Here is a 56473-nt window from a genome sequence, read left to right as displayed (position 1 = left end):
CAGCATATAGTGCGCTTTCTCATAGCTGCCGGACCAGTCGCGAAGCGCCTCGTTGCAGGCGTCCTTCAGCGTGGCGGAGCCGCTATGCACCGGGATAACCTCTGCGCCCATCAGTTTCATGCGAAACACGTTCGGCGATTGACGCTCAACATCTTTCGCACCCATATAAATGCGGCATTTCAGACCGAGCAGGGCGCTGGCGAGCGCCGAGGCGACGCCGTGCTGGCCCGCGCCAGTTTCTGCGATAATCTCGGTTTTGCCCATGCGTTTGGCAAGCAGCGCCTGGCCTAATACCTGGTTCGTTTTATGCGCGCCGCCGTGCAGCAGGTCTTCACGCTTAAGATAAAGGGTGGTTTTCGTGTCTCTGGTCAGGTTCTGACATTTGGTTAACGCAGTAGGGCGACCCGCGTAATTTTTCAGCAGGTCGGTAAACTGCGCCTGAAATTCCGGGTCGCTCTGGGCGCTGACAAAGGCCGCTTCCAGCTGGCGCAGCGCGGGCATCAGGATCTGCGGCACATACATACCGCCAAATTCACCAAAATAGGGGTTCAGTAAAGTTGTCATTCGTCGCTTCCTTAATAAGCCCGCAGCGTTCTGAAGACCGCCGCCAGCTTGTTGGCATCTTTGATTCCCGGCTCGCTTTCCACGCCGGAGTTAAAATCGAGTCCCACACAGCCAAGCTTCGCCGCTTCCACACAGTTGTCGGCGCCAAGGCCGCCCGCGAGGAAGACATTATCGAGTTTTTCACCCGCCAACAGCGACCAGTCGAAGCGCTGACCGCTGCCGCCCTTGCCGTTATCCAGCACATATTTCGCTACGTGATTAAGATTACGCGGCGGGAGAGTCTGCGCCACGCTCAATGCTTTCCAGATTTCCACGTTCGCTGGCAGCGCGGCGCGCAGGGCGTCGATATAAGTCTGGTCTTCGCTGCCGTGCAGTTGAACGGCAGCGAGCTTAAGCGCATTGACCGTTTCCACCACCTCATTTTGAAGGGCGTTGCGAAAGACGCCGACATAGCGCAGCGGTGCGGCGCGCTTCACGGTTTTCGCCTGTTCAATCGTCACCGCGCGAGGCGAGGAGGAGACAAAAATCAGCCCGCCGTAGATGGCGCCCGCCTCGTGGGCCGCCTGCGCGTCTTCAGGGCGCGTCAGCCCGCACACTTTGTTGGCGCCAAGCAGCACGCGCTGTACGGCTGCCGCCAGATCGTCCTCTTCCATCAGGGCGGAACCAATCAGGAAACCGTTGGCGAAATGGCTCAGTTCGCGCACCTGCGCATAAGTATTGATGCCGGATTCGCTGATAACCGTCACGCCTGCGCCAAGGCGCGGCGCAAGCTCGCGGGTGCGGTTGAGATCGATTGAGAGATCGCGCAGGTCGCGGTTATTAATACCGACCACTTTGGCTTCCAGACGGATAGCGCGCTCCAGCTCCTCTTCGTTGCTCACTTCGGTCAGCACGCCCATGTTCAGGCTGTGCGCCACGGCAGCGAGCTGACGGTACTGTTCATCATCCAGCACCGAGAGCATCAGCAGGCAGGCGTCCGCCTGATAGAAACGCGCCAGGTAGATCTGGTAAGCGTCGATAATAAAATCTTTGCACAGCACCGGTTGTGTGACGATGCCGCTGACTACGGGCAGGAAATCGAAGCTGCCCTGGAAATATTTCTCATCCGTCAGGACAGAGATAGCCGAAGCGTGATGCTTATAAACAGATGCAATGCGCGCCGGGTCGAAGTCCTCGCGGATCACCCCTTTTGACGGAGAGGCTTTCTTACATTCAAGGATGAACGCGGTGCGCGCGCCCTGCAGCGCGTCGTAGAAACTGCGCGTGCTCGGCTTAACGTCATTTTGAAAGCTTGCCAGCGGTTGCTGTTGCTTGCGTGCTTCCACCCAAATCGCCTTATCTGCGACGATTTTCGCTAAAACGGTTTCCATGCCTTACCCTCTTGATGCCAGTGCGGTAACACGGTCATAAGCGCTGCCGCTGCGTAATACGTCAATCACCCGCCGGGCATTGGTTTTTAAATCTTCTTCGCCGTGCAGACGCATCAGCATCGCGACGTTGGCGGCGACGGCCGCCTCATGCGCGGTCTCACCTTTACCTTGTAACAGGCGGGTGAGAATGTCACGGTTTTCTTCCGGCGTGCCGCCTGCGAGGTCCGCTTTCTCATAAGGAGATAAGCCAAAATCGTCGGCGGTCAGCTGATAGCTTTTTATCTCGCCATCATTGAGCTCTGCAACCAGCGTCGGGGCGTGAAGGGAGACTTCATCCATTCCTCCGCTATGCACGACGGCCGCGCGCTGGTAGCCAAGCACGCGCAGGGTTTCGGCAATCGGCAGCACCAGTTCCGGACTGTAAACGCCAATCAGCGCCAGCGGTGGGTGAGCCGGGTTAATCAACGGCCCCAGCACGTTAAAGAGCGTGCGGGTTTTCAACTGCTGGCGTACCGGCATGGCGTGACGAAAGCCGGTGTGATACTTCGGCGCAAACAGGAAACAGACGCCAAGGTCATCCAGCGCCTGGCGCGATGCTTGTGCGTTCATCTCCAGATTAATGCCGAAAGCGGCCAGCAGGTCGGAAGAGCCCGAGCGGCTGGAGACGCTGCGGTTGCCATGTTTCGCGACCTTTAGCCCCACCGCGGCGGCGACAAACGCGCTGGCGGTGGAAATATTAATGCTATTGCTGCCATCGCCGCCGGTGCCGACGATATCGGCAAACAGGTAGTCCGGGCGCGGGAAGGGCGCGGCGTCTTCCAGCAGCGCAGAAGCGGCGCCGGCAATTTCATTCGGGTGTTCGCCGCGCACCTTCATGCTGACCAGCACGGCCGCCAGTTGCTCGGGCTTCAGCTCGCCGCGGACGATCGCGGAGAAGAGCTGGTGGCTCTCTTCACGGCTCAGCGTTTGCGCCTGATAAAGCTTTTCCAGAATCGGCTGCAGCGAATTTTTCTGCTCAACCCTGGTTTGCGCCCAGGCAAGCGTCTGCTCAAGCAGGCGCGCGCCCTGCGTCGTCAGGATAGATTCAGGGTGGAACTGAAAACCGCATACGCGGTCTGCGTCATGACGCACCGCCATGACCATGCCATCGAAATGGGCGTTCACGGTCAACCCTGCCGGAATGTTGCTGCCGACCAGCGAATGATAGCGGGCGACCGGCAACGGGTTCATTAATCCGGCGAACATCCCCTGGCCGTCATGCTCAATGCTTGAAGCTTTGCCATGCAAAATTTCCCCGGCCTGGCCAACGTAGCCGCCGTAGGCTTCCACTATCGCCTGGTGGCCCAGGCAGATGCCGATAATCGGCAGCTTGCCGCGCATCCGGGTCAGAAGCTCAGGCATGCAGCCCGCTTCTGAAGGCGTGCCGGGGCCAGGCGAGAGCATCAGCACCGGGTTATCCATGGTCGCCAGACGGTCAATCAATGTCTGCGCCGGGACATGGTTGCGGTAGATAACCACGTTATGGCCGCTTGCCCGCAGCTGATCCGCCAGGTTGTAAGTGAAGGAGTCGATATTATCGAGCAGCAGAATGTCGGCCATCAGAAAATCTCCTGTGCATGATGCGCCTGGGCGATTGCGCGCAATACCGCGCGGGCTTTATTACGGGTTTCATCCGCTTCGGACTGCGGCACGGAGTCGAGCACCACGCCAGCGCCCGCCTGGACGGTGGCGATGCCGTCTTCCACATAGGCCGAGCGAATAACGATGCAGGTATCAAGGTCGCCGTGAGCGGTGAAATAACCCACCGCGCCGCCGTAGCTGCCCCGGCGCTCGCCCTCGGCGGCGGCGATAAGCTGCATGGCGCGAACTTTCGGCGCGCCGCTCAGGGTGCCCATGTTCATGCAGGCGCGGTAAGCGTGCAGTACGTCGAGGTCCTGTCGCAGCTCGCCAACCACGCGGGAGACGAGATGCATGACAAAGGAGTAACGGTCTACTTTGGTCAGATCCGCCACATAGCGGCTGCCCGGCGTGCAGATGCGCGCCAGATCGTTACGCGCCAGATCAACCAGCATCAGGTGCTCAGAAAGCTCTTTATGGTCGGTGCGCATCTCCAGCTCAATGCGGCTGTCGAGATCGCGGTCCAGCGTGCCGTCGGCGCGGCGTCCGCGCGGACGGGTACCGGCGATGGGGTAGATCTCAATCTGGCGCGATGCGGCGTCATACTTCAGCGAGCTCTCCGGCGAGGCGCCAAACAGCGTGAAGTCGTTATCCTGCATAAAAAACATGTAAGGACTTGGGTTGCTCTTTTTCAGCGTATCGTAGGCGGCCAGCGGCGACGGGCAGGGGAGCGTGAAGCGACGCGAAGGCACGACCTGAAAAATCTCCCCGGCGCGAATCGCTTTCTGCATATCGCGCACGACGGCGCCATACTCTTCATCACTTTGGTTGCATTCGCAACGCATGCTTGCCACTTCCTGCACCGGCAATGGCGCGGCGGCCTGAGTCAGTTGCTGCTTGATCTGTTCAATGCGTGTTTGCAGACGCTGTTTCTCCAGCGGCTGCGGCGTAAAGAGGCTCGCCTGAATGCGGCTGCTTTTCTTCTGATGGTCAATAACCAACAGCGTTTCAGCAAGATAGAAACAGTAATCCGGGCAGCGATTCGACGCGTTAAGGGCTGGCAAGTCTTCAAAGCCCGCCACCAGGTCATAGGCGAACAGACCGCCGAAGAACATCGCTTCTCGCTCATTCTCCGGTACGTCAACCAGCGTTTGCAGCAGGCGGAAGGTATCGAATACGGAAACCGAACAGAGGCGGGCATCTTCATCCAGCAACTGGCTTACCGGTGGGAAGCGAAGCACGCGGGTCTGCGGCTGGCGGGTGTTCTCTACGCCTGCAGGCAAGACATCATCCAGCAGGGCGAGCAGCGCCGCGCCGTTATCCGTTAAGGCAGATATCGTGACAGTGTCACCGATTGCGGTAATGCGCAACGCGCTATCCACCAGCAGCAGGCTTTTAAGATCGTTTTTACTGTCGATATCGGCCGACTCAAGCAGCAGAGTCGCAGGACGCGCGCCGCAGAGTTGGTTAAACAGCGCCGTTGGGTTTTCACGGTAAACCCCTTCGCTGCTGAGTAGTTCAAGTGCTGGTTTAGCTGTTTGCATTCTCGGCTTCCCGTCTGTTCTGTTCAAAAAAAAGCCCGCTTTAAGCGGGCCGGGTATCTGATTGCGTTACGCATGCGTGAAGACACCGCCCGATTCAGGAGGTACGCCACCAGCCGCGAAGAGTCAATGTTGCTTTCATTTTCAGATACCTTTTGCAGTGAACTTGCGTACTAGTTAACTGGTTCATGGCCGAATTGTCAACCCTGATTTCAGAAAAACATCAGGAATCGTTATGATGGGCGGCCTAATGCGTATTATTAACCGAGTGGAGCCGTTTTGAGCGAACCTGATTCCGCAGTCATTTACGATCTGCATAGCCATACAACGGCATCCGACGGGCTATTAACGCCCGCGCAACTGGTCCATCGCGCCGCCGGGATGCAAATCCATACGCTTGCGATTACCGACCATGACACCACGGCGGGCATTGAGCCGGCGCAGGCGGAAATCGACCGCGCAGGCCTGGCGCTGCGCCTGGTGGCTGGCGTGGAAATTTCCACCGTGTGGGAAAACCATGAGATCCACATTGTCGGCCTCGGTATCGACATTCATCATCCTGCGATGATCGCGTTCCTGGCAGAACAGGGAGAGCGGCGTATTCAGCGCGCCCGTATGATAGCGGAACGCCTTGAAAAAGCGCGTATTCCCGGCGCCTGGGAAGGGGCGCAGCGTTTTGCCGACGGCGGGATGATAACTCGCGGGCATTTTGCTCGCTTTCTCGTGGAGGCGGGGCGCGCCACCGAGCCGGCGAAGGTGTTTAAGCATTATCTGGCGCGGGGGAAAATCGGCTATGTTCCGCCGCAGTGGTGTACAATAAAACAAGCTATTGATGTGATTCATCATTCTGGCGGCCAGGCGGTTGTGGCCCATCCCGGGCGTTATGACCTGAGCGCAAAATGGCTTAAGCGGCTGCTTCATCACTTTGCCGAGACAGGCGGAGAGGCGATGGAGGTCGCGCAGTGTCAGCAGGCGCCGAATGAGCGTACGCAACTGGCGAATTATGCGGCACAGTTTGGCTTGCTCGCATCCCAGGGTTCCGATTTTCATCAGCCCTCGCCATGGATTGAGCTGGGCCGCAAGCTGTGGCTGCCTGCTGGCGTTACGCCCGTCTGGGCGAGCTGGACATCGCCGGAAGAACGAAAAGAGAGGGTAGTATGAGTCAGTTTTTTTATATTCATCCGGATAACCCGCAACCGCGCCTGATTAACCAGGCGGTAGAGATAATCCGTAAAGGCGGGGTTATCGTTTATCCCACCGATTCCGGCTATGCGCTGGGCTGTAAGCTGGAAGATAAAAGCGCAATGGAGCGGATTTGCCGGATCCGTCAGTTGCCCGACGGTCACAATTTTACTTTGATGTGCCGCGATCTCTCTGAGCTTTCCACTTACTCCTATGTCGATAACGTGGCGTTCCGGCTTATTAAAAACAACACGCCGGGCAACTACACCTTTATTCTCAAAGGCACCAAAGAGGTGCCGCGCCGCCTGCTGCAGGAGAAGCGTAAGACGATTGGCCTGCGCGTTCCCTCTAATCCTATCGCGCTGGCGCTGCTGGAGACGCTGAACGAGCCGATGCTCTCCACCTCGCTGATGCTGCCGGGCAGCGATTTTACCGAGTCCGATCCGGATGAGATTAAAGACCGGCTGGAGAAGCAGGTCGATTTGATTATTCATGGCGGGTATCTGGGGCAGCAGCCCACGACGGTGGTCGATCTCACCGACGATGCGCCAGTGGTATTGCGTGAAGGGGTGGGCGACGTTAAGCCTTTCTTATAATATTGCGCAAGGCTATACTACGCGCCCAAAAATCGGGGTGTCATGCGCCCCGAATCCTGTCCGACGCCTGGGAAGGCGACACCTGAAGGAAGCTCAATGAGCGAGAAATTACAGAAAGTGCTGGCGCGCGCCGGCCACGGTTCGCGCCGTGAAATCGAAACCATGATTACCGCAGGACGCGTCAGCGTGGATGGCAAAATCGCCACCCTCGGCGACCGTGTGGAAGTCACGCCAGCGCTGAAAATTCGTATTGATGGTCACCTTGTTTCGGTAAAAGAGTCGGTGGAACAGATCTGCCGCGTGCTGGCTTACTATAAGCCCGAAGGCGAGCTTTGCACCCGCAACGATCCGGAAGGCCGTCCTACCGTGTTCGACCGTCTGCCAAAACTGCGCGGCGCGCGCTGGATCGCGGTGGGCCGTCTTGATGTTAACACCTGCGGTCTGCTGCTCTTTACGACTGACGGCGAGCTGGCGAATCGACTGATGCACCCGAGCCGGGAAGTAGAGCGCGAATACGCGGTACGCGTCTTTGGCCAGGTTGACGATGCGAAAGTGCGTGAACTGGCGCGGGGCGTACAGCTGGAAGATGGTCCGGCGGCGTTTAAAACTATCCGCTTCAGCGGCGGCGAAGGCATCAACCAGTGGTACAACGTTACCCTCACGGAAGGGCGCAACCGTGAAGTGCGTCGCCTGTGGGAAGCGGTAGGCGTACAGGTAAGCCGCCTGATTCGCGTGCGCTATGGCGATATCCCTCTGCCGAAAGGTTTGCCGCGCGGCGGCTGGACGGAGCTTGATCTGGCGCAGACCAACTACCTGCGTGAGCTGGTGGGCTTGCCCGCGGAGACCTCCAGCAAAGTGGCGGTTGAAAAAGACAGACGCCGTATGAAGGCGAACCAGATTCGCCGGGCAGTAAAACGTCACAGCCAGGTGAGCGGCAACCGTCGCAGCGGCGGTGGCCGCAGCGGCAGCTAAATAAAACGCCCTCGAATGAGGGCGTTTTGCTTACTGCGCCGGGATAACGCTGACGGCTAGTAGTCAATGCCGATTTGCGCCTTAACGCCTGCGTCAAAGGCATGTTTAACCGGACGCAGTTCGCTTACGGTATCGGCATAATCAAGAATATCGCGGTGGCAGCCGCGGCCGGTGATGATGACCGTCTGGTGCGCCGGACGGTTTCGCAGCGCCTGCATGACCGTTTCCAGCGGCAGATAATCGTACGCCACCATGTAAGTCAGCTCGTCCAGAATCACCATATCGAGCGCGCTGTCGGCCAGCATCCGCTCGGCATGCCGCCAGACTTCAAGGCAAGCGGCCGTATCACTCTCGCGGTTTTGCGTATCCCAGGTAAAACCCGTTGCCATTACCTGAAATTCAACGCCGTGCGGCTCCAGCAGATTACGTTCGCCATTCGGCCAGGTGCCTTTAATAAACTGGATAACGCCCACTTTTTTACCGTGGCCGACGGCGCGGGCGGCTGTGCCAAAGGCGGCGGTGGTTTTGCCTTTGCCGTTGCCGGTAAACACGAGGGTGATGCCGCGCTCCTCTTGGGCGGCGGCCACGCGGGCATCGACCTTATCTTTTATTTTCTGCTGGCGTTGCTGATAGCGATCTTCGTTCATTCGGCTATTCCCGGTTTGCGGCCTGGCTGGGCATCGAAACTCATGCCGGTTTTGCGGCGGCTGTCGTCGCCCATCAGCCAGAGGTAAAGCGGCATTAAATCCGCAGGCGTCTTAAGTTTATCGGCATCTTCTGTCGGAAAGGCGCTGGCGCGCATTTTGGTTCGCGTGCCGCCAGGGTTGATGCAGTTAACCCGCAACGATTTATATTCGTCCGCAAGCACCTGCATCATGCCTTCCGTTGCGAATTTGGACACGGCGTAAGCGCCCCATTGCGCCCGCCCCTGGCGGCCCACGCTTGAGGTGGTGAAGACCAGCGAGCCTGCTTCCGCCTTCAACAGCAGCGGCAACAGCGCCTGGGTTAAAAAGAAGGTGGTATTGACGTTAACCTGCATCACTTCACGCCAGCTTTCCGGCGTCTGTTCCATCATCGGTGCGATTTCACCCAGTATGCCAGCATTGTGCAATAAACCGTCCAGGCGAGGAACCTGAGCGGCGATTTCTCGTGCCACGCGCTGGCAATCTTCAACCGTAGCGCTGGCGTAATCGAGCAAAAACAGGCTGGCCGGGATGGCGCCCAGACGTGTTATGTCATCAGCGACCTGGCGTAATTTTTCTTCGCTGCGGCCCAATAAAAGCACCTGCGCTCCGTAACGCGCATAGGTCAATGCCGCCTCGCGGCCAATGCCGTCGCTGGCGCCTGTGACTAAAATTATGCGGTTTTGCAGCAGGTTAGTTTGCGGTTGATAGTGCACGGGCAACTCCTCGGCGCAAGCGGCGGGCAAAAACCGACGCTTCATTTTGCATAAAAGCGCTTTATGCCTTAATCCGCTCACTATTTCAATCGGCTGGGGGACCATAACAACCTGAGCGTAACATTTTGCAAATATTTCATCGCACAAGGAAAAATCAGGAACCTGACTCGCATGAACAAGACTAATCGCGAGACGCGCGCTGAAGCGTCGGGTAGACTAACGCCGTTTTTCGAGCGTAAAGACAGAGGCGGAAACTGTGGATTTAGTTTATGAATATGGCCTGTTTTTGGCCAAAATCGCGACGGTAGTCGTGGCGTTAGTTATCGTCATCTCGCTGATTTCGAATGTCGCACAGCGCAAGAAACATCAGCGCGGCGAGCTTCGCGTGACCCGTCTGAATGAACAGTACAAAACGATGCAGGAAGAGATAGCGGTTGCGCTGCTCGACACACATCAGCAAAAACAGTGGCATAAGGAACAAAAGAAGAAAGAGAAACAGGAAGCGAAAGCGGCTAAAGCGCGGGCAAAGCGTGGGGAAAGCGCGCCGTCCGGCAAGGCAACGCTTTACGTACTCGACTTCAAAGGCAGCATGGATGCCCATGAGGTCGCTTCGCTACGCGAAGAAATTACCGCCGTGCTGGCCGTGGCGAAGCCGCAAGATGAGGTTTTGCTGCGTCTGGAGAGCCCCGGCGGCGTGGTGCATGGCTACGGTCTTGCTTCATCACAGCTTCAGCGTTTACGCGATCGTAATATCCCTTTAACCGTTGCGGTAGATAAAGTCGCGGCAAGCGGGGGATACATGATGGCTTGCGTAGCCAACCGGATTGTGGCGGCGCCTTTCGCCATTGTCGGCTCGATTGGGGTCGTCGCTCAGGTGCCTAACTTCAATCGCCTGCTTAAGCGCAACGATATCGATATCGAACTTCACACCGCCGGACAATACAAACGCACTCTGACCCTGTTTGGCGAGAATACCGAGGAAGGGCGTGAGAAATTTCGTGAAGACCTCAACGAAACTCATCAACTCTTCAAGCAGTTTGTACAGACCATGCGCCCCTCATTAGATATTAATGAGGTCGCAACGGGCGAGCACTGGTACGGTTTGCAGGCGCAGGAAAAAGGGTTAGTGGATGAAATTCGCACCAGCGACGATTTGATTTTGCAGCAGATGCCGCAAAAAGAGGTGGTGAGCGTACGCTACACGCGCCGTAAAAAGCTGATGGATAAGTTCACCGGCAGCGCGGCCCGGAGTCTGGACCGCCTGCTGCTCCGCTGGTGGCAGCGAGGAGAAAAACCGCTGCTGTAACCTGGAAAACGAGGCTGTACGCCTCGTTTTTTAATCCTGCAGGTAATATTTCTCGGAAAGTTGGTGGGCGAGGTGTTTGAACATATTGAACACCGCTGTGCTTTTCGCGGTAGGTAAGCCTTGCTCATCAAGAAAATAGTTGCCCTGAAATACTAGCACGCCATTTTTTTGCTCAACATGTGTCGCTTCCATACCCGCCAGATAATCCTCATGCTCGCGAATGAGTTTATTGGCGTGAGCTAGCAACGTTTCACGATCGATAGGCTGAGTTTTTACTTGCATAATCCTCTCCTTATAGACTGCGCGTAGTGTACGCCTCACAGAGGAAAGGTGGCAAATTTTCCCTGTTGCCGGCAGGGGGATTACGGGCTTTTACGTGGTAGCGTGAAACGCTTTTGCATGCTAATAAAGTTGCGTAACGAATTTTATCAGGTAGAGTGTGACCCTTTCGCAAATCTGGCAACAGAATTGCTTGACATTCAACCTGAAGTTCGTCGTGCTGGTTTAACCTGTACGAAAACCCTGTGGTCTCAACCACATGACGCGTTTTTAGTCTCTGCGGGCTTAAGTGATTTAAGGGTTGATATCCATTGACGCTGCCGCAATATAAAAGGCTCGTCGCCAGTGGAAGGTGCAGCAACGTGCGACGTATTCTGGAAGAATCCAATCAGGTAAAGGTGAATATGGGTAAAGCTCTCGTTATCGTTGAGTCCCCGGCAAAAGCCAAAACGATTAACAAATATCTCGGTAAAGACTACGTGGTGAAATCCAGCGTAGGCCACATCCGTGATTTGCCGACCAGTGGCTCCGCCCCTAAGAAAAGCGCTGACTCCGCCTCCACCAAAAAAGCGGCCGGCAAGGCCAAAAAAGATGAACGTGGTGCGCTCGTCAGCCGTATGGGCATCGACCCCTGGCACAACTGGGAAGCACAGTATGAAGTGCTGCCGGGTAAAGAAAAGGTGGTTTCCGAGCTCAAATCGCTCGCGGAAAAAGCCGATCATATTTATCTCGCAACCGACCTTGACCGCGAAGGGGAGGCTATCGCCTGGCACCTGCGGGAAGTGATCGGCGGCGATGACAAACGCTACAGCCGCGTTGTCTTCAACGAAATTACCAAGAACGCCATTCGTCAGGCATTTGAAAAGCCGGGCGAATTGAATCTCGATCGCGTAAACGCCCAGCAGGCGCGCCGCTTCATGGACCGCGTGGTGGGCTATATGGTTTCCCCGCTGCTGTGGAAGAAAATAGCGCGTGGGCTTTCTGCAGGCCGCGTTCAGTCAGTCGCGGTGCGTTTAGTGGTGGAGCGCGAGCGCGAAATTAAGGCGTTTGTTCCGGAAGAGTATTGGGAAGTTGACGCCTCGCTTACCACGCCTTCCAGCGAAGCGCTGTCTGTCCAGGTTACGCATCAGCATGACAAGCCATTCCGCCCTGTCAGCCGCGATGAAACCATGGCGGCGGTGGAGCTGCTCAAGGGCGCGCAATATAAAGTTATAGAGCGTGAAGACAAACCCACCAGCAGCAAGCCTGGTGCTCCCTTTATTACGTCTACCCTGCAACAGGCAGCAAGCACGCGTCTTGGTTTTGGCGTGAAGAAAACCATGATGATGGCGCAGCGTCTCTATGAAGCCGGGCACATTACCTATATGCGTACTGACTCCACCAACCTGAGTCAGGATGCGGTGAGCATGGTTCGCGGCTACATTGACAGCAACTTCGGTAAAAAATATCTGCCGGACGCGCCGAACCAGTACGCCAGTAAAGAAAACTCCCAGGAAGCGCACGAAGCCATTCGTCCTTCCGATGTGAGCGTGCTTGCGGAATCGTTGAAGGATATGGAAGCGGACGCGCAGAAGCTCTATCAGCTTATTTGGCGCCAGTTCGTGGCCTGCCAGATGACGCCTGCGCAGTATGATTCCACTACGCTCACGGTAGCGGCAGGCGATTTCCGCCTCAAAGCGCGCGGACGCACCTTGCGCTTCGACGGCTGGACGAAAGTCATGCCGGCGCTGCGTAAAAACGATGAAGATCGCACGCTGCCAGCGGTAAACGAAGGCGATACGCTTTCATTAATCGAATTGACACCAGCTCAGCACTTTACCAAGCCGCCGGCACGCTTTAGCGAAGCCTCGCTGGTTAAAGAGCTTGAGAAGCGCGGAATTGGCCGCCCGTCTACTTATGCGTCCATTATCTCCACTATTCAGGACCGTGGTTACGTGCGTGTGGAAAACCGCCGTTTCTATGCTGAAAAAATGGGTGAAATCGTCACCGACCGCCTGGAAGAAAATTTCCGCGATTTGATGAATTATGATTTCACCGCGCAGATGGAAGACAGCCTTGACCGGGTAGCGAACCATGAAGCTGAATGGCGCGGCGTTCTGGACAGCTTCTTTAACGATTTTAACAAGCAGCTTGATACGGCTGAGAAAGATCCGGAAGAGGGCGGCATGCGCCCGAACCAGATGGTGTTGACCAGCATCGACTGTCCGACCTGCGGGCGCAAGATGGGGATTCGCACCGCGAGCACTGGCGTATTCCTCGGCTGTTCCGGCTATGCGCTGCCGCCGAAAGAACGCTGCAAAACCACCATCAATCTGGTGCCGGAAAATGAAGTGCTGAACGTACTGGAAGGTGACGATGCGGAAACCAACGCGCTTCGCGCGCGCCGTCGTTGCGTCAAATGCGGCACGGCGATGGACAGCTACCTCATCGACCCGAAACGTAAGATTCATATCTGCGGTAATAACCCGACCTGCGACGGTTATGAGATTGAGGAAGGCGAGTTCCGCATCAAAGGCTACGATGGCCCGGTGGTGGAGTGCGAGAAGTGCGGTTCTGAAATGCACCTGAAAATGGGACGTTTTGGCAAGTACATGGCTTGTACCAACGAAGAGTGCAAAAATACCCGTAAAATTCTGCGTAACGGTGAAGTCGCGCCGCCGAAGGAGGACCCGGTGCCGCTGCCTGAGTTGCCGTGCGAGAAATCAGACGCTTACTTTGTTCTTCGCGATGGCGCGGCAGGGGTTTTCCTTGCAGCGAACACCTTCCCGAAATCACGTGAAACGCGCGCGCCGCTGGTTGAAGAGTTACATCGCTTCCGCGATCGTCTGCCGGAAAAACTGCGCTATCTCGCTGACGCGCCGCAGGAAGACCCTGAAGGCAACAAAACGATGGTGCGTTTTAGCCGTAAGACCAAACAGCAATATGTTGCGTCTGAAAAGGATGGCAAGGCGACTAACTGGTCTGCCTTTTACGTCGACGGCAAATGGGTCGAAGGTAAAAAATAAAATATAATTAATAGCTTAAGGCCGACTCCTGTCGGCCTTTTCTTTTTATAACGCTGTTATTATTTTTTTTACATATCTATACACTAAAGCTATTAGTGATATAGTAGTTATAGCGTTCCCCTTTCTTATTATGAAATCGTCTTAAGCCTGCTTGCCGCGGGTGCAACCCTGGATGGTCAGACATGAAACTACAACAGTTGCGCTATATCGTTGAGGTGGTTAACCACAACCTGAATGTTTCCTCTACGGCGGAAGGCCTTTATACCTCGCAGCCAGGTATCAGTAAGCAGGTTCGTATGCTTGAAGATGAGCTGGGCATACAGATTTTTGCGCGCAGCGGCAAGCATCTTACTCAGGTTACGCCAGCCGGTCAGGAAATTATTCGTATCGCCCGGGAAGTGCTTTCTAAAGTCGATGCCATTAAATCGGTTGCAGGCGAACACACCTGGCCTGATAAAGGGTCGCTTTACGTGGCGACAACCCATACTCAGGCTCGCTATGCCTTGCCGAGCGTGATTAAAGGCTTCATTGAGCGCTATCCGCGCGTTTCACTGCATATGCACCAGGGATCGCCTACGCAGATTGCCGAAGCGGTATCAAAAGGCAATGCCGATTTCGCTATCGCGACGGAGGCGCTGCATCTGTATGACGACCTTGTCATGCTGCCTTGCTATCACTGGAACCGTTCAATTGTGGTCACGCCCGATCATCCGCTGGCTTCGAAAGAAAAGGTGAATATTGAAGAACTGGCTCAGTATCCGCTGGTCACCTATACCTTTGGTTTTACCGGACGCTCTGAGCTGGATACGGCTTTTAACCGTGCGGGCTTGTCGCCGCGCATTGTTTTCACCGCTACCGATGCCGACGTTATCAAAACTTATGTGCGCCTGGGGTTGGGGGTAGGGGTGATTGCCAGCATGGCGGTGGATCCAATATCCGATCCCGATTTAGTAAGAATTGATGCAGATGGCATTTTCAGCCACAGCACCACGAAGATCGGTTTTCGCCGCAGCACTTTCTTACGTAGCTATATGTATGACTTTATCCAACGCTTTGCGCCGCATTTGACGCGTGACGTTGTCGATGCAGCCGTTGCGCTACGCTCGAATGAAGATATTGAAGAGATGTTTAAAGATATCAAACTGCCTGCCAAATAATCACTTTTGGCATCCTCAGCAAAACGGGGGATGCCTTTATTTTCTCCCCACGTAATTGAAATAAGAAAGAGAATCATCCGCGTGTTTATGCAGCCCTGCGACTTTCTCCTTATATTTAGCGCGGGTACTGTCACCAATTAGCGACAAAAATAGAAAATAATAAGCCTTAACGCAAATTCGCTACTTCAATAATTTATTTCACGTCAAAAGATTAATTATTCGATAGCAAAATGATCGTAAAGATGCTGGCTTTTCGGCTAAAGTTTATTTAGGATTTATCTCATCTGATGATTAGTTGTACCAATTGTTTGGTGTGAACATGATAAGCGATGTCGATTGTACGAGGTTAGCAATGCCATCAGGAAGTGAAGAGCCACGTAGGGATGCGGATCTGAAGCGCAAAGCGTGGACGGCCGTCTTTCTTGGCTCAGCGCTGTTCTGGATTGTGGTTGCGCTCCTTATCTGGCGTTTCTGGGGCTGAAAATGGCTGTACGTTTACAAAGCTCAGCAGCTAAACGGAGATGTCAGCTTCGTGACAACCCTACTCGTGAGCAAGACCACAAAAATATGCCGCGGGATGAGGTGTACGGACATTGGGAATTAACAGAACAGCAGCAGGCTTTTATCGCTCTGTTTACTGAAGAAGATCACAAAAAACATTAAACGACACTTCGTGAACCTGGTTTCAGGCTGTCAATAATGCATTCTTATCATTTCTCCGGTTGAGAGAATAAACCTACACAGCAATAAGGCCGACAGATTAAACATGGTGTCGGGATGAATGGTTTATTTTATTGGTGTGATAGCTATGAATAATCAACGTACCCTCAAATACTGGTCATGGTTCGGCGCTTTTTCTGTCTCAGCGCTCTTCTGGAGCCAGATGGTCTGGATCTGCCTTCGCTAATCCCCATAATGCCCGGCTCGGCCGGGCATTTTGCTTTTTTCCTTTCTGTTTTCCTGCCGTTTAGCTTTTTGGGTTGTTATCAAATCGTTACGACATGTTTGTGTTATCTTTAAATACAGACCCTGACGGTTGTCAGGGTATCGCTATCCGAGGATTACAGGAGGAGCTATGTCGTCAACCCTACGCGAAGCCAGTAAGGACACGCTGCAGGCGCTGGATAAAACCTATCATTACTACAGCTTGCCACTGGCGGCCAGGGAACTTGGAGATATCACCCGGCTACCCAAATCTTTAAAAGTTTTACTCGAAAACATGCTGCGCTGGCAGGATAACGATACGGTTACCGCCGACGATCTGCATGCGCTGGCCGGCTGGCTGAAAAACGCCCATGCCGATCGGGAGATTGCCTATCGGCCTGCCCGCGTGCTGATGCAGGATTTCACCGGCGTGCCGGCGGTAGTAGACCTGGCCGCCATGCGAGAAGCGGTAAAACGTCTGGGCGGTGATGTTTCAAAAGTAAACCCGCTTTCCCCGGTCGATCTGGTTATCGACCATTCCGTCACCGTCGACCATTTTGGCGATGATGATGCGTTTGAAGAAAACGTACGTCTCGAAATGGAGCGCAACCACGAACGCTATGTATTCCTGCGCTGGGGACAGCAAGCCTTCAGCCGCTTTAGCGTCGTACCGCCGGGCACCGGCATTTGTCATCAGGTTAACCTCGAATACTTAGGCAAAGCCGTCTGGAGCGAATTACAGGATGGCGTGATGGTCGCTTATCCCGATACGCTGGTCGGCACTGACTCCCATACGACGATGATTAACGGTCTCGGCGTGCTGGGCTGGGGGGTAGGTGGTATTGAAGCGGAAGCGGCGATGCTCGGTCAGCCCGTCTCTATGCTCATCCCCGATGTCGTGGGTTTCCGCCTTACCGGCAAGCTCCGTGAAGGCATCACGGCGACTGACCTGGTGCTGACGGTAACGCAAATGCTGCGTAAACATGGCGTAGTAGGCAAGTTTGTTGAGTTTTTTGGCGACGGGCTGGACTCGTTACCGCTCGCCGATCGCGCGACTATCGCTAACATGGCGCCGGAATATGGCGCGACCTGCGGCTTTTTCCCTGTCGATGACGTTACGCTCGGTTATATGCGCCTGAGCGGGCGCAGCGAAGAGCAAGTGGCGCTGGTGGAGGCTTACACTAAAGCGCAGGGGCTTTGGCGAAACCCTGGCGATGAGCCCGTGTTTACGAGCGTACTTGAACTCGACATGGGGGATGTTGAGGCAAGTCTGGCTGGCCCGAAACGGCCGCAGGATCGCGTGGCGCTGGGCGATGTGCCGAAAGCTTTCGCGGCCAGTACTGAGCTTGAGCTTAATACTGCCAGGAAAGACAAGCAGCCTGTCACGTATACCTTGAGCGGGCATCAATATGAGCTTCCGGACGGTGCGGTGGTGATTTCGGCAATTACCTCTTGTACTAATACGTCCAACCCAAGCGTATTAATGGCGGCCGGGCTGCTCGCCAAAAAAGCGGTGACGCTGGGGCTTAAACGCCAGCCATGGGTAAAAGCCTCGCTGGCGCCTGGTTCAAAAGTGGTTTCCGACTATCTTGCCCGGGCTAAACTGACGCCTTATCTCGACGAACTGGGTTTTAATCTTGTCGGGTATGGGTGTACCACCTGTATCGGTAACTCTGGTCCGCTGCCGGAGCCTATTGAACAAGCTATCAAAAAAGGCGATCTGACGGTTGGCGCCGTGCTGTCCGGCAACCGTAACTTTGAGGGTCGTATTCATCCTCTGGTAAAAACCAACTGGCTCGCCTCGCCGCCGCTGGTAGTGGCTTATGCGCTGGCCGGCAACATGAATATTAACCTCGAAACCGAGCCGCTGGGACACGATCGCAAAGGCGACCCGGTGTATCTGAAAGATATCTGGCCTTCGACAAGCGAAATCGCCCGTGCGATGGAGCAAGTTTCCACGGAAATGTTCCGTAAAGAATATGCGGAAGTGTTTGAAGGCACGGACGACTGGAAGGCTATCAACGTTCAGGCTTCGGATACCTACGACTGGCAGTCAGATTCAACCTACATTCGCCTGTCGCCTTTCTTTGAGGAAATGCTGGCGGATCCCGCGCCGGTGCAGGATATCCATGGCGCGCGCATTCTCGCCATGCTGGGCGATTCGGTGACGACTGACCACATTTCCCCTGCGGGCAGCATCAAGCTCGACAGCCCGGCCGGGCGCTACTTGCTGAGCCATGGTGTGGAGCGTAACGACTTTAACTCCTACGGTTCACGTCGTGGCAACCATGAAGTGATGATGCGCGGCACCTTTGCGAATATTCGCATTCGCAACGAAATGGTGCCGGGTGTGGAAGGGGGGATGACCCGCCTGTTGCCGGGCGATGAAGTGATGTCAATCTATGATGCCGCGATGCGTTACCAGGAGAAAGGCACGCCGCTGGCGGTCATTGCCGGTAAAGAGTATGGTTCAGGCTCCAGCCGCGACTGGGCGGCAAAAGGGCCTCGTCTGCTGGGCGTGCGCGTGGTTATCGCCGAATCGTTCGAACGTATCCACCGCTCAAACCTCATCGGGATGGGCATACTGCCACTGGAATTCCCGCAAGGCGTCACGCGTAAGACATTGGGACTCACGGGGGACGAGCGGATTGATATCAGCGATCTGGCGAATATTACGCCTGCCGCCACCGTGCCGGTAACGTTGACCCGCGCAGATGGCGCGACTGAAGTGATTGATTGCCGTTGTCGCATTGATACCGGTAATGAGCTGACCTATTACCGCAACGACGGCATTTTGCACTATGTCATCCGTAATATGCTGCGCTGATTTGCTTAGCGTCATGATAAAAAAAGGCCTGCATCAGCAGGCCTTTTTTCAGGGGAGCAGATGGCCCATTTTGGCCGCCTTGGTATCGAGATAATGCTCATTGTTGGGGTTGCGCCCGACGATAAGCGGCACGCGCTCGACAATATTGATGCCCGCCTCAGTAAGGATTTCAACCTTACGCGGGTTGTTGGTCAGTAAACGTACTTCATCAACGCCGAGCAGTTTAAACATGTCTGCGCAAAGGGTGAAATCCCGCTCATCGGCGGCAAAACCAAGTTGATGGTTGGCTTCTACGGTATCGTAACCCTGGTCCTGCAGTGCGTATGCGCGAATTTTATTCAGTAGGCCAATGTTCCGTCCTTCCTGGCGGTGATACAGCAGGATGCCGCGGCCTTCTTCAGCAATGTGCGAAAGCGCTGCTTCAAGCTGAAAACCGCAGTCGCAGCGCAGGCTGAATAACGCGTCGCCGGTTAAACATTCTGAATGAACGCGAGCCAGAACCGGCTCTTTGCCTGTAATATCCCCAAATACCAGGGCCACATGGTCCTGCCCGGTCGCCAGTTCTTCAAAACCCACCATCAGGAAATCCCCCCATGGGGTTGGCAGTTTGGCTTCTGCCACACGTTTAAGCTGCATGTGATTCTCCAGATTACATGACGCCTCGCGACGCCCGCCAGAACGCTGGCTTTCTGTTATCTTGCTATTTTGCCACAAGGCAGGAGCGTTCGCCTAATCACACTATCCACGGCTGTTTTTAAGCGCACTAAAGGGTACATTTGCAAGATTGCGTGATTTTTCAGTTATTCTTGAAGGACTTTGCACAAAAGGAGTGACTATGCTGGCCATTGCTCGACGTACCGCCCTTGGCGCGCTTCTGCTGCTCATCATGCCGCTGTCGACCTGGGTTTCCGGGTGGCAATGGCAGCCAGGCGACAGCTCTTTATGGCTTAAATTCTTGTTCTGGATGACGGAAACAGTGACGCAGCCCTGGGGGATAATCACCCATGTTTTACTCTGCGCCTGGTTTCTCTGGTGCCTGCGTTTCCGGCTCAAGGCAGCGCTTACGCTGTTTGCGATCCTGGGCATGGCAATTATGCTGGGGCAAGGGAGCAAGTCATTGATTAAAGAACAGGTTCAGGAACCGCGCCCGTTTGTCATCTGGCTTGAAAAAACCCACGCTATCCCGGTTGACGAGTTCTACACTTTAAAACGCAAGGAACGAAGCGCATTAGTGAAAGCGCAATTGCAGCATGAAACAAAAATACCGGGCTGGCTGCGCCAGCACTGGCAAAAAGAGACCGGTTTCGCTTTTCCTTCTGGTCATACTATGTTCGCCGCGAGCTGGGCACTGCTGGGTGTCGGCCTGCTGTGGCCGCGTCGCAGAACCTGGACTATTGCGTTGCTGCTTGTCTGGGCGACGGGCGTAATGGGCAGCAGAATGCTGCTGGGGATGCACTGGCCGCGGGATTTAGCGGTCGCCACGCTCATCTCCTGGCTGCTGGTAACGCTCGCGACATGGCTTGCGCAGCGATTGTGCGGGCCGTTAACCCCGCCTGTTGAGGAAAAAGTAGAAATCGACAAGCGCGAACATGACGATAGCTGAACGGTTGATATTTGATTTTTTAGCCTTATTTAATTGGGATGTCCTGTCGCTTTGAGATTTCGCGAAGGGTGCGAAAATGGTAACTTATAACGCGTTACGCTGAAGCCTGGACTGTTTTTTATACGCACGAAGCCGCATACGGGAAGTCATGTGAAATATTTACTCATTTTTTTACTGGTACTGGCGATTTTTGTTGTTTCGGTCACGCTGGGTGCGCAAAACGATCAGCAGGTTACGTTTAACTACTTACTGGCGCAGGGAGAGTTTCGTATTTCTACGCTTCTCGCCTTTTTGTTTGCCGCAGGTTTTATTATCGGCTGGCTGATTTGCGGCCTGTTCTGGCTGCGCGCAAGGCTGCAGCTGGCTCGCGCCGAGCGTAAAATCAAACGCCTGGAACAGCAGGTCGCGCCTGTGCCCGCGCCTGGCAGCGCTACTACGCCGGCCGTTAAGGATTAATTCGCTATGCTGGAGTTGTTGTTTCTGCTTTTGCCCGTCGCGGCCGCCTATGGCTGGTACATGGGGCGCAGAAGTGCGCAACAGGCAAAAGATCAGGAAACCAACCGGCTTTCTCGGGACTATGTCGCAGGCGTCAACTTCCTACTTTCCAACCAGCAGGATAAAGCCGTTGAACTCTTTCTCGACATGCTGAAAGAGGATACCGGCACCGTCGAGGCGCACCTTACGCTCGGCAATCTTTTCCGCTCTCGCGGCGAAGTCGATCGCGCCATTCGCATTCATCAGTCATTAATGGAAAGCGCGTCGCTGACTTACGAGCAGCGGCTCCTTGCCGTGCAACAGCTTGGCCGCGATTATATGGCGGCAGGCCTGTATGACCGCGCGGAAGAGATGTTCAAGCAACTGGTGGATGAAACCGATTTTCGCGTTGGCGCGCTGCAACAACTGCTGCAGATTTATCAGGCTACCAGCGACTGGCAGAAAGCCATCGAGGTGGCTGAGCGACTGGTTAAGCTCGGCAAAGATAAACAGCGTATGGAAATCGCCCATTTTTATTGTGAACTGGCCCTGCAGGCGATGGGCAGCGACGACATGGAACGCGCAATGTCTCTGCTGAAAAAGGGCGCCGCCGCCGATCGCAACAGCGCGCGCATCTCCATTATGATGGGCCGTATCTTTATGGCGCGCGGCGACTATGCCAGCGCAGTAGAGAGTCTGCAAAAAGTCATCGAGCAGGATCATGAGCTGGTTAGCGAAACGCTGGAAATGTTGCAGGTTTGCTATCAGCAACTCAATAAGCCTCAGGAATGGGCGGATTTTCTTAAACGCTGCGTAGAAGAAAACACCGGCGCCACGGCTGAACTGATGCTGGCGGAAGTGGTGGAGCAGCAGGAAGGGCAGGATACCGCTCAGGTCTACATTACGCGCCAGCTTCAGCGCCACCCGACTATGCGCGTTTTTCATCGTCTGATGGATTACCATCTGCAGGAGGCTGAAGAAGGGCGCGCCAAAGAGAGCCTGATGGTTTTGCGCGACATGGTAGGCGAGCAAGTACGTACAAAACCGCGCTATCGCTGCCATAAATGCGGTTTTACCGCTTTTACGCTTTACTGGCATTGTCCTTCCTGCCGCGCGTGGTCAACCATTAAGCCGATTCGCGGACTGGATGGCCAATAAAACTCTTTTTTTCTCCCATTAGTTACAACATACTTCTGATGAATGATACATCCTGGTCTGCAAACTCAGTCTCCTGTCGCTTTCCAGCCGGGCCTGCGCGATCGCGCCTGTAAATTTCATGGTTGTGCGGGTAGAATGCTTGCCGTTTATCCATCCGCGCCGCATCGGTGCCCTCTGTCAGAAGGTCTGGTCATGAAGTTAACTGCATCCTCCTCCCGTTCTGTTACTGATTCGCCGATTGTTGTCGCGCTCGACTATGACAATCGCGACAGCGCGCTTGCCTTTGTCGACCGCATCGACCCGCGTGATTGCCGTCTGAAGATAGGCAAAGAGATGTTCACGCTGTGCGGTCCTCAATTGATAAGCGATCTACACGAGCGCGGATTCGATGTTTTTCTCGACCTGAAATTTCACGACATCCCTAACACCACCGCGCGCGCTGTTGCGGCCGCAGCGGAACTCGGCGTGTGGATGGTCAATGTGCATGCCAGCGGCGGGGCGCGAATGATGCGCGCGGCAAAAGAAGCCCTGGCGCCTTTCGGCGCCGACGCGCCGTTGCTGATTGCCGTTACGGTGTTAACAAGCATGGAAGCCAGCGATTTGACTGATGTCGGCATTACCCTGAGCCCGGCTGATCATGCGGAGCGTCTGGCGCGTCTTACCCAGGAATGCGGCCTTGACGGCGTAGTCTGCTCGGCCCAGGAAGCCGTCCGTTTTAAAAATGAACTGGGCGCCGCTTTTAAGCTGGTCACTCCAGGCATTCGTCCGGAAGGGGCCGAAGCAGGCGACCAGCGTCGTATTATGACGCCGCAGCAGGCTCAGCTTGCTGGCGTAGACTATATGGTTATTGGACGACCTATTACGCGTGCCGCCGATCCGGCGCAAATGCTGCGTGATATTCTTGCATCGCTTAAACAGGAGGCATAATGGGCGACAACAATAGCCGGCTGGTCTACTCCACTGAAACCGGGCGTATACATGAGCCTGACGCTGCGCCAGAACGCCCAAAAGGCGACGGTATTGTGCGAATTCAACGCCAGACCAGTGGCAGGAAAGGAAAAGGGGTCTGTCTGATTACCGGTATTGATGCTGATGACGCCACGCTTAAAAAAATAGCCGCGGAACTGAAAGCCAAATGCGGTTGCGGAGGAGCAGTTAAAGAGGGCGTTATCGAAATTCAGGGTGACAAGCGCGATTTAATAAAAAGCTTACTCGAAGCCAGAGGAATGAAAGTAAAACTGGCTGGCGGGTAAATAGAAAGGCCACGGCAAATACCGTGGCCTTTTTGTCAGTTTTGGTCAATTCGCTTCAGCCAGACAGAATTATTTGCACTGTTATAGTTATGGCATTTTTAAATTCGGCTGAACTGAAGCTGGATTAATCTACCTGATGACCGATGATGCCACCAACGGCGGCGCCGCCCAGCGTACCCAGCGCACTGCCGTCAGTCAGCACGGAGCCGCCAATTGCGCCTGCGCCAGCACCGATCGCGGTGTTACGGTCGCGTTTGGACCAGTTTGAACAAGCACTAAGAGAGGTTGCCAGAGTGACTGCCAGCAGCGCTGCGGCCACTTTTTTGTAATTTAACGACATAATACTTTCTCCTGAATAATTGATTCACAGAAAGAAGTTGCTCTTTAAGTATAGTGGCAATCCCGCCGCTTAAAGCTTCTACGTGAAACGGTGTGGCGATATGGGTTAAATAAAATCACGCTGGTGACAGTTACTTCCTGTTATATCGCTAAACATAATTTTAATTTCTTTAACGTGATCAAACAGGTAAAAAGTCTTAATTCAGGGATGAGAAAACTCTCAGAGGTGGCTGCGCCGGGTTCAGCGCAGCTTAAAAAAATTACAGGGAAGGGTAATGAGGAACAATATCGACAGCCAGCCCGCTCTGCTTTAACGTTTGATGGGCGGCTGGGTTTAATTTGTCGTCCGTAATAACGCGGCTGAATTGCGCAGCGGGACCAAGCGTATAAGGATGAACCGCGCCAAATTTAGAGCTGTCAGTGAGAATAATAGCCTCGCTGCCTTTCTCCAGCACGGCGTTAACGACATCGGCGCGCATCATATCCCGGCCGGTAAAGCCGGTGTCCGGTTGCCATCCATCAATGCCAATAAACGCTTTACTGAAATGCACCTGCTGGATGTACTGCCTGGTCAGCGGTCCTACCATGCTTTCGCTTTTTTTCTGATAGATGCCGCCCAGTAAAATGACTTCGCAGGGGGTCTCTTTTAACAGGTGGGCAATATAACTGCTGACAGTAATCAGAGTGATGTTTTTCTGCTCGGCCAGCGTGCGGGCCAACAGAGCGTTGCTGCTGCCATTTTCAATGAACACCGTTTCGCCGTCATTCACCAGATTTGCCGCGAATTCTGCCAACTGACGTTTGATGGGATAGTTATTCATCATGCGCGTTTCCACGTCATCGCTGTCCAGCGGAACCGCGTAGCCATGGGTACGACGAAGGTAGCTTTGTTTTTCGAGGAGGTTAAGATCCTGACGGATCGTTACCTCAGACACGCCAGTCATTTTGGCGAGCTCGGCCACGCTGACGCGGCCCTGGTCAATTACCATCTGTAAAATAAGTTGTTGTCTGGAATTCATATCTGCCAGTTATAAGCGGTGGCCGAAGCCACCGCATGTCGGTTAGAGCGTATGTTCTGTACGCGCGATAATATCATCCTGAGCGTCAGGGGATAAGGCCGTAAAGAACGCGGAGTAGCCTGCCACACGTACGACCAGATCACGATACTTATCAGGGTGGGCTTTAGCGTCCAGCAGCGTCTCGCGAGACACGATGTTGTACTGTACATGCCAGCCTTTATGAACCTCAAAGAAGGTGCGCAGCATCATCATCAATTTTTCCCGGTCACGCAGATTATCCAGTGTGGACGGGTTAAGTTTCTGATTCAACAGTACGCCGCCAAGAATTTTATCGGTTGGCAGTTTTCCAACCGAGCTAATCACTGCCGTGGGTCCCAGGCGATCGGTGCCGGAGGAGGGGCTTGCGCCTTCTGCCAGCGGCGTTTTCGCTTTGCGCCCGTCAGGCGTCGCCATTGTCGCCGCGCCAAATGGCACGTTGGCGGAAATGGATGACGTGCCGGCATAATAGGTGCCCCCGGTCGGTCCGCGGCCATAACGGGTATTATGGTATTGTTTCAGCTCATCGATATAGGTCTGATAAGCGCGGGAGAGCAACAGATCGACATCGTCTTCATCATTGCCATATTTCGGGGCGCTGTTAATCAGTCGTTGGCGCAACTGCTCGCCGGTAAGCCCGTCGAAATCGTTCGCCAGCGCGTCGGCAAGCTGCTGCTGGCCGATAACGCCCTGGTCGAATACCAGCTTACGAACTGCCGCCAGTCCATTGCCGAGGTTAGCGATGCCTACCTGCAGGCCGGATACCCAGTCATATTTAGCGCCGCCCTGCTTAATGCTCTTGCCGCGTTCAATGCAGTCGTCCACCAGGGCCGAGCAGAGGATGTCGTGGGCGTTTTCTTCCAGCACGGTGTCGACAACGCATTCAATCTCAATAGACTTCTTCGTGTAGTAACGGATTTGGTTATCCCACGCCGTCATCACCTCATCAAACGTGCGGAAGTTGCCAGCGGAAAGCGCCTGCGCCTGCGGCAGGAAAACTTTGCCGCTGGTAGCGTCACGGCCACCCTCAAGCGCGGCGAGCATGACACGTGCAAAGTTAATAAAGCTCATGCCGGTACAACGATAGCCCCATTTGCCGCCAACGGCCGTTTCGATACAGCCAATTGCGGCATAGTCGTAAGCATCTTCGCGGCTCACGCCAAGTTTAATGAATTCGCTGATAACGATTTCATCGTTATTGAAAGCGGGCATGCCGAAACCGCAGCGAATAACCTGTACGCAAGCGTCCAGGAAATCATTGCTCATGCCGGCATGGTAGCGCACGCTGAGGTTTGGTTGAGTGGAACGCAGGCGTCCGCACGATTCGAGCACGGCATAAGAGAGCGGGTTTACCGCATCCGCCGCTTCGCCATTAACCAGCTTCTGGCCGCCAATCGTGACGTTCTGGTAAAGCGGGCTACCCGCGGAGGCTTTGGAGTGAGAGCCGGAGCGGATTTTGTTTACTTCCAGCAGCTTCAGCCAGCAGCTTTGCAGCAGTTCGATAGCCTGTTCGCGCGTTAGCGTCTGCTCCAGCTCAACATCGCGGCGATACCACGGATACAGATACTGATCGAGGCGGCCGAAGGAAACGGAGTGGCCGTTAGATTCAATTTGCAGAACAAGCTGGACAAAATAGCTGAGCTGTAAGGCCTGCCAGAAAGTGACCGGCGGTTGGTGAGCGATATGCTCGCAGTTTTTCGCCATAGCCAATAACTCGTCGCGGCGCGCCTGGCGCGTTTCAGCGTGCGCCATATCACGGGCAAGAGCCGCATAACGCAGAATATGTTCGCTAAGCGCTGCGAAAGTAATATCAATGGCTTTCAGGAATTGCTCTTTATGTAAATCGTCCCAGTCAGTCAGCGCCAGGCGGCTGCGGCGTTCCGCTACTTTTTCGCGCAGGCCATCGAGGCCTTTTTCAAGCAGCAGCGGGTAGTTGACCGCAAGGTGCGCGTCGCCGGAGGTCATGTTGCCTTCAGCTTTGATAATGCCGGTCGCCAGCAGCGCTTTTTGCTCATCGGTGAACATGCCGTAGCAGCGATCCTGCACCGTCTGGCCGCGCCACCAGGGGCACACTTCATGCATTACCGCTTTATCTTCCTGGCTTACGGAAAAGCCTGCACCCGGACGATCGCCAAGTTCATCAATTTCGTTCTCTATCCAGTTTACGGTGTATTCAGGAAAGAAAGGAGCGGCGCGTACCTGACTTGCCTGATTGCCCACGATCAGCTCGTCGTGTTTGATCCAGATAGTGCGCTCTGCCAGGTGGTGAGCCAGCGCCAGCGCGCGACGCACCGGTAAGGGTTTATCCTGATGTTGCTGATAAACCTCAGTATAGTGACGGGCGCGCTCGGTGCAGACCGGCGGCTTGACGATGTGGATCAACGCCTCTTTATGGGCCTTGATACGATTACTTAAAAAGTTGAGGTTGAGTTCGGTCATGGTAGTTATCCTCGAAGCCAGGCCGTCATCCCTTTTTGTCGGGCGTACTGCTCGGCAAAAGCCAGCAGGTCCGGTGCGTCAAGCGGGGTTTGCGCGGCCAGATAAGGTTGATTGAGCAGTCTGTATTTGTTGATGCCCAGGGTGTGGTAGGGAAGAAAATGAATCTCACGCACGCCGATTTCATCGGCGGCGAAGTTGGTGATTGCCCGGATGGAAGCTTCATCAGCATTAAAACCGGGAATGAGCGGTACTCGGACCGTCATCTTTACATTTGCTGCCGCTAAGCGACGAAAATTATCCATCACTCGCTGCGCGTTGCCGTCGGTCCAGGCGTGGAAACGCTCGCCGTCGACATGTTTCAGGTCAGCCAGCAGAAGGTCGAGCGAGGGCAGGCAGGGCTCGATGTATTTCCATGGCACATGCAGGCACGACTCGACTGCCGTATGAATGCCCGCTTCACGGCTGCGCTTGAGTAAGTCGCGCGCCAGCGCCGGTTGCATAAATGGCTCACCGCCAGAAAGCGTGATGCCGCCACCGCTGCGTTCATAGAACGGTTTGTCGCGCAGCACCCTTTCCATAATGGCTTCTACAGTTTGTTCTTCACCACAAACCGTTAATGCTTGTGTAGGACAGCAATCAACCAGCCGCTGCATGTCTTCGTTACGCAGCTTACCGCGCGCGATAACCAGGCTATCGTTCTCCCGGCTAATGGCATGTGGACAGGTTGACTGGCAAAGTTCACAGCCAGCAAGGCAAAGCCGTTCATCAAAAAGCAGATCACTTTCACGGCTGCGGCTTTCCGGATTCTGACACCAGCGGCAGCCCAGCGAGCAGCCTTTAAGGAAGACCACGGTACGAATGCCTGGACCGTCGTGAGTGGAATATCGTTGCAGATTGAAAAGCATAAATGCCTCGCCATGGGTTTCTTTCGTAAATTAAATTACTTTCGAATGAAAGTTTAATTGACGCAGATCAGGTAAACATACGGTGGCAGAATTATGATGACGGCTATGTGATCGACTACGTTTCAGGAGAAATCATGGAGCTTTATCTGGATACGGCTGATGTTGCCGCCGTTAAACGCCTGGCGCGCATACTGCCGCTTCAGGGCGTAACCACCAACCCTTCTATCGTGGCTAAAGGCGGCGTACCGCTGTGGGATGTGCTGCCCGCGTTGCAGGAAGCGCTGGGGGGAGAAGGCAAACTTTTCGCTCAGGTGATTGCACCCCAGGCTGAAGAGATGGTGAAAGAAGCGCAACAGTTGTCTGCAAGGGTGCCTGGTCTGGTGGTCAAAGTGCCTACCACAGCTGAAGGGCTGGCGGCGATGAAGCAACTAAAAATACTGGGCATTCCAACGCTCGGCACCGCAGTCTATGGCGCGGCGCAGGGGCTGCTGGCGGCGCTGGCAGGGGCGGAATATGTCGCACCTTACGTTAATCGTTTAGATGCTCAGGGAGGAGACGGCATCGCGATGGTGCAGGATCTCCAGCAGTTGCTGACTTTGCACGCGCCGCACTCAAAAGTGCTGGCGGCAAGCTTTCGCACGCCGCACCAGGCGCTCTCTTGCCTGCTCGCTGGCTGCGAAGCCATTACGCTGCCGCTGGATGTCGCTGAACAATTGCTCGGCACGCCAGCCGTCAACGCCGCCATCGCCACGTTTGATAAAGACTGGCAGGGCGCTTTCGGCTCTCTTACGCTGTAATCGAACTGCTCCTCTCGGGAGGAGCAGTTAAATTTCCCAGGGTGATTTTTCCCGTCCCTCGTCATTGCTATCAGCGTTTTCACTCTGCGCCAGCAATTCCGCTTTTAAAATTTCCAGATTATTTATTGCCGAGCTGTAATCGCCCGCGACCAGAATATCCAGAACGGTATCGATACGCTGCGCCAGAAGGCGGGGATCAAGGGAATTCATAGCACTTTCCTTTTCAATTTTGCTGTAGTCGTATGATGCTAAAAAGCATCGGAAAAGAGAAGATTTCATCTGGGTTTCTGGTGAGATAGTACTAATTCCTTTTTATTAAATCATAAAGGAGCCTTATAAAACCGCTTCGCTGAATACAGAGAATAGAGGCTGTGCAGTAGTCTGATTATGCGTCTAACGCATTCACTCACATGAGGAAAGACTATGACAGTATTAAACCAACCAACTTGCAAACTCTTTACCGATACTGCTCGTTTCACCCAGTTGTCTGGTTATTATGAAGAAGAGCGCCGCACCGTCTGGATGATGCTGCGCTCGCAACCGCGCCCCTGCTTTAATCATGCGCTGATAGAAGAGATCATGAATCTTGCTTATCTGGTGCAACAAGCCGGATTCCGGGTGGACTTCTGGGTGACCGGCTCACTGGTCCCCGGCATGTACAACACGGGCGGCGATTTAGGTTTCTTCGTCGATTGCATCCAGAACGGTCGCCGCGAGGCGCTGCGGGCTTATGCCCGCGCCTGTGTGGACTGCGTGCATGCTGCATCGCGCGGTTTCGATACAGGGGCCATTTCCCTGGCGATGGTGGAGGGCAGCGCCCTGGGCGGCGGATTTGAAGCCGCGCTGGCGCACCATTTCGTTCTGGCTCAGCGGGATGCGCGGCTTGGATTTCCGGAAATTGCTTTTAACCTGTTTCCCGGTATGGGGGGATATTCGCTGGTGGCGCGTCGCGCAGGGATGAAGCTTGCCGAAGCGCTGATCTATAAAGGTGAATCCCATACGGCGGAGTGGTATGAACAGCATGGGCTGGTCGATGAATTATTTGAACCAGGCCAGGGTTATGTCGCCACGCGTACCTTCATCGATACGCTACAGCCTCGCTTAAACGGTGTCAGAGCCATGCTGCGCGCGCGTCAGCGGGTGCTGCAACTGCCGCGTTCCGAGTTGATGGATATTACTGAGGATTGGGTAGACGCGGCATTTTGCCTGGAGCCTAAAGATATCGCTTATATGGAGCGTCTGGTGCAACTGCAAAACCGCCACACCGCGTCGGTGTTGCGTAAAGTTGGCTAACCCTCATAACCCGTCCCGGGTTGCTGTAGAGTGTTAACTGGCAAAGACGTCGTTGTTTGCGACGTCTTTTATGGCCGCCATTATCCCATTTTTCGCGTTTGATAGCGCTTATACCATCGTTCAAAAGCGCTCGCAGGCATGGGCTTCGCAAAGTAAAAACCCTGACGTTCCGTAACGCCGTTTTTGGTAAGAAAGGCATCCTCTTTAATGCTTTCCACCCCTTCGGCAATAACTTGCAAATTCAGCGCCTGTGCTACCGCCACGATGGCTCGCACCAGCGATTGTGAAATAGATTGCTTATGAATATCGCGCACAAAGCTCTGGTCAAGCTTGATGGCGTCTATCGGAAAGCGCGCTAACTGAGAAAGAGAAGAGTAACCGGTGCCGAAATCATCAAGGTGGATCTGCGCACCTAACTGGCTGAACTGTTCAATCACCGACAGCGCCAGTTCTTCATTCTCAATTAAACAGCTCTCAGTTAACTCGACGTCTATCGGGCAGTATTCAAAGCCAAGATCGTGCAGGGCCTGTTTCAGGTCGCTGAATATGGTTTGATCCGCCAGCTGGCGAGCAGATACGTTCACGGCTACCCGTAAATTAATTCCTTTATCGCGCCATTTCGCCACCTGGCGCACCACGTCCAGCATTACCCAGCGTCCGAGCGGCACAATCAGCCCGGATTCTTCGGCATAAGAGATAAAATCGAGCGGCGGGATAAGTCCGCGCTCTGGTGACTGCCAGCGCACCAGCGCTTCAAGACTGCGTATTTCGCCGCGCCAGGTCACTTTGGGCTGGTAGTGAATCACCAGTTGATCGTTATCCAGCGCTTTACGCAGGTTGGTATCAAGCCATAAATATTCAAACACACGCTGGTTCATCTCCGGAGAGAAGACGCAGAATTTGCCGCGCCCGCCTTCTTTTGCGGTATACATCGCGGTGTCGGCGTTACGAATAACGCTTTCCCGGTCAGTGCCGTGTTGCGGCGCCAGCGAAATCCCGAGGGAGCAGCCAGAATAAATCTCAATCAGACCGATGCGGAACGGTTTTTTCAGGCGGGTAAGAATACGTGACGCCATGGCTTCCAGCGCGCCTTGCGACGTATTGGTCGCAAGCACGATAAATTCGTCGCCGCCAAGGCGCGCCAGCAGTTGCCCATCTTCAAGACAGCTCAGAATGGCCAACGACACCGCCTGCAACAGCTGGTCGCCAAACATATGGCCATAGGCGTCGTTCACTTTCTTGAAGTTATCCAGGTCGAGATACACTACACCCACCTGCGTTTCGCCCCGCTGGGCGATGGCTTCGGTTATCATGTCATGAATGGCGTTACGATTTGGCAGCCCGGTGATAGTGTCGGTGTTAGCCAATACCCGTAAGCGTTCTTGTGCGCGACGCTCTTCGGTAATATCTGTGCCGGAGCAAATCAGGAATATTTCATTTTTACCGCTGCCGCTGTGCACAAATTTATTTCGGAATAAAAAAAGCCGCTGGCCTTTGCGCGTTTTAATCCAGCGCTCTACCTCATAAGAGTTACCATTACGGAAAAAGCCGGAAATATTACGCCTGGACGCTGCAGCTTCCGTCGGGCTCATAAAGAGTTTAAATACATTCTGGCCAATAACTTCCTGCTCTTTCATCCCGGTATATTCTTCCGAAAGCCGGTTGAAGCGCTGAATATTGCCAAGACGGTCGAGAATAACAATGACGGAATTGGCCTCAGAAACGACCTGCTCAGCAAATGAGAGGCCCTGCACCAGATCGCGGGCGACGGAGGAGGTGTCATGCCAGCTCGACGCGGTACCCGCCCATTCGCGTTTCGACACTTTGCGTCCCACCAGATGCAGCGGCACTTCGCAGCCGAAAATTGAAACTGACATCGTGACGCTGGAGGTAATAACTGTCATCGACCGGATGTGTTCCGCCTGTTCTGGCGTGAGGGTTACCACCTGACTAATATCGGAGTTTTCGCTTGCGGCCAATTGCAAAGCGTTGCTGTCGGCGGGTAAACGCCAGTACGGGCTGGTTGTCCCTAAATAACGATAAAGCAGGTTTTGCTCCTGTTCGTCTTTCATTCTTTCTCCCGACCCAACCAATAAGCGCACATGTTATTTCCCACAGGCAGGCTCTGGACAGCGAGCGCCTTCAGGAGACGCAAAACAACCTTGTTTTCATAAAAAGATAGTCAAAAAAACGTAATATTCGCAGCAGCTTATTTTACCACTCACAATCAACATGCCTTAACCTGACGTGAAGAATACCTCTTATTGTGGGCGTTTTTTGCTTTTTTTGCGTGGTCAGAAAGAGAAAAAGTGTTAATGCTCACGAAGCGGAACTAAGAAGAAGGGCTGAAGAAAGTTTCCCCGGCGCAGCCGGGGAAAAAGGGAGGGAATTATACGGCAGGACGAGCGATAACGCTGCGGGTTTCCATACGCACTTCGGCGATCGTTACGTCGATAACATCCGTCACTTTATAAACGGTTTCGCCTTTGATTTGCACGGTGCCGTTTTCCTGGCTGCAAACCAGCTCGTCACGCACGGCATGGAGGAACGGCGCCGGAATAAACGCTACGGCGCCATTATCAACAAGACGCACGCGCATGCCGCCGCGGCTGACATCGATAATCTCAGCTGCGTAACGGGTATCTGTACCCGCTTTATCATTAAGGAAGCGAGCATAGAGCCAGTCGCCGACATCGCGCTCCGCCATGCGGTTCAGGCGGCGACGTTCAGCCATCTGTACGGTCACTTCATCCTGCGGACGCTGCGCCGTTTCATTTTTAATGATGGCTTTCAGCAGGCGATGGTTCAGCATGTCACCATATTTGCGGATAGGCGAAGTCCAGGTGGCGTAAGCTTCCAGCCCCAGCCCAAAGTGCGGTCCCGGTTCGGTGCTGATTTCAGCGAACGACTGGAAGCGGCGAATACGGCTGTCGAGAAAACCTGACGGTTGCGCGTCCAGTTCGCGACGCAGTTTGCAGAAGCCGTCCAGCGTCAGCACTTCCTGCGCATCCACATGCATGCCGTGGCTCTTCAGCAGCGCCGCAAGCTGTTCAGTATTCGCGGGATCAAAGCCTGAGTGCACGTTGTAAACGCCAAAGCCCAGCGAGTCGCGCAGTACGCGAGCGGCGCAGACGTTAGCGGCGATCATCGCCTCTTCTACCATGCGGTTGGCGATACGGCGGGGTTCGGCCACGATATCCAGCACTTCGCCTTTCTCACCGAGAATAAAGCGGTAGTCGGGACGATCTTTAAAGACCAGCGCATGGTTATGACGCCATTCGCCGCGGCGCGCGCAAACAGTCTGCAACAGGCGGATCTGCTGAGCGATGGCGTCGCTTTCCGGCTGCCAGTCGCCGCTGTTTTCCAGCCAGTTGGAGACATTGTCATACACCAGCTTGGCTTTCGATTCGATAGTCGCGGCGAAAAAGCGAATGTCGTCGCCGATAGCGCCATCCGCATCGATGGTCATGCGGCAGGCGAGCACCGGGCGACGTTCATTCGCGCGCAGCGAACAGAGGTCGTCAGAAAGCTCACGCGGCAGCATTGGGATATTGAAGCCCGGCAGATAGTTGGTAAAAGCGCGAATGCGCGCGGCATTATCAAGCTTGCTGCCTTCGGCAATCCAGGCGGTCGGATCGGCGATAGCCACGGTTAACTGAATGCTGCCGTCCGCCGTTTCTTCTGCAAACAAGGCATCATCCATATCTTCGGTGCTGGCGCTGTCGATTGTGACAAAGTCGAGCGCCGTCAGGTCTTCACGCACCAGGCCTTCGTCGAGCATTTCTGTCGCCACGCCATCCGGCGCTTCGCGCTCAAGGTTATGACGAGCGAGCGTCACCCACCATGGAGCGAAATGATCGTCGCTGAAGGTGATGAAATGCGTCAGCTCAGCGTAGAAGCTGCGGTCCCCTTTCAGGGGATGACGGCGCATCTGGGCGACAGCCCAGTCGCCCTGCTGGAAGTCGTGCTCCACGCCGCGGGCGGCGCGACAGGGGATAGCGTCTTTCAGTAGCGGATGATCCGGAATGATAGAAAGACGGTCGTCTTTTTTCTGCACCCGGCCAACAAAACGAGTGAGAAAGGGTTCGACAAGCTCTTCCGGCTCAGCGGATTCCTTTTCTTTTTCCGTGTGAATCACGGCGATGATACGGTCGCCATGCATCACTTTCTTCATCTGCGGCGGCGGAATGAAGTAGCTTTTCTGCGCGTCGACTTCAAGGAAGCCGAAGCCTTTATCCGTGGCTTTTACCACCCCTTCGGCGCGAGGCGTCTGGGAGTGAAGTTGCTGTTTAAGCTGCGCAAGCAGCGGGTTATCCTGAAACATAGTATGAATTTTCGTGGCCAAAAGAGCGGCTGACAGTTTTACGCGATTGCGCCCTTCGCGGCAAGCGCTCTTTGGCCTGAACGATGAATGTCTCAGCCCTCAGCGGTCGCTGCCAAGCCCCATCCTGAGGCGGTTGATCCAGCCGCACAGTCCGGCCCAGGCGAGCAGGCGCAGCGCGGCGTCGGCGCTGTAACCTTGATCGAGCAGGGGGGTTAACTGCGCGGCGCTAAAGCGATCGGGCGCTCGGGTGAGCTGCTGCACCGCCTGGATAATGGCGCGCTCGCGCGGATGATTGTGGCTCCATGCCAGCAACGCGCGCTCGCCGTTGCGTATCGCTTCCGGCAGATTGGGCTCGCCGCGCCAGCGTTGAAGCGTGTCGTTAAAACAGGCGGCGCTGCCGTTGATGCGCGCGGTCAACAACGTTACCAGCGAGCGATCCTTATCATCAAGACCGTCGCTCAGGCGTTCGCAAAGCTGGCGCAATAAATTCAGAACTTCCGCATCATAAACCAGCGTGTGCGAAAGCTCGCGTAAGGCCAGATACGGCTGACAGGCGGCCAGCGCTTTAAGCTGGCTTTCGCTGGCATGGCTGATAGCGACAGGCGGTAAATCGGCGCGCCAGTGAGAATCTGACAGACCGAAATGCTCAGGCGCCGCATCCTGCAGCATATCCAGCCCCGGCACCCAGCGCACCGGTTGTCCCTGTAAGGCCTGGAAGATAGCGACCACTCGCGCCTGAAAACCGATAAAGCCGATTATCTGGGTAAACGTCACCCGGTCAAACCACGAAAGACCCACCTCATCAAGCTGCGCGCGCGCCGCGTCATCAATCACCGTAGGCGAAATGGCGAGCTGGCGGGCGAACTGGGTGATTTGGGTCAGGCGGCGGTTGCTTTCACGCGAGGAGTCGGGACCCGGCTGCGGAGCAAGCAGGGCGGCGTAATGGTTACAGAGCCGCTGTACGCCCCATACCTGCGCGACGGTCAGCGCGGTGCTCAGACGGTCGTAACTGCTCAGGGTATGCAGCCTTGTCACCGCCACGCTTTCAGGGAAGAGCAGCGGAATCAGTTTTCTCGCTTCGTTAATCCATTCCAGCTGCGCAAGCGCAGGGGAGTGGGCAAGCGATAAATCAAGCAGCAGACGGTCATCCACCCAGGCGGCTTCGGGCACCAGCGGGAGCACGTCAGCCGGACAGCGGCTGGATTGGGTTTCATGATACCAGTGGCTTTTGCCGGAAAAACGGCGTGGTTCCATGGTCGTTCCTTGGTCAAAATTGGCGACCCGGAGCACCCTGAAATGCAGCACGCCGGGACAGATCACGCTGACTTATCCTGGCGTAACCGCTGGCGGCGATAAAAGAATGTTCGGTGATAATAAATATCAGAAAGGCATAAATGAAAAGGGCAGGTTAAAAACCTGCCCTTTGTGCGAATCAGCAGCGGATTATTTCAGTTCCAGCTCGTTCATCGCGGCGATGCTAAAGCCGCCGTCAACGTGAACCACTTCACCGGTGATGCCGCCGGAAAGATCGGAGCAGAGGAACGCCGCGCTGTTGCCCACGTCTTCAATGGTGACGGTACGACGAATCGGCGTAACCGCTTCGCAATGCGCCAGCATTTTACGGAAGTCTTTAATACCGGAAGCCGCCAGGGTGCGGATCGGGCCCGCGGAGATGGCGTTAACGCGCACGCCTTCCGGACCCATTGCATTCGCCATGTAGCGAACGTTCGCTTCCAGAGACGCTTTCGCAAGCCCCATCACGTTATAGTTCGGGATAGCGCGCTCTGCGCCCAGGTAGGAGAGGGTCAGCAGGGCAGAGCCCGGGTTCAGCATCTCGCGGCAGGCTTTCGCCATCGCAACAAAGCTGTAGGCGCTGATGTCGTGGGCAATTTTGAAGCCTTCACGGGTTACGGCGTTAACGTAGTCGCCATCCAGCTGATCCGCCGGAGCGAAGCCGATGGAGTGTACGAAACCGTCAAATTTCGGCCAGACTTTGGCAAGCTCGGTGAACAGCGCGGTAATGCTCTCATCTTCCGCAACGTCACACGGCAGCACAATGCTGGAGTCCAGTTGAGCGGCAAACTCTTCCACGCGGCCTTTCAGCTTATCGTTCTGGTAGGTGAACGCCAGTTCAGCCCCTTCGCGACGCATAGCCTGTGCGATACCGTACGCGATGGACAGTTTGCTGGCAACGCCAGTCACCAGAATGCGCTTACCGGTAAGAAAACCCATAGCTTTAATCCTTATAGTCATTGCTTTTTTGGCTTAACAATCAGCAGGTTAACTCAGTTAAGCCAAAAGTATTCGAAATGAAGGCAAAATTATATCCCACTGAAGCCCTCCTGTGTCACGCTCTTTTTCCGGCGATTTTCGTGACTTAGGCTGAAAACGCGTCATCTTCAGCGCATTTTGTAACCTGTTCGCGCTAAACCAGAGCGGAGCGGACATCCAGAGAGCGGCAGGACGTTCTGTACAGCGGGGGCAAAGAAGGGGCCCCTTGAAAGCACTCTGCACCGGATAAGTATACCTCAGCCGCGACCGCAGACTGATCCAACCTCAGGGTGATAAAAAAAGCCCCTCGCTGCGAGGCGAAGGGCTTTCAGGGCTGGCGGATAATGCCTTATTTATCCAGGGCGTACGCGATAACGTAATCGCCACGGTCCGGCGACTGGCGCGCGCCGCCTGCTGAAATCAGGATGTACTGCTTACCGTCTTTCGGTGAAACATAGCTCATCGGGCCGCCCTGGCTGCCGACCGGCAGACGCGCTTTCCACAGTTCTTTGCCCGTAGCGCTGTCGAATGCGCGCAGGTAGTAATCCTGCGTACCGGCGATAAACACCAGGCCGCCCTGCGTGGCGAGCGTGCCGCCAAGCGTCGGCATGCCTACCGGCATCTGCGCGCGCATTTTGATGCCGAACGGGCCGGTATCCTGCACGGTGCCGACCGGAACCTGCCACACCACTTTTTGGGTTTTCAGGTCAATGGCGGAGAGGGTGCCAAACGGCGGCTTCTGGCAAGGAATGCCAAGCGGCGACATAAAGCGGTTCTTGTTTACGGCATACGGCGTGCCTTTGAGCGGCACCGCGCCCATACCGGTATTGATAGCTTCGCCGCCGTTGCTGCCGCGCGAGATAGCGCTGGTGTCAGCCGGGATCATCTGCACCCACAGACCCAGACGCATATCGTTAACGAAAATGTAGTGATTATTCGGGTCTGTCGAGAGGCTGCCCCAGTTCATGCCGCCGAGCGATCCCGGGAAGCTCAGGGACTTGTCGGTCCCCGGAACGGTGAAGAGGCCGTCATAACGCATCTCTTTAAATGCGATGCGGCAGGCGAGCTGGTCAAACGGCGTGGCGCCCCACATATCGGATTCTTTCAGCGTTTGCGCGCCGATCTGCGGCATGCCGACCGAGTGAGGCTGCGTTTTGGTGTACTGCTCGTTTGGAATGTTGCCTTGCTTCATCGGCAGCTCTTTGACTTCCGTCAGCGGCTTGCCTGTCAGGCGATCCAGCACGAAAATCTGGCCCGCTTTAGTGCCAAACACCACCGCAGGTTTGCTGCCGCCCTCTTTTTGCGGGAAATCCAGCAGGGTAGGCTGCATGGGAATGTCGAAGTCCCACAGATCGTTATGAACAGTCTGGTATACCCACTTCTCTTTGCCGGTGGTGGCGTCAAGCGCGAGGATAGATGCGCCATATTTATGATCAAGCGGTGTGCGGTTGCCGCCCCACAGGTCAACAGACGAACTGCCCATCGGGATAAAGACGGTATTCATAGCCGGGTCGTAAGACATCGGCGCCCAGGAGTTCGGCGTACTGCGAGCGTAATTCTGGCCCGGCATCAGCACCGCGTTGGGGTTATTGTTGCCCGGGTCGAACGCCCAGCGCATTTCACCGGTGATGACGTCGAAACCGCGCAACACGCCGCCTGGCATGTCAGTCTGGACGTTATCCGCCACGCGGCCGCCGACAACCACCGTCGTGCCGGCAAGCGTAGGGGCTGAAGTAAGCTGGTATTTAGGATCCTGCGCGTCGCCAAGGCCCGCTTTCAAATCCACTACGCCGTGGTTGCCGAAGCCTTCACAGAACTCGCCGTTATCTGCGTTAATCGCAATCAGACGCGCATCAATGGTGTTCATCAGAATGCGGCGCTGGCAGCTGGCGTCAGCGGCCATGCTCACGGTTTTAACCGGTGTCGAGCCCGGCACGGTCGGCTGGCTCAGCGGCTTGGTCGCGTCGAAGTAAGCCAGTCCGCGGCAGCGGTTCCACACTTCCGCTTGCGCATTGATTTCGCGCTTCCAGAGTTGCTTGCCGCTGTTTGCTTCAACGGCGATAACGTTATTGTGCGGCGTGCAAAGGTAAAGCGTGTTGCCGATTTGCAGCGGCGTTTGCTGATCTTCCGCGCCGTTGCCGGTCGGGCTATCCGGAATGTCGCCGGTATGCATAGTCCAGGCGACTTTAAGATCTTTAACGTTATCACGCGTGATTTGATCGAGCGCGACAAAACGGCTGCCGCCGGGCGTGTTGCCATAATTGGCCCAGTCAGTCTGCGCGTTGTCTTTCGCAACCGGCACCAGCGGCAGCGGTTCGCCTTTAAAAGCGACGGGGGGATGCGGCAGGAACATCTGCCAGAAAGCCACCAACATGCCGAGCAGAATCAGCCCGCTGAAGGACCACGCCGCGCCGCGATGGGCCGGTTTGCCTTCACGTTTGCGAAGCGCGGGCCAGGTGGCGGCGATAAGCAGCATCAGGCCTGCCGGCACCATCAGGCGCGATACCAGCGGCCAGAAATCCCAGCCCGCATCGAACAGCGCCCAGATCAGCGTGCCAAAAAAGACCAGCGCGAACAGCGGACCGGCGGAAGACTTACGGCGAAAAAGCTGAATAGCCGCGAGCAGGATGATTACGCCTGCTACCAGGAAGTAGGCGCTGCCGCCAAGCGACAGCAATTTGCCACCGCCGATGACAAAGAAAAGGCCGATGGCAAGCAGCACCAGCCCCAGCAAAGCAGACCAGATACCCAGCGCGCGCGACGGCCGGGTGTAATTTTCAGACATAACAATTCTCCAGATAACGCGCCAGCGGTTAGCCGGGGCGAAGTACAGCGTTGGGATGTGATGGCGAGCAGACGGGCGTCTTCTGACCAGATAAAATAATTATACCACCTGGTTCATCTATGTGAATGGTGTCGGCAAAATTTGTTACGAATGAAAGTTAAATTGTTAAATGTGAAGGGTGAAATGAACCGATTGGGTAAGGTGAGGGCGTTGAAAAAAGATAAAAAAAGCCCGGCGCGGTGCCGGGCGGAGAGAGAAATTAACGGTCTTTACGCCAGGCGTCGGCGGTCAGCGCCTCGCCGAAATGGCTGGCGATAAGCCGTTTTGTCAGTTCATGCAGCGGCGACGCCAGCACATCCGCCGTCGCGCCGCGCTCCACGACTTCGCCCTGATGCATCACCATCACCTGGTCGCTGATATGCTTCATCATGCCGATATGCTGCGTGACGTAAATATAGGCGATGCCCTGCTTCTCCTGCAGCTCGAGCATCAGGTTAATCAATTGCGAGCGCATCGACATATCGAGCGAGGCGAGCGCCTCGTCCGCCACAATCACTTTCGGGCGCAGGATCAGCGCGCGCGCCAGCCCCAAGCGCTGTTTCTGGCCGGGCGCAAGCATGTGCGGATAGTAGCTTGCGTGATCTTCCAGCAGCCCAACCATGCGCAGGGTTTCAATGATGCGTTTTTTTCGCGCCTGCGGCTCCAGGTCGGTGTTCAGGCGCAGCGGGAAATCAAGGATCTGCGAAATTCGCTGGCGCGGGTTAAGCGAGGTGGAGGGATCCTGGAAAATCATCCTGATGCGCTGGCTGCGAAAGGCGTAATCGCCAAAATGCAGCGGATGATCGTCAATCATCATATCGCCCGTGGTGGGCGCTATCATTCCGGCGAGCATTTTCGCAAGCGTCGATTTGCCCGAGCCGTTTTCGCCGATAATCGCCAGCGTCTGCCTTTCGCGCAGGGTAAAACTGAGCGGCTTGACCGCCTCTATGGTCTGACGATGGAACCAGCCGGTACGGTAGCGGAAGGTTTTACTGAGATTACGGATCTGTAAGAGGGTCTCGACCATTTCACTCTTTCTCCATGTTCAGGGGGAAATGGCAGGCGAAATAGTGGCCGCGCGGGCCATCGAGCCGCGGCGTTTCGATGCATTTGCGCTGAGCGTACGGGCAGCGAGGACCCAGACGGCAGCCAATCGGTAAATGCTCAAGCAAGGGAATCGCGCCAGGCAGCGTATTGAGGCGGCTTTTATGCGGCATCGGGCTGCCGAAGTCGGGGATAGCCCGGATAAGCGCCTGCGTATAAGGGTGATGCGGCATGGAAATTAAGTCTTCGCTCGGCGCGGTTTCCACCGTCTGCCCGCAGTAAAGCACATTGATGCGGTCCGCCCACTGGCTCAGCATCTGCAGGTCATGGCTGATAAGCAAAATCGTGGTGTTGTTGTTCTGATTAAGCCGGGTGAGTAAACGGAAAATTTGTGCCTGTGTCGTGGGCTCCATGGCGTTGGTCGGCTCATCGGCAATCAGCAGACGCGGCTGGTTCGCCAGCGCGATAGCTATCATCACCTTCTGGCATTCGCCCTCGGTCAATTCGTAAGGAAAACTGCGCATAGCGTCTTTGTGATCTTTTATCCCGACGCGGTGCAAAAGCTCAATAGCGCGACGCTTGCGCCAGCCGAAACGTTGCCACCAGCGTCCTTTATAAGTCCAGGCGGGAATGTTTTGCATCAGTTGGCGACCTACGCGTTCTGAGGGATCAAGACACGACTGCGGCTCCTGAAAAATCATTGATACATTATGACCCACCAGGCGGCGGCGCTCGCGCGGCGACAGGCGCAGCAAGTCAATATCGGCAAAACGCATGCGGTCGGCTGTCACGCGCCAGGAGTCTTTCGTGACGCCGCAGATGGCTTTAGCGATAAGACTCTTCCCTGACCCCGATTCGCCCACCAGCCCGCGGATTTCGCCTTCGGCAAGGCTCAGGCTGACGCGGTCTACCGCCTTAACCCAGCCTTCGGCCGTTTTGAGTTCAATCGTCAGATTACGGATATCAAGTAACGGCATTATTCCACCCCCGCATTGATGGCGCGGCGGATGCCTTCGCCCAGCAGGTTAATCATCAGGACGCTTATCATAATCGCCGCCCCTGGCAGCATGACGGTCCAGGGCGCAACGTAAATCAACTCCAGCGCATCGCCAAGCATCGCGCCCCATTCAGGCGAAGGCAGTTGGGCGCCCAGGTCGAGGAAGCCGAGTGCGGCGATATCAAGGATGGCCATTGAGAACGCGCGGGTGATTTCGGCAACCAGCACCGAGGCGGTATTCGGCAGCACAGCAAACCACAGAATATTAAAGGTGGTGGCGCCATCGAGACGCGCCGCCACAACATACTCTTTCTCCAGTTCGTCGTGCACCATGCCGTAGACCGAGCGAACGATTCGCGGTAGCAGGGCAAGCCAGACGGCGAACATTGCGTGCGTCAGGTGCGGCCCGGCGAAAGCGACCACGATTATCGCCAGCAGCAGAGAGGGGATGGAAAGCAGCGTATCCAGAATATGGTTCATGACAGCCGAGCGCAGGCCGTGGGTCGCTCCGGCAAGCACACCGAGCGCCAGTCCGCATAAGGTGGCGGCGAGCGTCACGACAAACGCGCCGCCTACCGTGGGCGCCGCGCCGCTGAGCAGGCGACTCAGCACGTCGCGCCCCAGGTCGTCAGTGCCCAGGAAAAACGAAACCTCGCCATAGCGCGACCACGACGGCGGCAGCAGTTGATAGCCTAAAAATTGTTGATCAATCCCATAGGGAGCGAAAAGCGAACCAAACAGGCAGAGCAGCACCAGCCCGGCGCAGCCATAAAGGCCGACCATCGCCGCCGTGTCGCCGTAAAACTTGCGCCACACGGTGCGCAGCGCGCCGGGGGGGCGCTTTTCGCTATAAACATTATCGTAAGGCATACCAGTCCTTATGTTTCAGCGGATTAGCGAGCGCGCCGAGAAGATCGGAGAGCATATTAATCAAAATGACCAGTGAGCCTATTACCATCACGCCCGCTGAAATAGCGGCATAGTCTTGCTGACGAATGGCGTTAACCAGCCACCGCCCGAGGCCAGGCCAGCTGAAGACCATTTCGGTAATCATCGCCAGCGTCAGCATGGTGGAAAACTGCAGACCAAGGCGAGGGATCACCGGCGGCAGCGCGTTATGCAGCACGTGGCGGCGTAAAATGGTGAAACGAGAAAGCCCGCGCGTGGCGGCCGCTTTGATATAGTTTTGCTCAAATACCTCCATGGTGCTGATGCGCATCAGGCGCACCACCTCGGTGGTCGGCGCTACCGCAAGCGTAATCACGGGCAGCACCATATGGCGCAGCGCGCTGACCATCATTTCGTGCCGCCACGGCGAGTCGGAAAGCCAGGCGTCGATAAGCGCAAAGCCAGTCACGTTTTTCACTTCATAAAGGAGATCAAACCGTCCTGAAACCGGCAGCCAGCCAAGCGTCAACGAGAAAAAGAGCGTAAAGAGCAGCGCCAGCCAGAAAACCGGAATTGAAAAACCCAGCAAGGCCAGCGCGCTAATAAATTTATCCTGCCATTTGCCGCGCATGACGCCTGCCGCCATCCCCACCGGGATCCCGACCAGCAGCGCCAGGCCGAACGCCAGCAGGCAAAGCTCCATTGTCGCCGGGAAAACTTCACGTAACTGCGTAGTGATAAGCTGGCCGTTAATGCTTGAGACGCCAAAATCCCAGTGCACGACGCTTTGCAGCCAGAAAAGCCAGGCATTCCAGAACGAGGCTCCCTGCAACGGGGCGTGCGGCGTGAAATAGCTCAGGCAAAATCCCACCTGGGTAAGAAAAAACAGGGTCACCAGAAGCAGCACAAGACGCCGAATGGTGTAAATAATCATGGTTTTTTTACCTCCGCGTTATCGCGGGATACGCCAGCGAAAGAGGCATTGCCAAAGGGGCTCAGCACCAGGCCTTTCATATCGTAACGGTAAGCCTGCAAACGAAGAGACGAGGCCAGCGGCAGTACCGGCAACTGGTCGGCCAGCATATGCTGCGCGGCGGTATAGGCCTCTATCCTGGAAGCCAACTGCTGCGAAGCCAGCGCTTTTTGCAGTAAGTTGTCAAACGGGCGGTTGCACCAGTGGGCATAGTTAGTTTGCGAATGAATCGCCGCACAGCTAAGCAGCGGGCGGAAAATACTGTCCGGGTCGTTGCTGTCGGTGGTCCAGCCGGCAAGCGTTAAGTCATGCGTCATATCCATCAGCCGCGCCTCCTGGAAGCGGCCTTCCACCGGCACGATTTTCACCTCAACGCCAACCTGCGCCATATCCGCCTGGATCAGTTCAGCGGTTTTGAGCGGGCTTGGGTTCCAGGCTTGGGAGCTGGTCGGCACCCACAGTTGCAGCGTCAGGTCATGAATACCCAGTTCGCGCAGCTTTTCCCGCGCGCGACGCGGATTGTACTCGGTCACTTTTGACTCATTGTCATAAGCCCAGGAGGCGCGCGGCAGAATAGAGGAAGCGGTTTCCGCGGTACCGTAGTAAATAGACTGCATCAAACGTTGGTTGTTGATGGCGAGCGCCAGCGCATGCCGTACTTCCGGGTTGTCCAGCGGCGGTTTGCTGGTGTTGAACGCCAGATAAGCGATATTCATGCCGGGACGCAGGTTCAGGCGCAGGCGCGGGTCGTCACGCAGAATGGTGAGCTGGCTGGCGGCGGGCCAGGCAAGCACGTCGCATTCGCCAGTCAGCAGTTTGGAAAGACGCCCGGTGCCGCCGGAGCCTAAATCCACCACCACCTGCGGCATCAGCGGCTGGCCGCGCCAGTAGCCATCATGACGAACCAGCCGGATATACTGCCCGGCTCTGTATTCGCGCAGTTTAAAGGGGCCGGTGCCGACCGGCTCGCGGTCAAACTGCTCTTGTTTGTCGCTCGCGGTGAGTTTATCGGCGTATTCCGCGGACATGACCGAAGCGTAATGGGTCGCAAGATGCCACAGGAAAGAGGCATCCGGTTTCGCCAGGCGAAACTCTACCGTGCGGTTATCCAGTTTACGCACGCTTTGCACGCTTTCGGCAAACTGCAGGCTATCGAAATAGGGATAACTCGCGCCGTTAACCGCATGCCAGGGATGATTGCGGTTAAAGATGCGCTGGAAGCTGAATACCACATCATCCGCATTCAGCGGGCGGGTAGGGGTAAACCAGGCCGTAGACTGAAAGTGAACATTGTTACGCAGGCGGAACCGGTACGTCGCGCCGTTATCCAGCACTTCCCAGCTTTCCGCCAGTTCAGGCACCAGACGATAAGTATAAGGATCCACATCCAGTAAACGGTCATAAAGCTGGGCGGCGAGCGTATCGACAATAAGTCCGCTGCCCGCTTTCTGGGGAGTAAACGTATTGACCTGGCCGTTAACACAATAAACAAACCCGCTTTGACGAATATCGGCGGGCTGTTCAGCGGACGCAGCCAGCGTCTGGCCGCTCAGCAAGCCAAGCGTCAAAAGCAAGGGGGGTAAAATTGCACGCATATATTTTTAGGTTATGAAGGCTCTAGCCAAAGTGTATCGCACCTGACATAGCTTCGTAAAAAAAGTCTGACTGCGTAAGCGCGCCGCTCAGGCCGTCTGGTGTTTTTTCATCAGCGCCCGCAACTGATGGTAGGTCAAGCCGAGCAAGTCGGCGGCCCGTTTCTGGTTATATTTCGCCTGAGCAAGGCTCGCTTCCAGCAGCGTCTTCTCCTGGTCGTGCTGCCACTGGCGCAGATCCAGCGGCAGCGCGGGCGCGCCAGGAGAGGCGGTGGGCTCCGGGTCCGGCGCCCGGGTGCGATTGAACGGGTCGAGAATAATATTATCCACCGGCTCTTCGCTGCTGCCGTGGCGGTATACCGACCGCTCCACCACATTTTTCAGCTCACGAATATTGCCAGGCCAGGCATAGCCCAGCAGCGTATCTTGCGCATCGGGGCTAAAACCGGGGAAGAGCGGCAGCCCAAGCTCGCGACACATCTGAATGGCGAATTGCTCCGCCAGCAGCATGATATCGCTGCGCCGCTCGCGCAGGGGAGGGAGTTGGACGACGTCGAAGGCGAGCCTGTCGAGCAGGTCGGCGCGGAATTTATCTTGCGCCACCAGGGCGGGCAGGTCTGCATTGGTGGCGCAAACCAGGCGCACATTCACCTGCAGTGGCTGGCTGCCGCCCACGCGCTCCAGTTCGCCATATTCAATCACGCGCAACAGCTTTTCCTGCACCAGCATCGGCGCGGTGGCCAGCTCGTCAAGAAACAGCGTGCCGCCATCGGCGCGCTCAAAACGCCCCGGGTGGCGTTTCTGCGCGCCCGTAAACGCGCCCGCCTCGTGGCCGAACAGCTCTGAATCAAGCAGATTTTCATTAAGCGCGGCGCAATTAAGCGAAATAAGCGGCCCCTGCCAGCGGCGGGAGAGGTAGTGCAGACGGTTAGCGATAAGTTCCTTGCCCGTGCCGCGTTCACCGATGATCAACACCGGTTTATCAAGCGGCGCCAGCTGTGAAACCTGCTCCAGCACCTCAAGAAAACTGTTCGCCTCGCCAATCAGATTATCTTTGTATTCAGCCATGATGAATTTCACCATTTGTTGGTGGATATCACCACTGTAGCCTGGTTTGCCGCAGCGGTAAAATTATCCATAACAAACAAAATCAAATGGTTGCGAAACTGGCATGCTAATTGAATTAAACAAGCAAGCAGGGCGACCGACGCCTCAATGCCTGAATAATGAAAGAGGATTATGTTATGGGTATTTTTTCTCGTTTTGCCGACATCGTGAACGCCAACATCAACTCGCTGCTGGAGAAAGCGGAAGATCCGCAAAAGCTGGTGCGCCTGATGATTCAGGAAATGGAAGATACGCTGGTTGAGGTGCGCTCCACTTCCGCTCGCGCGCTGGCGGAAAAGAAACAGCTGGCTCGTCGCATTGAGCAAGCTACCGCGCAGCAGAACGAATGGCAGGAAAAAGCCGAGCTGGCGCTGCGTAAGGATAAAGACGATCTGGCGCGCGCCGCCCTTATCGAAAAACAGAAGCTGACTGACCTTATCGCCGTACTGGAAGAGGAAGTCACTCTGGTTGACGAAACCCTGGAGCGCATGAAGAAAGAGATAGGCGAGCTTGAGAATAAACTGAGCGAAACCCGCGCGCGCCAGCAGGCGTTGACGCTGCGCCATCAGGCAGCCTCATCTTCCCGCGACGTCCGCCGTCAGCTGGATACCGGTAAAATTGATGAAGCCATGGCGCGTTTTGAATCTTTCGAGCGCCGTATCGACCAGATGGAAGCGGAAGCGGAAAGCCACCGCTTTGGTAAACAGAAATCGCTCGACCAGCAGTTCTCTGACCTGAAAGCGGACGATGAAATCAGCGCGCAGCTGGCGGCGCTTAAAGCCAGAGTCCAGCGCGACGAGCAGTAAAATAACAAAAAGGGCCGCGGCAGTGAGCTGCCGCGGCGACTCACCTGTAAGGAGTACACATGAGCGCACTTTTTCTCGCCATTCCGCTGACTATTTTCGTCTTGTTCGTGGCCCCTGTCTGGCTGTGGCTGCACTACAGCAACCGCTCTACAGGGAATCTGAACGCTAACGAACGTCAGCGGCTGGTACAGTTAACGGAAGAGTCCCGCCGGATGCGTGAGCGTATCCAGGCGCTGGAACAGATCCTGGACGCCGAAAACCCCAACTGGAGAAACAGCTAATGACGAGTGCATTTAACGGCCGCAAGCTCTGGCGCATTCCGCAGCAGGGCATGCTTAAGGGAGTCTGCGCCGGGCTTGCCCACTATCTTAATGTGCCGGTTAAGCTGGTGCGGTTGATTGTTGTGCTGTCGCTCTTTTTCGGGCTCGCGTTTTTTACGGTAGTGGCTTACATCATCATGACTTTCGCGCTGGATCCGATGCCAGCCGACGCGATGGATAACGAGGCTCAGGCCACCAGCAGCGAACTGCTTGACGCCGTGGACGCCGAATTGGCGGCGGGGGAGAAGCGGCTGCGGGAGATGGAACGCTACGTCACCTCCGACGCCTTTACCCTGCGCGGAAGGTTCCGTCAGCTATAGTATTAACACAAGGGTTATACGAGGAGGGCCGATGAACGAAACATCCCGTTGGCAAAGACTTTCGCGCTCGGCGAAGCCGGGGCTGAAGCTCGCCACTAAACTTGTAGCGCTTACGGCGCTGCGCTACGGCCCGGCAGGCATTGCAGGCTGGGCGGTAAAATCGGTTGCCCGCCGTCCCGCTAAAATGTTGCTTGCATTTGCTCTGGAGCCGCTGCTGCGGCGTGCGGCAAATAAAATTTCTTCGCGCTACGTTGATAAACCCCGCCGCAAATAGCGGCGGTTTTTTTGCGTCAATTATTTCTTGCCTGCGATACGCCAGTAATTTGGCGTATTTCACATTTATCACCTTTTTCTTTTTTTATTTAGGTCTTATTCCGAAAATGCGGCGGAAGGCGTGTTGACAGCAAATAAGGCCGGGAGTAGGCTCACTTTTCGTGGGACCGCTACCATGGAAAAGAAAAATGGATGCCATAAAAAACTCTCTCGCCGCGATATACGGTGAAAAATTTAAAGAAGAACACTACCTCCGCTTATCAGAAAATATGAGTAACGCCCGCCGGGAAATCAACGTTTCTCGTAAAAGAGGGTGGGATGAAAGCGATGTGGTATTGATTACGTATGCCGACCAGTTTAGTTCTCCGGGCGAAAGTCGACTCGCTACTTTTAAACGTTTTTTTGATAATTATTTACGCTCGACTTTCTCGCATGTGCACCTTCTGCCTTTTTATCCCTGGTCTTCGGACGACGGTTTTTCGGTTATTGACTATCACCAGGTTGACCCGATTAATGGCGACTGGGATGACGTAGCACGCCTGGGAGAAAGCGCCCGCCTGATGTTTGATTTTGTCTGCAACCATATGTCGGCGAAAAGCGAATGGTTTCGCAATTATCTGCACCAAAAGCCAGGCTATGAAGATTTTTTTATTGCGGTGGACCCGTCGACCGATCTTTCCGCCGTCACGCGCCCGCGCGCGCTCCCTTTGTTGACGCCTTTTACGCTTGCCGACGGCCAGGTCAGACACCTCTGGACAACCTTCAGCGACGATCAGATAGACCTTAATTTCGCGAGTCCAGAAGTGCTGCTGGCGATGGTAGACGTGCTGCTGCACTACCTCAAAGAGGGCGCGCAGTATGTCCGGCTCGACGCGGTGGGTTTTATGTGGAAGACGCCAGGCACCTGTTGCATTCACCTTGAGAAAACGCATCTGCTGGTGAAACTCTTTCGCGCTATTGTGGACTATGTTGCGCCTGGTACGGTCATCATCACCGAAACAAACGTCCCGCATAAAGACAACATTTCCTACCTGGGCAACGGGCATGACGAAGCGCAGATGGTTTATCAATTCCCGCTGCCGCCGCTGGTGCTGCATGCTATTCACACGCGTAGCGCCCGCACGCTCTGCGACTGGGCCAACAGCCTTGATGCCAGCGGCGGCGACACGACCTGGTTTAATTTTCTTGCTTCCCACGACGGCATCGGGCTCAATCCGCTGCGCGGCATTCTGCCCGAGGCGGAAATCCTGGCGCTGGTGGAAGACCTGCAGGCCGAGGGCGCGCGGGTTAACTGGAAAAATAACCCGGACGGCAGCCGCAGCCCTTATGAAGTGAACGTCACGTATATGGATGCGCTTAACACCCGCGGCTGTAGCGACTCAACAAGGCTGTCCCGTTTTCTTCTGGCTCACGCTATTTTGCTGAGCTTCCCGGGCGTGCCGGCGGTTTATATTCAAAGCATTCTGGGCTCGCGCAATGACGAAGAGGGCGTGAAGCGACTGGGTTATAATCGCGCGATTAACCGTCAAAAATATACTGAGGCTGAAATAGCGCAAGCGCTAAACAGCAGTGGCAATTTACGTCATGAAACCTGGCGGCAATTAAGCCATTTAATTAATGTTCGTCGTAATCATGCCGCTTTTCATCCGGACGGTGAATTTCGTGCGGAATTACTCAGTGAGCAGCTTTTCGTTATTGTTCGCCGCGCCTTAAATGGTGAAGAGATTAAGGCAATATTTAATCTGGGAAATACGGCGCAGACGGTGTTATTAACGGAAGGCTGGCGTCGTGAATTAATAAGTGATGCCGTAATTAACGCGCCGGAAATTACCCTCAACCCCTGGCAGGCAATGTGGCTTAGCAAAGCATAAAAGGAACGCATTATGTGGAAAAATAAACGCGTGCTGTTATCAGCACTGGTGGCGTGCGCCCTGATTTCAGGTTGTAAGCAAGAGGATAACGCCACCACCATTGAATTTATGCACTCCTCCGTTGAACAGGAGCGCCAGGCGGTAATTAATCAACTCATCGCGGAGTTTGAAAAAGAAAATCCCGGCATCAGGGTTAAACCAGTGCCGGTGGAAGAGGACGCCTATAACACCAAAGTCACTACCCTCGCACGTTCAGGCTCCCTGCCTGAAGTTATCGAGATAAGCCACGACTACGCTAAGGTGATGGATAAGGAACAGCTTATCGATCGCGATGCGGTGCAGCAGGTTATTGCCGGAATTGGTGAAGGCATGTTCTATGACGGCGTATTGCGCATCGTTCGTACCGAAGATGGCAAAGCCTGGACGGGGGTGCCGATGAGCTCCTGGCTGCAGGGCGTCTGGTATCGTAAATCAGCGCTCGCCGGGGCGGGTCTGAGCGAGCCGACAGGCTGGGACTCGCTGCTGACCGCCGCCGCCAGGCTTGCTAATCCGGCGCAAAAAAAATATGGCATTGCGCTGCCAACGGCGGAAAGCGTGATGACCGAACAGGCTTTTTCCCAGTTCGCGCTTTCTAACGGCGCCAATGTGTTTAATGCCCAGGGGGAGATAACGCTCGACACGCCGGAAATGCGCGAGGCGCTCAATTATTACGGCAAACTCGCCGCACTCGCAATGCCCGGCTCTAATGACGTTATGGAAATTAAAGACGCTTTCATGAACGGCACGGCGCCGATGGCCATTTACTCCACCTACATCCTGCCCGCCGTCTTTAAAGAGGGCGACCCGAAAGATCTCGGCTTTATCGTGCCGACGCAAAAATCCTCCGCCGTTTACGGCATGGTTACCTCTCTGACCATTACCGCCGGGCAAAGCGAGGAGGAGACTGACGCCGCGGAAAAATTTATCGCTTTTATGGAGCAAGCGCCTCACGCCGCGCAGTGGGTGCTGATGTCTCCCGGCGCGGCGCTGCCGGTGAACAAAGCGGTCGTCGATACGCCCGCCTATAAGGAGAACCCGGTCATCCAGGCCTTTAGCGTGCTCACTAATGAACTGATCGCCCAGTATCCCAACGTGCAAGTCTTCGGCTCGGTTGGCGATAAGAACTTTACCCGCATGGGCGACGTAACGGGCTCCGGGGTCATCAACGAAGTGGTAAATAGCGTAACGGTCGGCCAACAGGCGCCGCAATCCGCGCTCGCGAAGGGGCAGAAGCGCCTCGTTGAACTGGTGCAGCAGCACTAATTCTCTGCACAAGGAATGACGTTCATGAAGAAAGTGCTTTCCGGCCGTTCTGATATGCCGTTCGCCATGTTCCTCCTCATGCCCAGCCTGCTGTTGCTGGGAGGGTTGGTCGCCTGGCCAATGCTATCGAATATTGAAATCAGTTTCCTGCGCCTGCCGCTGAACCCAAGGTTAATCTCGCGGTTCGTTGGCCTGGATAATTACATCAAAATACTTACCGATGCCGCATTCTGGCATTCGCTGTGGGTGACGTTCTGGTACACCGCGCTGGTGGTGCTTGGCAGCACGACGCTTGGGCTGGCGATCGCGATTTTCTTTAACCGGGAATTCCGGCTGCGTAAAACGGCCCGTTCGCTCGTGATCCTCTCCTATGTTACGCCGTCGATTTCGCTGGTGTTCGCCTGGAAATATATGTTTAACAACGGCTATGGCGTAGTGAACTGGATCGCAGGCGACTTGCTGCACTTCTATGACGAGGCGCCGCTCTGGTTCGATAACCCTGGCAGCAGTTTTGTGCTGGTGGTGCTGTTCGCCATCTGGCGTTATTTCCCGTACGCCTTTATCTCGTTTCTCGCCATTCTTCAGACTATCGACAAATCGCTCTACGAGGCGGCGGAGATGGACGGAGCCAACGCCTGGCAACGTTTTCGTATCGTCACGCTGCCCGCCATTATGCCTGTGCTGGCGACAGTACTGACGCTTCGCACCATCTGGATGTTTTACATGTTCGCCGATGTCTATCTGTTAACGACGAAAGTCGACATTCTGGGCGTCTATCTCTACAAAACCGCCTTCGCGTTTAATGACCTCGGTAAAGCCTCGGCGATTTCAGTGGTGCTCTTCATCATCATTTTCGCTGTCATCCTCATTACCAGAAAACGGGTGAATCTCCATGGCAACAAGTAAACGTACGCTTCGCCGCATCAGCTTTTACGCCGGGCTGGCGCTCTTTCTGATCTTCACGTTGTTTCCTTTCTTCGTGATGTTGATGACCTCGTTCAAAAGCGCGAAAGAGGCGATATCGCTGCACCCGACGCTGTTCCCGCAGCACTGGGCGCTGGAGCATTATGTCGACATTTTTAACCCGCTGATCTTTCCGTTTGTTACCTATTTCCGTAACAGTCTGGTGGTTTCTTTAACCGCCTCCGGCGTGGCGGTGTTTATCGGCATACTGGGCGCGTATGCGCTCTCGAAGCTGCGCTTTAAAGGACGTATGACCATCAACGCCAGCTTTTACACGGTCTATATGTTCTCGGGCATTCTGCTGGTCGTGCCCTTATTTAAAATCATCACTGCGCTTGGCATTTACGATACGCAACTTGCCATCATCCTCACCATGGTGACGCAAACTCTGCCTACCGCGGTATTCATGCTGAAAAGCTACTTCGACACCATTCCGGATGAGATTGAAGAAGCGGCGATGATGGATGGCCTTAACCGCCTGCAAATCATTTTCTACATCACGGTGCCGCTCGCGGTATCCGGTCTGATATCGGTCTTTGTCTACTGCTTTATGGTGGCCTGGAACGATTATCTGTTCGCTTCCATTTTCCTTTCCAGCGCCGGCAATTTCACGTTGCCGGTGGGACTGAATGCGCTCTTCAGCACGCCCGATTATATCTGGGGACGCATGATGGCGGCATCGCTGGTCACCGCCTTGCCGGTGGTTGTGATGTACGCGTTTTCTGAACGTTTTATTAAGAGCGGTTCGACTGACGGTGGCGTGAAGGGCTAACCGGGTCATTTTTAATACGGAGATTGAAATGAAGAAGTTGATTGCTAAAGCGCCCCGCGTTGCGGCGCTGGTGGAGTACGAAGACCGCCCGGTGGCGGCCAGTGAAGTGAAAATCCGCGTGCGCTACGGCGCGCCGAAACACGGCACCGAAGTGGTGGACTTTCGCGCCGCCAGCCCGTTTATCGATGAGCAGTTCTCTGCCGAGTGGCAGCTGTTCGTGCCGCGCCCGGAAGGGGCTGCGCGAGGCATTGAGTTTGGCAATTTCCAGCTTGGCAACATGGTGGTTGGCGAGATAGTCGAGCGCGGCGCTGAGGTGACGGATTACGCCCTCGGCGAGCAGGTCTGCACCTACGGCCCGCTGATGGAGACGGTTATCGTCAACGCGGTGAACAACTACAAACTGCGCAAAATGCCGCAAGGCGCATCGTGGAAAAACGCGGTTTGCTACGACCCGGCCCAGTTCGCCATGAGCGGCGTGCGCGACGCTAATGTCCGCGTGGGTGATTTCGTGGTTGTCGTGGGCCTGGGCGCGATAGGCCAGATAGCTATTCAACTGGCGAAAAAAGCGGGCGCATCCGTGGTCATCGGCGTCGACCCGATTGCGCATCGCTGCGAGATTGCCCGCCGTCACGGCGCTGATCATTGTTTAAACCCGGTGGGAACCGATGTCGGGCTTGAGATCAAAAAGCTGACCGGCAAACAGGGCGCTGACGTGATTATTGAAACCAGCGGTCACGCCGATGCGCTGCAGGCAGCGCTGCGCGGCATCGCCTATGGCGGCACTATCTCTTATGTCGCTTTCGCCAAGCCGTTCCCGGCGGGGTTCAACCTGGGGCGCGAGGCGCACTTTAACAATGCGAAAATTGTGTTTTCCCGCGCTGGCAGCGAGCCGAACCCGGACTATCCGCGCTGGAGCCGCAAACGCATCGAAGAAACCTGCTGGGAACTGCTGATGAACGGTTATCTCAATTGCGAGGATCTGATAGACCCGGTCGTTACCTTCCAGCAGAGCGCTGACAGCTATATGAAATACGTCGATCAGCACCCGGAGTTGAGCATCAAAATGGGCGTCACTTTTTAATTCATGGATGAACAAATAATGAAAATCGCTACGCAAAACCAGGCTTTTTTTCCGCAGAATATTTTAGAGAAGTTTCGCTATATCAAAGCAATGGGATTTGATGGCTTTGAGATAGACGGCAAATTGCTGGTTGATAACCTCAAAGCGGTGAAATCCGCCATTGTTGAAACCGGGCTGCCAGTCACTACCGCCTGCGGTGGCTACGACGGCTGGATCGGTGACTTCATTGAAGAGCGCCGCCTCAATGGTCTTAAGCAGATAGCCAACATTCTGGAAGCGCTGGCGGAAGTGGGGGGCAAAGGCATTGTCGTGCCCGCCGCCTGGGGCATGTTCACCTTCCGCCTGCCGCCAATGACGTCGCCGCGAAGCCTGGAAGGGGACCGCAAAGCGGTGAGCGACTCCCTGCGTTACCTGGACGGCGTCGCGGCGCGTACCGGCACTACCGTTTTCCTCGAGCCGCTTAACCGCTATCAGGATCACATGATTAACACCCTGGCGGACGCGCGTCGCTATATCGTGGAAGGCGACTTACAGCATGTGAAAATTATTGGCGATTTTTATCACATGAATATCGAAGAGGACGATATCAGCGCCGCCTTTCACGACAACCGCGACCTGCTAGGCCATGTGCATATCGCTGATAACCACCGCTATCAGCCGGGCAGCGGCGCTATCGATTTCAAAAAGCACTTTGACCAACTGCGGGCGGATGGTTACGACGGTTACGTCGTCTATGAATGCCGCATTCGCGCGGAGGATCCCGCGGCGGCGTACCAGCAGTCGCTGAACTTTCTGCGTCAGTGTTAAGAGGCGGCGCGCAAGATGAGTGCTAACAATCCCTTGCCGCTGCGGGTCGCCATTATCGGCGCCGGTCAGGTGGCGGATAAAGTCCATGCCTCGTTTTATAGCGCGCGTAAAGAGGTGGAACTGGTGGCTGTCTGTGACAGCAACCAGCAACAGGCGCAGGCGTTCGCTGAACGCTACGCCGTTGAACACGTCTTTACCGATGCGCAGACGCTGCTGCGAGAATGTCGCCCTGATGTTGTGAGCGTCTGTTCACCGAACCGCTTTCATCACGAGCATGTCATGCAGGCGCTGGCGGCAGGCTGTCACGTCATGTGCGAAAAACCGCCCGCCATGACGCCGCAGGAAGCAGATGAGATGCGTAAGGCGGCGCGCCAGGCAGGCAGAGTGCTGGCCTACGATTTTCATCATCGCTTCGCCCTGGATTGCCAGCTGTTGCGCCAGCGCGTGGCGGCGGGGGAGCTTGGCGAGGTCTACGTCACTAACGCCCGCGCGCTCCGCCGCTGCGGCGTGCCGGGATGGGGCGTTTTTACCAATAAAGCGTTGCAGGGCGGCGGGCCGCTTATCGACATCGGCATCCATATGCTTGACGCCGCGCTGTTTGTGCTGGGCTTTCCGCAGGTGCGTCGGGTCACGGCGCATGCCTATCAGAAACTCGGCACCCGTAAAAACAGCGGCCAGTTTGGCTACTGGGATCCAGCGGCTTATACGGTGGAAGACGCTGTGTTCGCCACTCTGGAGTTCGCTCATGGCGGCATTCTGCGCCTCGAAACCTCCTTTGCGCTGAATATCATCCCGCAGTCCGTCATGAACGTAGAGTTCTGCGGCGATAAAGCGGGCGCTACGCTTTTTCCAGCGCACATATATGAAGATGTGGATGGCGACCTCGTGACGCTGTTACAGCGCGAAAAGGCGGATGACAAGCGGCATCAGCGCAGCATGGAGGCCTTTCTTGAAGCCGTGCAGGGCAAGCCGGCGCCCATTGCCGATGCTGAGCAGGGATACCTTATTCAACAACTTGTCGCCGCCATTTATCAGGCGGCGGAAACAGGGAAGTGTGTGGAATTATGAGCGACATCAGTTCGCTGGTCGAAGCACGCTTCGACCCGCAGCGGCACAACAAGTACGCCACGCTGATGGCGGCAGGCAACGGCTACCTCGGCATTCGCGCCACGCATGAAGAGGGCTACACCACCCAAACGCGCGGTATGTTTCTCGCCGGGCTTTATCATCGCGCCGGGGAAGAGGAGCCGCGCGAGCTGGTGAATCTGCCGGATGTGGTGGGGATGCATATTGAGATTGACGGCGAGATAGTCAACCTGCTTGCCGGCAAGCTGCTGAGCTATCGTCGCGAGCTGCGCTTTGCCACAGGTGAACTGCGCCGCGAGGCGGTCTGGGAATCGGTAAGCGGTCAGCGTTATACGCTGCTCTGCGAACGATTTCTCTCTCGCCACAATAAAGCCCTTTTTTGCCAGCGTATTTCCATTACGCCGCACAACAGCGAATGTTGCATCAACATAGCAACGGGCATCGACGCCACGCAAACCAACGCGGGCCGCCAGCATCTGGATGAAACGCAGGTTCGCGTATTTGATCAGCAGATCATGCAGGCTATTTACCGCACCCGCAGCAAGGACGCGCACGTCGCTATCACCTGCGCCTGCCTGGTTTCGCCCCGCGCTCAGGTGAGCTTCTCCGCTAAAAACCGTCGGCTACAACAGCATAGCTTTTGCGAACTCAAGCCAGGCGAGACGCTAACGCTTGATAAGTATTGCCTGATTGAGCGGTGGCTGGATGGCGAGGTGCCAAAAGAGGCGGGCCAGACCAGCCTTGCGCAACTGAGCGCCTGCATGGAGCAGGGGTATGAAGCGTTGCTTGGCGCCTCT

The 56473-nt window shown here is 55.4% G+C and carries 53 protein-coding genes and 1 other annotated feature (2 of these 54 running past the window's edge); of the genes, 29 read left to right on the top strand and 24 right to left on the bottom strand.

Annotation, left to right across the window (positions count from 1 at the left end; translation table 11 throughout):
* The 4 genes in view from trpB to MT962_RS08265 are tightly spaced (at most 11 nt apart) and all read right to left on the bottom strand, a layout consistent with a single transcriptional unit that may run on beyond the window.
* On the bottom strand, nucleotides 1-564 hold the 5' end (the start) of the coding sequence (trpB, locus tag MT962_RS08280) for a tryptophan synthase subunit beta (protein ID WP_247365366.1). 630 nt of this gene lie to the left of the window's left edge; only the first 564 of its 1194 coding nucleotides appear in the window; it begins with the start codon at nucleotides 562-564; its stop codon lies beyond the left edge, outside the window.
* An 11-nt stretch (nucleotides 565-575) separates the two neighbouring features.
* Entirely contained in the window at nucleotides 576-1934 is a 1359-nt protein-coding gene (gene trpCF, locus MT962_RS08275; RefSeq protein ID WP_247365365.1) for a bifunctional indole-3-glycerol-phosphate synthase TrpC/phosphoribosylanthranilate isomerase TrpF, read from the bottom strand.
* 3 nt (nucleotides 1935-1937) lie between these two features.
* Nucleotides 1938-3533: a bifunctional anthranilate synthase glutamate amidotransferase component TrpG/anthranilate phosphoribosyltransferase TrpD gene (trpD, locus tag MT962_RS08270; RefSeq protein WP_048887448.1), complete on the bottom strand. Its 1596-nt coding sequence runs from the start codon at nucleotides 3531-3533 to the stop codon at nucleotides 1938-1940.
* Nucleotides 3533-5095, bottom strand: a complete 1563-nt coding sequence (locus MT962_RS08265) for an anthranilate synthase component 1 (protein WP_024556109.1) — start codon at nucleotides 5093-5095, stop codon at nucleotides 3533-3535. Before MT962_RS08265 ends, trpD begins: the two co-directional genes overlap by 1 nt.
* Before the next feature lie 25 nt (nucleotides 5096-5120).
* Nucleotides 5121-5213, bottom strand: a sequence feature (Trp leader region).
* A gap of 158 nt (nucleotides 5214-5371) precedes the next feature.
* Between MT962_RS08265 and MT962_RS08260 the strand changes: the two genes are divergently transcribed.
* From MT962_RS08260 to rluB, 3 genes are all read left to right on the top strand, one after another.
* Nucleotides 5372-6253, top strand: a complete 882-nt coding sequence (locus MT962_RS08260; protein ID WP_247365364.1) for a PHP domain-containing protein — start codon at nucleotides 5372-5374, stop codon at nucleotides 6251-6253.
* Complete coding sequence (locus MT962_RS08255) at nucleotides 6250-6870, top strand: L-threonylcarbamoyladenylate synthase (RefSeq protein WP_024556111.1); 621 nt, start codon at nucleotides 6250-6252, stop codon at nucleotides 6868-6870. Before MT962_RS08260 ends, MT962_RS08255 begins: the two co-directional genes overlap by 4 nt.
* Before the next feature lie 96 nt (nucleotides 6871-6966).
* Nucleotides 6967-7842: a 23S rRNA pseudouridine(2605) synthase RluB gene (rluB, locus tag MT962_RS08250; RefSeq protein ID WP_024556112.1), complete on the top strand. Its 876-nt coding sequence runs from the start codon at nucleotides 6967-6969 to the stop codon at nucleotides 7840-7842.
* A 56-nt stretch (nucleotides 7843-7898) separates the two neighbouring features.
* Here rluB and cobO read toward each other — a convergent pair whose 3' ends face one another.
* Both cobO and MT962_RS08240 read right to left on the bottom strand, forming a co-directional pair.
* The gene (cobO, locus tag MT962_RS08245) at nucleotides 7899-8489 is read right to left on the bottom strand and encodes a cob(I)yrinic acid a,c-diamide adenosyltransferase (RefSeq protein ID WP_024556113.1); all 591 of its coding nucleotides are present in this window, start codon (nucleotides 8487-8489) and stop codon (nucleotides 7899-7901) included.
* Entirely contained in the window at nucleotides 8486-9241 is a 756-nt protein-coding gene (locus tag MT962_RS08240; RefSeq protein ID WP_024556114.1) for a YciK family oxidoreductase, read from the bottom strand. Before MT962_RS08240 ends, cobO begins: the two co-directional genes overlap by 4 nt.
* Nucleotides 9242-9497: 256 nt before the next feature.
* Here MT962_RS08240 and sohB point away from each other — a divergent pair, with 256 nt between their 5' ends.
* Nucleotides 9498-10547, top strand: coding sequence for a protease SohB (sohB, locus tag MT962_RS08235; protein WP_024560134.1), 1050 nt, complete (start codon nucleotides 9498-9500; stop codon nucleotides 10545-10547).
* A gap of 30 nt (nucleotides 10548-10577) precedes the next feature.
* Here the strand turns inward: sohB and MT962_RS08230 are convergent, their stop codons facing one another.
* A complete protein-coding gene (locus MT962_RS08230) occupies nucleotides 10578-10829 on the bottom strand; it encodes a YciN family protein (RefSeq protein WP_024556116.1) in 252 nt (83 codons plus the stop codon).
* A gap of 401 nt (nucleotides 10830-11230) precedes the next feature.
* On the opposite strand from MT962_RS08230, the gene topA reads away from it, so the two are divergent.
* The 6 genes from topA (at nucleotide 11231) to acnA (ending at nucleotide 18739) form a co-directional block, all read left to right on the top strand.
* Nucleotides 11231-13831 carry a type I DNA topoisomerase gene (gene topA, locus MT962_RS08225; RefSeq protein ID WP_024556117.1) on the top strand — a complete coding sequence of 867 codons (2601 nt, stop codon included), beginning with the start codon at nucleotides 11231-11233 and terminating at the stop codon, nucleotides 13829-13831.
* Between the two features lie 182 nt (nucleotides 13832-14013).
* The gene (cysB, locus tag MT962_RS08220; protein WP_024556118.1) at nucleotides 14014-14988 is read left to right on the top strand and encodes an HTH-type transcriptional regulator CysB; all 975 of its coding nucleotides are present in this window, start codon (nucleotides 14014-14016) and stop codon (nucleotides 14986-14988) included.
* 319 nt (nucleotides 14989-15307) lie between these two features.
* Nucleotides 15308-15469, top strand: coding sequence for a YmiA family putative membrane protein (locus MT962_RS08215; RefSeq protein ID WP_081708423.1), 162 nt, complete (start codon nucleotides 15308-15310; stop codon nucleotides 15467-15469).
* 2 nt (nucleotides 15470-15471) lie between these two features.
* Nucleotides 15472-15651 (top strand): hypothetical protein, encoded by a 180-nt coding sequence (locus MT962_RS08210; protein ID WP_125454199.1) that lies wholly within the window; start codon nucleotides 15472-15474, stop codon nucleotides 15649-15651.
* A 145-nt stretch (nucleotides 15652-15796) separates the two neighbouring features.
* The gene (gene ymiC / locus MT962_RS08205) at nucleotides 15797-15895 is read left to right on the top strand and encodes a small membrane protein YmiC (RefSeq protein ID WP_229701815.1); all 99 of its coding nucleotides are present in this window, start codon (nucleotides 15797-15799) and stop codon (nucleotides 15893-15895) included.
* Between the two features lie 168 nt (nucleotides 15896-16063).
* Nucleotides 16064-18739, top strand: a complete 2676-nt coding sequence (gene acnA, locus MT962_RS08200; RefSeq protein WP_048887451.1) for an aconitate hydratase AcnA — start codon at nucleotides 16064-16066, stop codon at nucleotides 18737-18739.
* 48 nt (nucleotides 18740-18787) lie between these two features.
* Here the strand turns inward: acnA and ribA are convergent, their stop codons facing one another.
* Nucleotides 18788-19375 carry a GTP cyclohydrolase II gene (gene ribA / locus MT962_RS08195; RefSeq protein ID WP_024556120.1) on the bottom strand — a complete coding sequence of 196 codons (588 nt, stop codon included), beginning with the start codon at nucleotides 19373-19375 and terminating at the stop codon, nucleotides 18788-18790.
* Between the two features lie 199 nt (nucleotides 19376-19574).
* On the opposite strand from ribA, the gene pgpB reads away from it, so the two are divergent.
* From pgpB to yciH, 5 genes are all read left to right on the top strand, one after another.
* Nucleotides 19575-20342 (top strand): phosphatidylglycerophosphatase B, encoded by a 768-nt coding sequence (gene pgpB / locus MT962_RS08190; protein WP_247365363.1) that lies wholly within the window; start codon nucleotides 19575-19577, stop codon nucleotides 20340-20342.
* A gap of 150 nt (nucleotides 20343-20492) precedes the next feature.
* On the top strand, nucleotides 20493-20798 hold the full coding sequence (locus tag MT962_RS08185) for a LapA family protein (protein WP_024556122.1): 306 nt from the start codon (nucleotides 20493-20495) through the stop codon (nucleotides 20796-20798).
* A gap of 6 nt (nucleotides 20799-20804) precedes the next feature.
* A complete protein-coding gene (gene lapB / locus MT962_RS08180) occupies nucleotides 20805-21974 on the top strand; it encodes a lipopolysaccharide assembly protein LapB (protein WP_024556123.1) in 1170 nt (389 codons plus the stop codon).
* Nucleotides 21975-22166: 192 nt separating this feature from the next.
* A complete protein-coding gene (gene pyrF, locus MT962_RS08175) occupies nucleotides 22167-22901 on the top strand; it encodes an orotidine-5'-phosphate decarboxylase (protein ID WP_247365362.1) in 735 nt (244 codons plus the stop codon).
* Nucleotides 22901-23227: a stress response translation initiation inhibitor YciH gene (gene yciH, locus MT962_RS08170; protein ID WP_024556125.1), complete on the top strand. Its 327-nt coding sequence runs from the start codon at nucleotides 22901-22903 to the stop codon at nucleotides 23225-23227. Before pyrF ends, yciH begins: the two co-directional genes overlap by 1 nt.
* A gap of 124 nt (nucleotides 23228-23351) precedes the next feature.
* On the opposite strand, the gene osmB is transcribed toward yciH, so the two are convergent.
* From osmB to MT962_RS08150, 4 genes are all read right to left on the bottom strand, one after another.
* On the bottom strand, nucleotides 23352-23567 hold the full coding sequence (gene osmB, locus MT962_RS08165) for an osmotically-inducible lipoprotein OsmB (RefSeq protein WP_007681389.1): 216 nt from the start codon (nucleotides 23565-23567) through the stop codon (nucleotides 23352-23354).
* 259 nt (nucleotides 23568-23826) lie between these two features.
* A complete protein-coding gene (locus MT962_RS08160; RefSeq protein WP_024556126.1) occupies nucleotides 23827-24585 on the bottom strand; it encodes a DNA-binding transcriptional regulator YciT in 759 nt (252 codons plus the stop codon).
* Nucleotides 24586-24627: 42 nt separating this feature from the next.
* Complete coding sequence (locus MT962_RS08155) at nucleotides 24628-27060, bottom strand: formate C-acetyltransferase/glycerol dehydratase family glycyl radical enzyme (protein WP_024556127.1); 2433 nt, start codon at nucleotides 27058-27060, stop codon at nucleotides 24628-24630.
* A 5-nt stretch (nucleotides 27061-27065) separates the two neighbouring features.
* Complete coding sequence (locus MT962_RS08150) at nucleotides 27066-27965, bottom strand: glycyl-radical enzyme activating protein (RefSeq protein WP_024556128.1); 900 nt, start codon at nucleotides 27963-27965, stop codon at nucleotides 27066-27068.
* Nucleotides 27966-28099: 134 nt separating this feature from the next.
* Between MT962_RS08150 and fsa the strand changes: the two genes are divergently transcribed.
* On the top strand, nucleotides 28100-28762 hold the full coding sequence (gene fsa / locus MT962_RS08145) for a fructose-6-phosphate aldolase (protein WP_247365361.1): 663 nt from the start codon (nucleotides 28100-28102) through the stop codon (nucleotides 28760-28762).
* Between the two features lie 27 nt (nucleotides 28763-28789).
* On the opposite strand, the gene MT962_RS08140 is transcribed toward fsa, so the two are convergent.
* A complete protein-coding gene (locus tag MT962_RS08140) occupies nucleotides 28790-28972 on the bottom strand; it encodes a hypothetical protein (RefSeq protein WP_024556130.1) in 183 nt (60 codons plus the stop codon).
* Nucleotides 28973-29185: 213 nt separating this feature from the next.
* Here MT962_RS08140 and MT962_RS08135 point away from each other — a divergent pair, with 213 nt between their 5' ends.
* Nucleotides 29186-30055 carry a crotonase/enoyl-CoA hydratase family protein gene (locus MT962_RS08135; RefSeq protein WP_024556131.1) on the top strand — a complete coding sequence of 290 codons (870 nt, stop codon included), beginning with the start codon at nucleotides 29186-29188 and terminating at the stop codon, nucleotides 30053-30055.
* A gap of 80 nt (nucleotides 30056-30135) precedes the next feature.
* On the opposite strand, the gene pdeR is transcribed toward MT962_RS08135, so the two are convergent.
* From pdeR to pspF, 11 genes are all read right to left on the bottom strand, one after another.
* A complete protein-coding gene (gene pdeR / locus MT962_RS08130; protein WP_048887456.1) occupies nucleotides 30136-32127 on the bottom strand; it encodes a cyclic di-GMP phosphodiesterase in 1992 nt (663 codons plus the stop codon).
* 317 nt (nucleotides 32128-32444) lie between these two features.
* Nucleotides 32445-34379, bottom strand: coding sequence for an exoribonuclease II (locus MT962_RS08125; protein ID WP_048887457.1), 1935 nt, complete (start codon nucleotides 34377-34379; stop codon nucleotides 32445-32447).
* Between the two features lie 99 nt (nucleotides 34380-34478).
* Nucleotides 34479-35633: a CMD domain-containing protein gene (locus tag MT962_RS08120; protein ID WP_247365360.1), complete on the bottom strand. Its 1155-nt coding sequence runs from the start codon at nucleotides 35631-35633 to the stop codon at nucleotides 34479-34481.
* A gap of 189 nt (nucleotides 35634-35822) precedes the next feature.
* Complete coding sequence (gene fabI, locus MT962_RS08115; protein WP_024556135.1) at nucleotides 35823-36611, bottom strand: enoyl-ACP reductase FabI; 789 nt, start codon at nucleotides 36609-36611, stop codon at nucleotides 35823-35825.
* Nucleotides 36612-36999: 388 nt separating this feature from the next.
* Nucleotides 37000-39435, bottom strand: a complete 2436-nt coding sequence (locus MT962_RS08110; RefSeq protein ID WP_247365359.1) for a glucose/quinate/shikimate family membrane-bound PQQ-dependent dehydrogenase — start codon at nucleotides 39433-39435, stop codon at nucleotides 37000-37002.
* 259 nt (nucleotides 39436-39694) lie between these two features.
* Entirely contained in the window at nucleotides 39695-40501 is an 807-nt protein-coding gene (gene sapF / locus MT962_RS08105) for a putrescine export ABC transporter ATP-binding protein SapF (RefSeq protein WP_024556137.1), read from the bottom strand.
* Between the two features lies 1 nt (nucleotide 40502).
* Nucleotides 40503-41495, bottom strand: coding sequence for a putrescine export ABC transporter ATP-binding protein SapD (gene sapD / locus MT962_RS08100; RefSeq protein ID WP_024556138.1), 993 nt, complete (start codon nucleotides 41493-41495; stop codon nucleotides 40503-40505).
* Entirely contained in the window at nucleotides 41495-42385 is an 891-nt protein-coding gene (sapC, locus tag MT962_RS08095; protein ID WP_024556139.1) for a putrescine export ABC transporter permease SapC, read from the bottom strand. Before sapC ends, sapD begins: the two co-directional genes overlap by 1 nt.
* Nucleotides 42372-43337, bottom strand: coding sequence for a putrescine export ABC transporter permease SapB (sapB, locus tag MT962_RS08090; RefSeq protein WP_024556140.1), 966 nt, complete (start codon nucleotides 43335-43337; stop codon nucleotides 42372-42374). The genes sapC and sapB overlap by 14 nt, the downstream gene beginning before the upstream one ends.
* Nucleotides 43334-44971, bottom strand: a complete 1638-nt coding sequence (gene sapA, locus MT962_RS08085) for an ABC transporter substrate-binding protein SapA (protein ID WP_247365357.1) — start codon at nucleotides 44969-44971, stop codon at nucleotides 43334-43336. Before sapA ends, sapB begins: the two co-directional genes overlap by 4 nt.
* 87 nt (nucleotides 44972-45058) lie before the next feature.
* Nucleotides 45059-46036: a phage shock protein operon transcriptional activator gene (pspF, locus tag MT962_RS08080; protein WP_048887564.1), complete on the bottom strand. Its 978-nt coding sequence runs from the start codon at nucleotides 46034-46036 to the stop codon at nucleotides 45059-45061.
* Nucleotides 46037-46212: 176 nt separating this feature from the next.
* On the opposite strand from pspF, the gene pspA reads away from it, so the two are divergent.
* The 12 genes from pspA to MT962_RS08020 form a co-directional block, all read left to right on the top strand.
* On the top strand, nucleotides 46213-46881 hold the full coding sequence (gene pspA, locus MT962_RS08075) for a phage shock protein PspA (RefSeq protein ID WP_024556143.1): 669 nt from the start codon (nucleotides 46213-46215) through the stop codon (nucleotides 46879-46881).
* 59 nt (nucleotides 46882-46940) lie between these two features.
* Nucleotides 46941-47162, top strand: a complete 222-nt coding sequence (pspB, locus tag MT962_RS08070) for an envelope stress response membrane protein PspB (RefSeq protein WP_024556144.1) — start codon at nucleotides 46941-46943, stop codon at nucleotides 47160-47162.
* Nucleotides 47162-47521 (top strand): envelope stress response membrane protein PspC, encoded by a 360-nt coding sequence (gene pspC, locus MT962_RS08065; protein ID WP_024556145.1) that lies wholly within the window; start codon nucleotides 47162-47164, stop codon nucleotides 47519-47521. Before pspB ends, pspC begins: the two co-directional genes overlap by 1 nt.
* 31 nt (nucleotides 47522-47552) lie before the next feature.
* Nucleotides 47553-47795: a phage shock protein PspD gene (gene pspD / locus MT962_RS08060; RefSeq protein WP_024556146.1), complete on the top strand. Its 243-nt coding sequence runs from the start codon at nucleotides 47553-47555 to the stop codon at nucleotides 47793-47795.
* Nucleotides 47796-47982: 187 nt separating this feature from the next.
* Nucleotides 47983-49665, top strand: a complete 1683-nt coding sequence (locus MT962_RS08055) for an alpha-amylase family glycosyl hydrolase (protein WP_247365355.1) — start codon at nucleotides 47983-47985, stop codon at nucleotides 49663-49665.
* Between the two features lie 12 nt (nucleotides 49666-49677).
* Nucleotides 49678-50967: an ABC transporter substrate-binding protein gene (locus MT962_RS08050; RefSeq protein WP_247365354.1), complete on the top strand. Its 1290-nt coding sequence runs from the start codon at nucleotides 49678-49680 to the stop codon at nucleotides 50965-50967.
* 24 nt (nucleotides 50968-50991) lie between these two features.
* Complete coding sequence (locus MT962_RS08045; protein ID WP_188723604.1) at nucleotides 50992-51873, top strand: sugar ABC transporter permease; 882 nt, start codon at nucleotides 50992-50994, stop codon at nucleotides 51871-51873.
* On the top strand, nucleotides 51860-52702 hold the full coding sequence (locus MT962_RS08040) for a carbohydrate ABC transporter permease (protein WP_247365353.1): 843 nt from the start codon (nucleotides 51860-51862) through the stop codon (nucleotides 52700-52702). The genes MT962_RS08045 and MT962_RS08040 overlap by 14 nt, the downstream gene beginning before the upstream one ends.
* A 28-nt stretch (nucleotides 52703-52730) precedes the next feature.
* Nucleotides 52731-53783 carry a zinc-binding alcohol dehydrogenase gene (locus MT962_RS08035; RefSeq protein WP_024560149.1) on the top strand — a complete coding sequence of 351 codons (1053 nt, stop codon included), beginning with the start codon at nucleotides 52731-52733 and terminating at the stop codon, nucleotides 53781-53783.
* An 18-nt stretch (nucleotides 53784-53801) separates the two neighbouring features.
* A complete protein-coding gene (locus tag MT962_RS08030; RefSeq protein ID WP_247365352.1) occupies nucleotides 53802-54590 on the top strand; it encodes a sugar phosphate isomerase/epimerase in 789 nt (262 codons plus the stop codon).
* Nucleotides 54591-54605: 15 nt separating this feature from the next.
* Nucleotides 54606-55658, top strand: coding sequence for a Gfo/Idh/MocA family oxidoreductase (locus tag MT962_RS08025; RefSeq protein ID WP_247365351.1), 1053 nt, complete (start codon nucleotides 54606-54608; stop codon nucleotides 55656-55658).
* A protein-coding gene (locus tag MT962_RS08020; RefSeq protein WP_247365350.1) for a glycoside hydrolase family 65 protein crosses the window boundary here: on the top strand, nucleotides 55655-56473 show its 5' end (the start). It continues 1437 nt past the right edge of the window; only the first 819 of its 2256 coding nucleotides appear in the window; its start codon is at nucleotides 55655-55657; the stop codon falls past the right edge of the window. The genes MT962_RS08025 and MT962_RS08020 overlap by 4 nt, the downstream gene beginning before the upstream one ends.

The organism is Franconibacter sp. IITDAS19, assembly GCF_023079515.1.
Classification (GTDB): domain Bacteria; phylum Pseudomonadota; class Gammaproteobacteria; order Enterobacterales; family Enterobacteriaceae; genus Franconibacter; species Franconibacter pulveris.
The sequence above is the reverse complement of the archived record's forward strand: the minus strand, read 5'-3'. Positions and strand labels throughout refer to the sequence as shown.

What these genes read in the sequence shown, in the direction of transcription:
- rluB (WP_024556112.1), top strand. Translation starts at nt 6,967, where the DNA reads ATGAGCGAGAAATTACAGAAAGTGCTGGCGCGCGCCGGCCACGGTTCG.
- MT962_RS08120 (WP_247365360.1), bottom strand. Translation starts at nt 35,633, where the DNA reads ATGGAACCACGCCGTTTTTCCGGCAAAAGCCACTGGTATCATGAAACC.
- osmB (WP_007681389.1), bottom strand. Translation starts at nt 23,567, where the DNA reads ATGTCGTTAAATTACAAAAAAGTGGCCGCAGCGCTGCTGGCAGTCACT.
- fabI (WP_024556135.1), bottom strand. Translation starts at nt 36,611, where the DNA reads ATGGGTTTTCTTACCGGTAAGCGCATTCTGGTGACTGGCGTTGCCAGC.
- sapF (WP_024556137.1), bottom strand. Translation starts at nt 40,501, where the DNA reads ATGGTCGAGACCCTCTTACAGATCCGTAATCTCAGTAAAACCTTCCGC.
- pgpB (WP_247365363.1), top strand. Translation starts at nt 19,575, where the DNA reads ATGCTGGCCATTGCTCGACGTACCGCCCTTGGCGCGCTTCTGCTGCTC.
- MT962_RS08140 (WP_024556130.1), bottom strand. Translation starts at nt 28,972, where the DNA reads ATGAATTCCCTTGATCCCCGCCTTCTGGCGCAGCGTATCGATACCGTT.
- MT962_RS08030 (WP_247365352.1), top strand. Translation starts at nt 53,802, where the DNA reads ATGAAAATCGCTACGCAAAACCAGGCTTTTTTTCCGCAGAATATTTTA.
- pspF (WP_048887564.1), bottom strand. Translation starts at nt 46,036, where the DNA reads ATGGCTGAATACAAAGATAATCTGATTGGCGAGGCGAACAGTTTTCTT.
- MT962_RS08045 (WP_188723604.1), top strand. Translation starts at nt 50,992, where the DNA reads ATGAAGAAAGTGCTTTCCGGCCGTTCTGATATGCCGTTCGCCATGTTC.
- MT962_RS08150 (WP_024556128.1), bottom strand. Translation starts at nt 27,965, where the DNA reads ATGCTTTTCAATCTGCAACGATATTCCACTCACGACGGTCCAGGCATT.
- lapB (WP_024556123.1), top strand. Translation starts at nt 20,805, where the DNA reads ATGCTGGAGTTGTTGTTTCTGCTTTTGCCCGTCGCGGCCGCCTATGGC.
- sapB (WP_024556140.1), bottom strand. Translation starts at nt 43,337, where the DNA reads ATGATTATTTACACCATTCGGCGTCTTGTGCTGCTTCTGGTGACCCTG.
- ymiC (WP_229701815.1), top strand. Translation starts at nt 15,797, where the DNA reads ATGAATAATCAACGTACCCTCAAATACTGGTCATGGTTCGGCGCTTTT.
- MT962_RS08110 (WP_247365359.1), bottom strand. Translation starts at nt 39,435, where the DNA reads ATGTCTGAAAATTACACCCGGCCGTCGCGCGCGCTGGGTATCTGGTCT.
- MT962_RS08210 (WP_125454199.1), top strand. Translation starts at nt 15,472, where the DNA reads ATGGCTGTACGTTTACAAAGCTCAGCAGCTAAACGGAGATGTCAGCTT.
- sapC (WP_024556139.1), bottom strand. Translation starts at nt 42,385, where the DNA reads ATGCCTTACGATAATGTTTATAGCGAAAAGCGCCCCCCCGGCGCGCTG.
- MT962_RS08125 (WP_048887457.1), bottom strand. Translation starts at nt 34,379, where the DNA reads ATGTTTCAGGATAACCCGCTGCTTGCGCAGCTTAAACAGCAACTTCAC.
- MT962_RS08040 (WP_247365353.1), top strand. Translation starts at nt 51,860, where the DNA reads ATGGCAACAAGTAAACGTACGCTTCGCCGCATCAGCTTTTACGCCGGG.
- pspB (WP_024556144.1), top strand. Translation starts at nt 46,941, where the DNA reads ATGAGCGCACTTTTTCTCGCCATTCCGCTGACTATTTTCGTCTTGTTC.
- MT962_RS08155 (WP_024556127.1), bottom strand. Translation starts at nt 27,060, where the DNA reads ATGACCGAACTCAACCTCAACTTTTTAAGTAATCGTATCAAGGCCCAT.
- MT962_RS08025 (WP_247365351.1), top strand. Translation starts at nt 54,606, where the DNA reads ATGAGTGCTAACAATCCCTTGCCGCTGCGGGTCGCCATTATCGGCGCC.
- MT962_RS08035 (WP_024560149.1), top strand. Translation starts at nt 52,731, where the DNA reads ATGAAGAAGTTGATTGCTAAAGCGCCCCGCGTTGCGGCGCTGGTGGAG.
- trpCF (WP_247365365.1), bottom strand. Translation starts at nt 1,934, where the DNA reads ATGGAAACCGTTTTAGCGAAAATCGTCGCAGATAAGGCGATTTGGGTG.
- MT962_RS08215 (WP_081708423.1), top strand. Translation starts at nt 15,308, where the DNA reads ATGATAAGCGATGTCGATTGTACGAGGTTAGCAATGCCATCAGGAAGT.
- MT962_RS08160 (WP_024556126.1), bottom strand. Translation starts at nt 24,585, where the DNA reads ATGAATTCCAGACAACAACTTATTTTACAGATGGTAATTGACCAGGGC.
- pyrF (WP_247365362.1), top strand. Translation starts at nt 22,167, where the DNA reads ATGAAGTTAACTGCATCCTCCTCCCGTTCTGTTACTGATTCGCCGATT.
- MT962_RS08255 (WP_024556111.1), top strand. Translation starts at nt 6,250, where the DNA reads ATGAGTCAGTTTTTTTATATTCATCCGGATAACCCGCAACCGCGCCTG.
- MT962_RS08230 (WP_024556116.1), bottom strand. Translation starts at nt 10,829, where the DNA reads ATGCAAGTAAAAACTCAGCCTATCGATCGTGAAACGTTGCTAGCTCAC.
- MT962_RS08055 (WP_247365355.1), top strand. Translation starts at nt 47,983, where the DNA reads ATGGATGCCATAAAAAACTCTCTCGCCGCGATATACGGTGAAAAATTT.
- ribA (WP_024556120.1), bottom strand. Translation starts at nt 19,375, where the DNA reads ATGCAGCTTAAACGTGTGGCAGAAGCCAAACTGCCAACCCCATGGGGG.
- trpD (WP_048887448.1), bottom strand. Translation starts at nt 3,533, where the DNA reads ATGGCCGACATTCTGCTGCTCGATAATATCGACTCCTTCACTTACAAC.
- fsa (WP_247365361.1), top strand. Translation starts at nt 28,100, where the DNA reads ATGGAGCTTTATCTGGATACGGCTGATGTTGCCGCCGTTAAACGCCTG.
- acnA (WP_048887451.1), top strand. Translation starts at nt 16,064, where the DNA reads ATGTCGTCAACCCTACGCGAAGCCAGTAAGGACACGCTGCAGGCGCTG.
- pspD (WP_024556146.1), top strand. Translation starts at nt 47,553, where the DNA reads ATGAACGAAACATCCCGTTGGCAAAGACTTTCGCGCTCGGCGAAGCCG.
- cysB (WP_024556118.1), top strand. Translation starts at nt 14,014, where the DNA reads ATGAAACTACAACAGTTGCGCTATATCGTTGAGGTGGTTAACCACAAC.
- cobO (WP_024556113.1), bottom strand. Translation starts at nt 8,489, where the DNA reads ATGAACGAAGATCGCTATCAGCAACGCCAGCAGAAAATAAAAGATAAG.
- MT962_RS08050 (WP_247365354.1), top strand. Translation starts at nt 49,678, where the DNA reads ATGTGGAAAAATAAACGCGTGCTGTTATCAGCACTGGTGGCGTGCGCC.
- sapD (WP_024556138.1), bottom strand. Translation starts at nt 41,495, where the DNA reads ATGCCGTTACTTGATATCCGTAATCTGACGATTGAACTCAAAACGGCC.
- topA (WP_024556117.1), top strand. Translation starts at nt 11,231, where the DNA reads ATGGGTAAAGCTCTCGTTATCGTTGAGTCCCCGGCAAAAGCCAAAACG.
- MT962_RS08265 (WP_024556109.1), bottom strand. Translation starts at nt 5,095, where the DNA reads ATGCAAACAGCTAAACCAGCACTTGAACTACTCAGCAGCGAAGGGGTT.
- yciH (WP_024556125.1), top strand. Translation starts at nt 22,901, where the DNA reads ATGGGCGACAACAATAGCCGGCTGGTCTACTCCACTGAAACCGGGCGT.
- sapA (WP_247365357.1), bottom strand. Translation starts at nt 44,971, where the DNA reads ATGCGTGCAATTTTACCCCCCTTGCTTTTGACGCTTGGCTTGCTGAGC.
- pdeR (WP_048887456.1), bottom strand. Translation starts at nt 32,127, where the DNA reads ATGAAAGACGAACAGGAGCAAAACCTGCTTTATCGTTATTTAGGGACA.
- pspC (WP_024556145.1), top strand. Translation starts at nt 47,162, where the DNA reads ATGACGAGTGCATTTAACGGCCGCAAGCTCTGGCGCATTCCGCAGCAG.
- pspA (WP_024556143.1), top strand. Translation starts at nt 46,213, where the DNA reads ATGGGTATTTTTTCTCGTTTTGCCGACATCGTGAACGCCAACATCAAC.
- MT962_RS08135 (WP_024556131.1), top strand. Translation starts at nt 29,186, where the DNA reads ATGACAGTATTAAACCAACCAACTTGCAAACTCTTTACCGATACTGCT.